Origin of the sequence: Bacillus sp. cl95 (genome assembly GCF_900115925.1) — a bacterium.
Lineage (GTDB): Bacteria > Bacillota > Bacilli > Bacillales > Cytobacillaceae > Neobacillus_A.
In genome coordinates this window covers 57,191-114,861 of the sequence record NZ_FOYF01000007.1, presented here as the reverse complement: position 1 = coordinate 114,861, position 57,671 = coordinate 57,191, and the positions used below count along the sequence as shown (strand labels likewise).

Below are 57,671 nucleotides of genomic sequence, written 5' to 3'. Positions count from 1 at the left end.
CAATATTAAGAAGCTCCCAGCCAATAAAATGAAGGTAATAATACCCTTTTTCAAACCTCCATTATATTTACGATTCTCGAAAAAACTAGCGTATGATCTCACTTGTTATCCCCCCCTTCATAATGAACCCAGCGCTTACCAACCTTCATATTAAGGAATGTTAGTACCATGACGATAAGGAATAATATCCAAGCCATTGCTGACGCATATCCCATGTCAAATAATTCGAATGCGTTATTCCACATATGAAGATTATAGAATAATAGTGAGTTTCCTGGCCCACCACTTCCATTCTCCGTCATCACGTATGCCTCTTGAAAAATTTGAAATGAACCGATCGTACTTGTGATGACATCGAAAAATATAATTGGTGAAATCATTGGCAGGGTGATATGGAAGAATTTTTGCCATGAACTTGCCCCGTCAAGGTCGGCGGCCTCATACATTTGAGCTGATACTCCTTGCAAGCTCGCAAGGTATAAAAGCATTCCTCCGCCAACGCTCCACATTTTCATTAGGAGTAGTGCCGGTTTTGTCCATTCAGGATCAAATAACCAAGCAGGGCCTTCGATACCAAACCAGCCAAGCGCCGTATTAACCAAGCCTGTCGAAGGGCTTAACAATTGCATCCATAGGAAATAGACCGCCACACCCGAAAGCACAGCCGGCAAATAGTAGATGGTCCGGAAGACCTTCATCCCCATTACTTTCTGGTTGAGCATAATCGCCAACAGAATGGCGCCTGCCGTCGTGAGTGGAACTGAAAAAATCACATAAAACAGAGTATTATATAATGATGTCTTGAATAAGTCGTCTATCGTAAACATGCGTACATAATTATCAAAACCAATAAAATTCATTTTTGAAGTAATATTATAATCTGTGAAACTAGCAGCTAATGAAAATAGCAGTGGTCCGAGAGTAAGTCCTAAAAAACCGATGATCCATGGGCTGAGAAACAGGTATCCAATTACATTTTCCTTGAACTTTCTGCTTTTCTTCTTTTTAACAGAGAATACATTTAGCTTTCGCATCTGTCTGCTACTTGAATCAGTGTCGATATTTTTTTCATTTATCACTGTTTCGTAAGAATTCAATTCCACTACCCTCTCTCGCCTATCTAGAATTATGGAAAAAGAGAGGGCTTCGGTATCCTCTCTCTTCCACTCTACTTTTTATTCATTTTCTCCACTTGTTCTTCTGCATTTTTTAATGCCTTCTCTGCTGATACTTTTCCTAATAGAGCGTTATCAATATTAGGATTGATGCGGCTGTTGTAATCAGGGTACTCGACCGGCACGGGGTACATCTTGGTTTTTTCCAAATTCTTAACCGTTGCTTGGTAAACCATTTGATCAGTACCTTTTAATTCCTTTGATGTTGCTTCAGCCGCTTCAATGTTAGCGACATTGTCAAAGTTCTTCATGGCCCAGTATTTTTGTGCTTCCAGCCCAGTCAAATATTTAATAAACTCCATTGCTTCTTTTGGATGCTTTGCGCCTTTTGGAACTTCAGCTACAAAACCTCCACCATCCGCAAAATGTCCACTGCCTTCTTTATAAGAAGGAATAGGTGCTACGCCAAACTCCATGCCCTTACCGTAGTCCCTTATCTGAGTATAGAATGTACCTACATCAACCCACATTGCGACTTTTTCAGCAATGAACGGATTGGCTTGCTCGCTGCCAAATTCGGATTTGAATGATTGTACTGTGTTTTCTCCGAGGCGTTCTTGCCAACCCATTACCCATTCCAAAGCTTCCACTTTCTTTGGAGTGTTAATGTTTAGTTTATTATTATCAATGAATCCTTTTCCTTCGTCAGCGCTCGTCATCCAACTCGCAGCCCCGATATTTCCCCAAAGTGGATAAAATCCAATTCGTTCATACTTATTGCCTGATTTGACATCAAGCTTTTTGGCATACTCTTCCAGCTCATCCCAAGTTTGTGGTGGCTTGTTTGGATCAAGCCCTGCTTCCTTGAAAGCTTTTTTGTTGTAAAAAAGAAGTCGGGTATCCGTGTTAAATGGCACCGCATATGTTTTATTTTTGTATACAACTGTATCCCATAAATGCGGATAGAACTGTTTTTCAAAAGATGGATCTATGTACTTGGTGATATCTTCCACTTGTTCATTCTCCGCTCTCTGCGCAACGCTATTAATATCATTTATGATGACATCAGCAGGATTACCAGCTGCAACAGATGCCAAGTTTTTTGTCCAGATATCTCCCCATGGAAGAAATGTATGTTTCACGATAATATCATCCTGGGAGTCATTAAAATCCTTAATGATCTTTTCGATGATTGGTCTACGAGTCTCTGAACCCCAAAAACTCCAGAAGTTCACAACCGTTTTTCCATTTTCCTTCACTTCTTCCCCTTGTACTTCCTTACTGCCTTGTGAACAGCCGGCAAGAGTACTAATTAAAAGAATAATAGTAAGAAAAAACAAAAGTCCCTTTTTCACCTTACATTTCCTCCCCGATTTGCATGTTTATATTTTTGTATACCATCGATTTTTTACCCAATGTTTTTTTTATTAAACACGTTATACCAAAATAGTAAAATAGTACTAGCAGGTACACTTATGGATATTTTGAGGAACTTCCTATATTTTTTTGCTTTCCTATTGAGTAGTTGGGCAGTAATAAAAAAGGGACGCCTGCTTGGAATATAAGCAGACGCCCCTAAACAAACTGGCATTAAGCACCACATCAAAAATGATTAGCCGGTTATAATCCCTAAACTTTACTTTCTTTTGCTCAAAAAAATAAGGCTGTCTGAGCAGCCTTCCTTTTAAATACGAATTTAAATTTCTCCTCTTACAAAAGCTGAAATAATAGCATAAACAGATAGTAGAAAGACAAACCAAAAAGTGATTGATGAAATTCGGCCTTTTAGAACAGGACTTTTTTTGGCGAAAATGAAGTTTTGAAATACTGTATATAGACTAAATAATAAGAATGATACTCCAAACCAGATGATACCTACATTTCCTATGTAAGGAATATCCATACTCTCATAAATTCCATTTAAGACCTTCTCACTTAGAAAGAAACCAATGATTAAAAAAATGACAATTTCAATAATCGTTATCAAATACATTTTCCAAGCTTTCATAATATTCCCCTCCCCTTCATTTTCCTCTATATACTAATATTCAGGTACAAGCTTATATTCCGCTTCTCCAAAATAAGTTTTAGCACCTTCTTCCCATTGCACTTTGAAATTCAACTTATTGTTCTTTTTAGAATAAACACTATCTTCACCTTCGGCTGATCCAAATGTTTCAATGGGATTAGTAGGCTGCTCTTCATATCCAAAATCCACTTTCCTCTCATCAGGATAGAAAACCGTAGCTTTCATGGCAATGTGCCCTAATAAAATACTCGTATCGTAAACCCATTTCCCTTGATCCTTATAAGAACCTGTTCCACTAGATTTTCGGTAATGAAATATATTCGCCAAGCTACATCAATTACCTTTATTTGCACATTGCAGATTTAGCATAAATTCATCTACTCAAGAATCAACCGTCCGTATTGAGTATTCATTGCGTCCGTTTTTGTCGAAAACACGATAACTGATTCCTAACTGCCGTAAAAACAAGATTGAGCGCCGTTAAACCATGTACCCCTGACGTTACCAGGGACAGCCATGTAAGATACACCATTGCGTTAAATATTTTCACTCCTTCAAACACAAAGAAGCAGAGATATCCTACTTTTTTCCCATTACGTATACTTCATATCCAAAAATCCCACAATAAAAAAAACACAAATCTCTTTCAGGTGGTCTAAAAATGCCAATTTTCAACTCAACCGGTGTAGATCTCTTCTACTCCGTTAAAGGAAATGGGATACCGATTGTCTTTATCCATCCTCCCGTACTTACCTCCATTAATTTCATCTATCAGATGGAAGAGTTATCATCTTTTTTCAAAGTGATTACATTTGATATCAGAGGACACGGAAATAGCGAATCTTCCCTAGAACCGCTCAGCTATCCGCTGATTGTGGAGGATATCAAACGTTTGATGAAACATCTTGAAATAGAAAAAGCTTACATTTGCGGATATTCTACCGGTGGCTCAATTGTTTTGGAGTTTTTGCTGAGTGCTGGAGAAATGGCTTTAGGTGGCATTGTGATTGGCGGCATGTCTGAGGTAATGGATCAACACTTAAAAAGAAAGATATCAATTGGAAGGTACCTTTCCAAATCAAAAGCTGTTCCAGTGTTAGCGTTGTCTGTTTGCAGGAGCAATGCCAATCCAATGTCTTTATTTTTCAAAATGTATGCCGAATCCATTAAAGGAAATGCAAAGAATATCGAGCAGTACTATAGGTACAGTTTGCATTACAAATGTACAGATCAGCTCCATACTATCAAACATCCCCTTCTTCTAGTATACGGAAAGGATGATAAGAGGTTTCATGATTATGCCAACCTATTGCATCAAAAGCTGCCTTTTAATGAACTCAAGTTTATCGACAATGTTAAGCACCAGATTCCTACCAAAACTAGCAAGGAGTTAAATAAACTGATTACGAATTTCGTTCATTCTCAATAGCTAAATGTACTAAAGAACAGATCACCTAAACCAGGCTTGGATGCATGCTCCAAGCCTCTTCTTTTGTTAACTAACCCATGTGAGCCCAGACTCTTAAAACTTGGTGAGCATATGCTTTCAAAAGAATACTTTCCACATCATAAACTAGACATGAGCCCTAATTTAAAGAAACAGCTCATTTCATATTATGACTTCCTTGTCGCCTATCAAAATTTACTGAGAGATGTAGATGTAACCGATGCAGAAATGGAGATTCAAACACCGGCAGATATTCCTGTCTCATCCACAGCTGAGCAAGGGAAGATTTGGACCTTTTCAAAGCAAAGAGATAACCAGAGAATGCTTCACTTGATTAACTTTGCGGACAACTCAACGATGGAATGGCGTGATACCGAAGCATCACAACCAATACCTGTTGAAAAAAAATACTTGGAGATGGTCTTAAAAACTGATCGGAAACCTAAAAAAATTTGGTTCGCATCACCAGATGTGAAAGGCGGACTTCCACAAAAATTATCTTTTACTTACAAGGATGGAGCTGTTTCATTTTAACTCCCTTCGTTGACATATTGGGATATGGTTGTGTTCGAGAATTAAATGATTTGAGAAACGCAGATGTCCATCTGCGTTTTTTTGCTAAAAGTCCCTAATGTCGCGGCTTTTTGTTCGAATTTTTACATTCACAAATAAAATCCTAATCTGCACAAATAGAATTGGGATTCACACAAATAGAATCCCAATTTACACAAATAAACCGTACAGTTACACAAATAAAGCTTATGAACTTGCCTATTGACGATTTAAAAAAGAGAAAAATCACACTTTTCGGATACTTCCATACACAACCAAACGAATCCGACAATGAAGCTGCGCTAATTTTCTGTACTTTGTTGATCCTCCTTAAGGAAAGCAAGCGACTGGAACGGAAATAAACAGACAACTTTAAAAAATCCTTGCTAAAAACCCGTTTTCCATCAGCCTCGAGGCTTAGAAAAGAATCATGCTCAGGCTCGTTATCCGTCATTTGGATTCACGATAAAATGAAATCAAGATAAAGCAAAGAGATGAAAAAGGATGGGATCACATTGAAAAAATTAATTTTATTATCAGCAGGTTTGACGGCAGTTTTACTGACAGGATGTTCGTTTGAAAAGGAGAACCCTACGTTCAAGTTGGATGAAGTTACTGCACAAGCGGAAGATTTCGCAGACAAAGCTGAAGAATTTGGCGACAAAGTCGCTGAGGCTAAAACTGAATTAGGCAAATTAGCAGATCAAAGAAAATTAGACGATAAGGATCAAGAGAACATTGTAGACCAAATTGCTATCATGCTCGAAGCCTTCAATGATTTTAAACAGGAAGATGCTCCTTTCTTAACAAAAACAGCCAAGAAAATCGTTATAGAGGAAATGAACAAAGTACAGGTGGACTTGAAGAAGATTCAAAACAAAGCTGAAAAAGGCAAGGCCACAAGAGCAGATCTTGAAAAAATCGACGAACTTTTGTCTGGCAAAGAAATTGATATTCTTTAGAAACTCAAGGGATGGTGCTATGCGCCATCCTTTTTGTTCGTAACTCATCTTAAAGGATTTTCCCCTACCCTACTCGAATGTAATAGATGGAGGTGGAACGATGATTACTAAAAGTCAGCAACTGCTGAATGGATGGACGCTGATTATGCATAAATCCTACCGCGTCTTTGCCGATAAGAACTCATATATCGTGGTTGATCATGAAAACGATGTGTTAATGGCATTCACATTACAAGAACAAGAAGTTGAAATCTTGAAAGGAAGCTGGTGCCAATCGAAAATCAATACCGCTTTCAAGACGATAAAAATATTAAATGATCCAGAAGAAATGCATGGTCCGTAACGGAGATTATTTTAATAGAATACAAAAGCTTAATCGCTGAAAAAGTTGAATCATATCAACAGTTAACGCTTACAAACCAGAGGATGGTGCCCATGCATCATCCTCTTTTTTATCGATGCACCCCTCTATTTTCCCCGAAAATTCTACATTTTTTCCAAAAACACTTTGAATTGTAAGACTATATAAATTATTATATGAGTAGGAAGTATTTACCTTTGGTTATATTAATATCATAATTTAGTAAACTAACTCAATTAGGTGGTCTAACAGATGGTTTTTGATGGCATATTGATTTCATTTGTAGTTGGTTTGCTTAGACGCGGGAATCTAAAAGGAATCGCTGAATTGAAACTCAAGGGCGGTTGGATTTTCCCACTTCTACTCGCAATCCAGTTTGTGTTTTTTATTTTTCAAAATAGTTATTCTATACTCGCTGCCTCAAGTCACTATGTATTCATGCTGGTATATATTGTCGGATTGGTTTTTTTATACATAAACCGTGATAATCCTGGTTTCAAATGGATTTTCATTGGTGTTTTCCTCAACTTCTTGGTCATGGCCTTAAACGGTGGCAGAATGCCCGTGTCGGAAGAAGCTTCTGCAGTTCTAGACCCCATGTACATACAGGCATTAAAAGACGGTTTATATGGTAAACATGAACTTTTAACTAACTCTACTAAACTAGGTTTCTTAGGGGACATCATTCCGTTAAGCGATCCGTACCCACGCACCCAAGTCATCAGTATTGGTGATGTCGTGATGAATATCGGAATCTTCTTTTTCATCCAACATCTTATGGTCAAAAAAAAATCGGACACTAATTCCAACCTCCGCTTAAAAGGAGGTGAAACAACATGAAAAAAGAAGGAATCAATATTACAAGTATTATCTACAACGTAATTATTATCAGTTCTATTATTGTTGCCTTAACTTCTGGTTTTAAATTGAGTGATTAATTATTGGAGAGAAGTTTTTATGACTTCTCTTTAATTCTTTAAATGAGAGTGAGAGTTACGATGCAAATTTTAGAAAATACTGCAAAAAAATATCTTTCCGCTATATCCTTCTTAGGTATACTTACTTTTGTCATACTTAATGATTTTAACAACCATTCAAACAATGATTGGATTACCATTCTTTCACTAACTTGTTCTATCCTTATCCTTAATTATTTTCTTATTAAGTTGCCTCCTAAGGGTAATAGTCTTTCCATGGATTCGTCCGTTTTTTTAGCGTGTTTGTTCTTATATGGTTTGGATTTCACTTTAGACGTATTATTTGTATTTTCGGTCGTTTATTTATTCATCAAACGAAAAATAAAATGGTGGCAGCATCTTTTTAATTTTGCTATTTACACCATGATGCTTGTTAGCACTAACTATCTGTTTACTATTACAGGCGGAGAAATTGGTACTGTAGAAATTAAGCAAATCCTTCCTTACATATTTTCACTATTAATTTATTTTGCAACCAACGTATTATTCATTGGGGTTTACTTCCTACTTGAAGAAACGGAAAGTGTCTCCAGTGTTGTCGAAGGAATGATCAAGGAAGCAGTCGCAACGTATTTTAGTACGATACTTCTTTCACTCGTCCTTGCTATATTAATGAAATCACAAGATCTATTCGGTCTTTTCCTTTATATCTGTATATCTGTCTTATTAGCATTGGCCTTTAAGCAGCACTTCCAACTTTTCAAAGAAGTCGCCGAAAAAGCAAATAAAGACTTCCTTACCGGTTTAAATAACCACGGTTACTTCAAAGAACTTTTTGAAAAAGAAGTGCAACTTGCTAAAGAAACGGGTCAGCCATTGAGTGTATCGATTCTCGATTTGGATGATTTTAAGAAGTACAATGATTTGAATGGACATATTCAAGGAGATCATCTATTAAAAGAATTTGGTACCCTTTTAAAAGAGCAAGCCGAGGCGAAAAAATATACTGTTGCCCGATACGGTGGCGAAGAGTTTGCTTTATTGATGCCGCAAACTTCGCGTCATCACGCATTTTCTTTTTTAAATGAACTTAGAAAGAAAACGAATGACACTTACTTTAAAGGTGTCGACGGTTTAGCATATGGCTGCCTTTCCTTTTCTGCAGGGATTGCCGAGTATGAAAGCGGCGTTTACAACATTAATGAACTTCTTAACAAAGCCGATCAGGCCATGTATGCGGCTAAGGATCAAGGTAAAAACTTAGTGCGAATTTTCAACGAGCATTCTGAATATGACTCACAAAAGTCGCTAGCGATTGAAAAAGACCTTGAGGAAGCAGAGCAGCAGTTGAAGATTTTCCTTTCTAAAGATGTGTACACGTATCGTCACAGCAAGCGTGTATATCAGTATGCGGCAAACTTCTCGAAGTGCATCGATTTAACCGATCATGAACGCAAGACGCTCATCTTAGGTGCGCTTATCCATGACATTGGTAAGCTTGAAATTCCGAGAGACATTCTAACGAAAAAAGGGAAGCTCGAGCCACATGAGTGGGAAATGATGAAGAAGCACGTAACATGGGGGAAAGAAATCATTTCGACCAACAAAAAACTCGAGGATCTTATCCCGCTCGTCGAACTGCATCATGAACGTTATGACGGAAACGGCTATCCATACGGATTACAAGGAAAAACGATTCCGAAGCTAGCTCGTATCCTCTGCCTCATCGATTCATTCGATGCGATGACAACCGAAAGGCCTTACCAAAAGACCAAGACTTTCGCAGAAGCCATTGTAGAGCTAAGAGCCTGCTCTGGAAAGCAATTTGATCCACAGTTTGTCGAGCCATTCATCGAAATGATCAAGATGAACGACACGGTTGAACTCGAAACGAAGGTACTTGTAACAAAATAAGATACAAAAATGGATGGTGCATAGCACCATCCATTTTCTATTTAACGAGCATGACACCGCTGCTACTAAAAGTATAGTTCTTTCCATCGATGCGTTGCTTTCCTGTCTTCATGATTCCATTTTTATCGAAGTAGTACCACTTTCCATCTTGGTATAACCATCCAATCTTCATGCTGCCATCCTTTTGGAAGAAATACCATTTTCCGTCTGGAGCATGGAACCAGCCAGTGTGCATTCCATTTAAGGTGTTATAATACCACTTACCACTCGTGTAAACCCAACCTACTTTTAATTCACCATTGTTGGCAAAGAAATAGTATTTTTGATTAATCTTGACCCATCCCGTTTGCATGGTCCCTATAGAATCAAAGTAATACCACTTATTTTGACTGGATAGCCATCCTGTCGTCATTTTCCCAGTGGAATCGAAGTAATACCACTTTTTCTGAGTATAAAACCATCCCGTTTTCATTTTGCCAGAAGAATCAAAGTAATACCATTTGTTCTGATATTGAAGCCAACCCGTTGTTAGTTTTCCAGTGTCATCAAGGAAATACCATTTATCCTGATACTGGAGCCAACCTGTTGTTAATTTTCCAGTGTCATCAAGGTAATACCATTTATCTTGATACTGGAGCCAACCTGTTGTTAATTTTCCAGTGTCATCAAGGTAATACCATTTATCTTGATACTGGAGCCAACCTGTCGTTTGCTTCCCCGTTTCATCGAGGTAGTACCAATTATTCCGATCCTGCAGCCAACCTGTCATCAGTTCTCCAGTCGCAGGATCGTAATAATACCAATCTTCACCCTCCTGCACCCAACCTGTCTGAGCTTGCATCACAAAGCTAGTTTTTAGGCTTGTTGGCGTTTCATTTCCGTAACTATCGACACCAACAATTTCGACATCATAAGTTTCTCCAGCTTTTAAATTCTTAAGAGTAAAAGTCTCCACAGCTTTTAATGGCTTCCAGAACTCTACCATCTTCTCGCCTAGGATTTCTGTCCCACTTTTAAAAACATACCGCTCTACCAATTGATCATCGATAGCCTGATCCCAAGAAAGAGTAATAGATTGATTGGTAGCGTCTTTCGTATAAACTTCCGCAGTATCTTCAAAATATGGTGCAACGTAATCAGTAGTCGTATCTTTAAAAGGAACTGCTACTGAATAGGTCTTTATCCATGTTCCGTTCTTAAAATCACGGGCTTTAATATCTACACGGTTTTTGTACACATTGACCAATAACCCTTGCGATTTACCTGGAATATATCCAGTACTCGCCCAACCATAATTGACAGCTCCTGTATTCACCATCGTAAAGCCGTCTTGGTACACCGTTCTTGGATGGCTTAACTCGTAATGTGAGTGTCCACTGAACATAATCACCTGAGGGTACTGTTGCAGGATTCTTTTTAACCGGCCTTTGTCAGGACCGGCATTCCAAAACTCGCTTCCATATACCGTATTGTTGATAGGCTGGTGCAAGAACACAAATATAGGTTTACTAGATATCGCTTTGATTGGCAATGTCTTCTCTAACCACTCATATTGAGCATCTGATAAGAAAGCATTATCAAAGTTATTATCTACCGTATATTCCCCAGCTAACGTGATGAAATGGTAACCCTCAATCCATTTATCATAATAAAGCCCTGGCATACCTGTCTTCATCAGGAACGTATTAACCGCATCTTCATCCGTTAGAGTAGGTCGATATTTTCTTTCAAAAAATTCATGATTACCCATCGTAATGATTTTTTCCGCATTAGGCTCAATACCCTCATCTAGTATCCTGTTAAAGACATCATACTGCGATGCAAGTCCACGATCGACGAGATCCCCTACTATCGCTAGAGCCTTATAGTTAGGAGCGATCGTTTTATAATCATTTAGTGCAAGTGGAAAGTTATCATCGTTTAAATAAGAGAATCTCTCTCTATCACACAGTGTGATGTTATTGATGGTCACAGGACCACCGCAAATATGAGTATCACTCATTACCGGTATTTGCATAATCGGTTCTTCTAGCGAAGGTCCTTCTGCAAATACAAAATTAGGAATAGACATTAAAAAAAGTAGCAATAAACCAAGCTGTAAGGGTAGTAATTTCTTCATAAAAGTTTTCTCCTTAAAATGTTGATGCATGGTGCATTCCTTGAGATTCGGTTGAACTATGTATTTAACTTAAAATTAATAGAGGCAATGATTCTTACAATCTAGATACCTATTGAATAAAGTTACACACGATATTCATTTTTGTTAAAAAATCACATTCTCTTTATACCATATATCGGCAGAAAATAGTTTATTAATAGGACCATTTTATGGATAATTTTCAAAAATTATGTCACTTACCCTTCCCTTAAAGATTGTCTTCAAATATTTACCCCATTTTTGACCAAAATCACAAAAAAGGCCTCCAAAAATGCATTTTGAAGCTACTTTTCTACTTTTTCGAATAAAAACACCCTCCAAAAATGAAATTGTACGATTCGAACAAATTGTGCGAACTCGATATCTTATAGGTACCCGGGAATAAAAGGTAAAGCGCGCTTTCTGAAAGGAATCACTTTGGAGAGCTTTGAAGATTTAGCCATACAATATGAGCCGATGATTCATAAAATCATCCGTTCGCTTAGTATTTATAGAAATAAAGAAGAATTCTACCAGCTTGGTTTAATAGGATTATGGGAAGCTAGAAAACGTTTCAATACCAGCAAAGGAAACTTCACCAACTATGCCTTTACGTATATAAAAGGTGTATTATTAACAGAAATAAGCAAATCAAAAAAGCGTGATGAGAGAAATGTTTACGCAGAGGAAGAATTTTGGGACCTGGTTGAGGACACACATTATGTGGATCGACACGAAAAAGATCTCATTCTCTCTTATTGCATCCATCTAACCGAAAACCAGACAAAATGGCTCACCTACACTTGCCTTTATGACCTATCTGTAAAAGAAATAGCTGTAAGAGAAAACGTCTCCCCCTCCGCCGTAAAAAACTGGCGAGCTGGAGCGCGAGCCAAACTCAAACACCTCATTACTATATAAATAAAGGGTGCCAAACTTCAGATCGAAGTAAACTGGCACCCATGTCAAGGACACTATAAAAAAAGAGATTAATCAGCGAGAAGATGATTCCTATATTGAATAGGCGTCATCTTTTTTAAATTCCACTGGTAACGATGATTGTTATAATAAACCATATAATGATTTATTTTTGACTTTAATTCCTTCAAATTTCTAGCTGAACGATAATCTACATCATCCTTCAGGTGACCAAAGAATGACTCCTGAGGGGCATTATCCCAACAGTTCCCTCTACGAGACATAGGCTTGGCCGAGGCCAATTTTTTTAACAGCTTCTGGTATCTTGGGCTTGTGTAATGGCTTTCCTGTTCTGAGTGGATAAAGGCATCCTTATCAAGAGTGACTTTCTTGTTGTTGATCATTTTATGAATTGTTTTGGTTGCGATGTCTAAGGTGATACGGTCAGACACATGGTAAGCCAAGATTTCATTGGTAGATGCATCTTTTACGGTCGATAAATAAGCCATACAATTACCGTTATATGGCAAATAAGTGATGTCTGTCAGTAATACCTTTCCAGGGATTCCTTGTTTAAATTTCCTGTTTAATTTGTTCGAGACGACTCGGTGCTCCTTTGTTGCTTTAGCCATTTTTTTATCCGGATTCGGCCTCCTATGAGGACAGACGATTCCGTATTTTTTCATAATTCTTTGGATCATTTTGCGGCTAAAGATATGGTCATATTCGTTCTCTAGGGTCATCTTAATGGAGCGCGAACCTTTCTTGTAACCTCGGTGGTTAAACGCCAGTAATATTAGATTCTTCAATTCCAAATCTAAGCGTTCTCTGGATTCCCGGCTGGTGGATGCGTTCAGGTAACTGTAATATCCAGAACGTGAGACCTTTAATAGATCACAAAAATACTTAGTCATTCGCTTATATCCATTTTGTTAACAGTCTCATGAATCAATTGATATACTCTACTCGTTTTTAGGCTATAGCTTGCGTTTAGCAGCCTCCTTTCTGTCACTTCTAGCTTTTTTAACAGCTCCAACTGTCCTTCCAGAAGCTTAATTCTTGCATTCTTCCTTTCAATTATCTCAGTTGGCGTAAGCTCCCGTTCTAAGGGTCTGCCAGAGGCCGTTTTCCTCGAATCTGTAAGCCCAATCAAACCATTTGCTTCATAGGCTTTCTTCCACCTATAAGCTGATTGTTTAATTCGTTTAATTCCTATAACGTCCACACCGAAGCCTTTTTCTGTGAAGATTTGCCGAGGCAATTTTCCGGATAGGTACTCATCCATAAACTTATTTTTGAAGGCATCAGTATACATAATTGATTTTCCACTGACCCTTTGAACATTTTGATTCTTCTGAAGTATTTTTATCTCTTTAGTAGAAAAAATAATCTTACTCATGTTGTCCCCTGATCCCCATATTCTAAAATTCAAGTATATAAAAAAATACCTGTAGGTAAAACACTCTTTTTCAAGTGTCCTAACTACAGGTACCATTTTATTGTCATGTATAATAGGTGCTCTTCTTTTATCAAATTTAAGCGCTTGATTGTTGAACTTTCAAAACTTAAAACGGTCACCAGTTGGCTACCAATTATAACCATGATGGAGGAGGCCACGCTCCAATTAATTGCCGAATAAGCGCTACCTGTCCGGTATGATAACTGTTGTGTGCCATAAGCGTGGCTAAAATGTCACCACGAGTCCTTTCCAATCTCGAATCTTTCAATACATTTAAATCTTTTTTTGCTTCGTTATCAGCTTCCTTTAGACCCTTACTGAATTGAAAAAAAGTGTCACTCCACTCCGTTTCATTTGACGGAGCTGTTTCATCAGGCCACGAGTCTTCGTCTTGTTCTGGATGAACGGGCACGCTACCATGAAGGTAGGTTAGATAAAAATCTTGCCAAAAAATCATGTGGTTTAGAATTTGCCACACTGAATATGGACAGTTTTCAGGTTTTTCCCCAGCCATTTCCCACCGTAAACCCTCAAACACCTCAAGGGGGTCAACATGGGCATTTTCCCCATGTAACCCCTTTTCAAAGAAAGAAAATGACATACGCATTACCTCACTTTTTTGTAAGTTGATCAAACTTTCTTGACGTAACAAAATGACTAATTTTTCAGATACTAAAATATTCCATAAACACTTTGTAAATTCCTTTAATTTATGTTTTGTGTGTACATAACTATTCCCTTTACTACGAAAAAAATAGACCGTCTTTTTGACGATCTATACTTAGTAACTAAGGGACCCGTTAACTAATTAAAGTTTAACTAAGATTTCATTGGATAAATTATTTGCCATACCTAATTATTTCTTTGCCGCATTTTGCGCATTTGAGGATAACGTCAATACTACAATCAGGAGAGAAAAAACCTTTATCATCATAATAGTGTTTACAAAACCACTGCCTTATCTTTTTGAACATTTTCTCCCCTCCTTTAAGGTTCAATGTATAGATAGATAACTCTATTCTAATTTTTCATCATTATTGTAACGACCAAAATGTTAATTTAATACGAATAATTTCTTAATCACCACAGAGTACCCAATCTTCAAAATAACTACTGTTATGAAGCAAATCAAAAAAACAAAGCTTGGCACCTTTTTTCATTTTAGGTTCTGTTAAATTTGCCTGTTGATTTCCGCTACAATCAACAAAGTGCAGAAAATCAACAATTCACTTTTATTTAACCTTTATTTTTCAGGAATTCTGGCAGAAGGCACGAAAATTCTACTAGAACAAAAATTTGTATGCTTAAATATTGAGATTTTGGCGTAATTATCTCTTTTAAAGTGAATATAAGAACACTCCAATATACCCTCGTGGGGTTTGCAACCTTTTTTATACTCCTGTTTTTTGATCGTAATGGCCATTTTCAAAAATGTTATCGCCTATTTTTTCATCGTAATCAACGTTTTCAAAAACTTATTCACAAAGTTCAAATAGGAGTTTTGAAAAATCAAGAGATTAGAGAAATCTCCGTCGATTTCCCGACTTGCTCTATTAATCTTGCCTGTTGATTTCCGCTCTAGTCGCTTGCTTTCGAAGAGCCAGGCGCCATCCGCTTCAATCAACAAAATGCAAAAAATCAATAATGAGCTTTAACATATCCTATTTTTAAAATATTAATCAAAAATTTTTGATTAACGGATTGACACGTTTCAAAATTGGATATAATATACATATATCAAGAATATTTGATTTAGAGAAGGTGCATACACAATGAATGAAATTCCGTTACATGACGTGTCATTAGAAAGTACTTTTGAAAAATATGAAGCGAAGTTCAAAGCAATCGCAGATAAAAAGAGATTGCAAATCATGAACATCCTTACCCAAAGAGGCGCAATGTGCGTTTGTGATCTGGCACCACTTGTAGATATGACACAATCGAAACTTTCTTATCACCTTAAGATCTTACTGGATGCCAATATCATCACAAAAGAAACAAGAGGTACTTGGAGCTTTTACGACCTGAACCAAAAAGAAATCAATCACTTATTATCATCAGAACTATGCTGTTTGTTTAAGCCGACTTGCTGATAAATTTTTTTAAGTAATACATCAATTTTTCTTGATTAATATATCAATATAATTTGATTTAATAAACCAAAACTAATAAAAAGGAGCTGTTCGTTATGTACCATGATTATGAAACAATCGCCCAATTACAAAGGCAACAAATTGAAAAAGCCTCAAGACATGCTTGGAAGTACCAACATTTAAATGAAGAAAACTTTTTCCAAAAGCTTTTCAACAAACGTAATAAATCAGTAAATGTCGTAGCTAATTCGGAAAACTGCTGCACGAGCTCTTGCTAAATAAAGAAAGGAGGAAAAACTTATGTGGTTAGAAGTATTAAAAAGCTTTCTATATATCGCGGTTGAATTAACCATCCTTTTCATCGTCATCTCATTCATCATCAGCCTTCTTCAAGGATACATTCCATATGAAAAAATTGAGAAGAAATTAGCCGGCAAGAATAAGTTCTTCGGTGCCATATTCGCTTTAATTTTCGCTTTTATCACACCGTTTTGCTCATGTTCAACGATTCCCGTCGTCGTCAATATGCTGAAAAAGAAAATGCCATTCGGCATCGTCATGATTTTCCTTTTTGCCTCACCTGTACTTGACCCCACGATTTTAACATTAATGGCCGTCGTCCTTGGTTGGAAAGTTACACTCCTCTACACTGTCCTAACATCTGTATTCTCCGTCATCATCGGTTTCGCTCTCGAAGCTTTCGGTTTTGAAAAATCGGTTAAAAACGTCGTCATGACTGGCTACGAAGAAAAGCATCAAAAATTTAATTTGAAGCTAGCACTTCAAGAAACGATTGGACTAATGAAAAGTGTATATCCTTATCTAATCATTGGGGCAGCCATTGGTTCAATCATCCACGGGCTCGTTCCAACAGAGTGGATTTCTACTGCTTTTGGCAGCGACAACTGGTGGCTTATCCCTATCGCAGCCGTAATCGGTGTGCCATTATACATCCGTTTATCTAGCATGATTCCGATCTCACAAATTCTGATCATGAAAGGTATGGCACTCGGGCCGGTCATGGCGCTCATGATCAGCTCGGCGGGCGCAAGCTTACCTGAAGTTGTTCTATTAAAATCTATCTTCAAAAAGGAACTCGTCATCACCTTCATACTCTCAGTCATGACGATGTCCACAATATCCGGCTTCATATTCTACCTCATTTAGTAGCGTAGAAGCTCACATAAATTCACCCAAAAATAATAAATGGAGATGATCATTATGTTCGGTATTTTCAAGAAGGATTCTAAGAAAGATTCAAGCTGCTGCAACATCCAAATCCAAGAGGTAAAAGAAGAATTGGCAGAAGAAAAAAAGGAATGCTGCCAACCAGAAGAAAAAACGAATTGCTGCTAATCAATCCACTTGGTGCCAGGAATCTAGTTACCTGGCACCTACTCTATGAAAGGAGTGTGTATGAAATGACGGTTAACCATGGCGGTGCCCTAAGCAAAGAATATTTCCTTGCCTACCTGAATTTGATCATCATATCAAGACAATTCTCTTTGGAACAAGCTCAGAGCTTAACCATGGAGTTATTCTTTCGCCATAATCCAGATATGTACGGCAAAGATACTTACAAAAGCTTTTTGGAAGCAGGTAAAGAACTTACTAAATAAACTTCGTTATGCTTGTCTAGGCCCCCACAAAATAATCGAAACTCCCACTATACAAACCAACGCTCCGATCCAGTCATAGAGATCAGGCGTTTTTTTATCGATTCCCCATCCCCACAACAGAGAAAGCACGATAAACACACCACCGTATGCGGCATATACCCTTCCAAACGAAGAGAACTGTTGGAAGGTCGCAATGACACCATATAATCCTAAAATCGCAACGCCCAATATCCCCCAATATGCTGGCTTCCCTTCCCGTAGCCATAACCAAATCAGGTAACCACCGCCAATTTCAGCCAAACCGGCTAATAGAAATAACATCATTGTAGCCAAATTCTTCACCCCTTAACGTTGAAAAAACAGAGACAGTTTCGTCTCTGCACTCAAAAAGCCACTTACGGCTTCACCAATTCCTGTAACTCCTCATAACCAACCTTCTCATCCGCCAACCATGGAACCACAGCGAATCGTTCCGTAAGTTCGTCTCTAACCATCGAAATCCATGATATTTCAGAAGCGGCACGCCCTTTCAGCACTTTGTTTTCCGTTACTGTCGCATACAAGCTTTGATTGATGACCCACCAATTCGGATTAATATTGGCGCGCTTCAAGTCCTCTTGTAACCTGCGTGCTTCGAACACCGGAGTCGCTTCCGGAAGCGTTACAATCACTACTTCTGTTTCCTCTGGATTCCTTAATCTCGGTAATAATTCTTTCACACTTTCAGGAATTTCACCCGTCGAGCGCTCTAATTCTTTATGATACGAATGCGCTGCATCCAATAGTAGCAATGTATGTCCCGTTGGAGCTGTATCAATCACGACGATTTCTTCCTTCGACCTCGCCACCACATCGGCAAACGCTCGGAAAATGGCGATTTCTTCGGTACATGGTGACTCCAAATCTTCCTTCATATAAGCAAGGGCGTTCTCATCCAATTGTCCCGAAACCCGTTCCAACACTTCACGGCGATACTTCTCGACCGCCACCTTTGGATCAATGCGGCTGATTGTCAAATTCGCATATGCATCACCTTCGAAAATATTGGTCAAATGCGCAGCCGGATCTGTCGTCGTCAAATGAACACGATGACCTTTTTCAGAAAGACCGATAGCAATCGCTGAAGCAATCGTCGTTTTTCCAACTCCGCCCTTTCCCATTGTAAAAATAACCTTCAGGTTGCGTGCTTCTAAATCATTCACCAATTTTTTAATAGAAGGCAGTTCAACCTTCTCAACTTCACTCTCTATATTCCCGATTTCGATCGAAGTAAAAAACTTTCTCAACGATTCAATCCCCGTCACCGAAAACGGAACCAAAGGTATTTCTAGGATTAAACGTGATTTTAATCCTTCTGGCAAATCGACCAATGCTTTTTGCTGTTTTTTATAAAAAGCATCTGAAACATTGTCACTACTCAATGTCTCTTGTAAAACACCATTAACGAGAACAACCTGGTTGTTAATCCCGATTCCACCAAGCTCAGCTGAAGCTCTTTCTGCTTCCTTCAAAGACGAATGATCTGGACGCGCAACAAGGAAAAGCGTCGTTTTGGCAGGATTCGAAAGTGCTCCAACTGTATTGGCGTACATCTCCTTTTTCCCTTCCAATCCGGACAACGGTCCTAAGCAGCTCGCGCCATGGGTGCTTTCATTGAGAAAATCCGTCCAAGCTGTCGGCAATTGTAAGAGGCGAAGGGTGTGTCCTGTTGGCGCTGTATCAAACAAAATGTGATCGTATGCCTCTGTCACTTTCGGGTTCGCCAGTAAGTTCGTGAACTCATCAAACGCGGCAATCTCCACTGTACAAGCTCCAGACATCTGCTCTTCCATCGACGCAACGACACTTTCCGGTAGCTTCCCTCGGTACGGACCGACAACGCGATCACGATAAGCCTTCGCCGCTTCCTCTGGATTGATGTTGCAGGCAAATAATCCGTTCACATTCGGAATATCCCGAATTTCATTACTAAGCTCAACTTCAAATACATCCTGCAGGTTTGAGGCTGGGTCCGTCGATACAATTAGCACTTTCTTCCCCTGGTCAGCCAAATGAACGGCCAGCGCACTAGCCGTCGACGTTTTCCCTACCCCACCTTTTCCTGTGAAAAAGAGAAAAGGCGTAAGAGCCACATTATCTAAGTTAAACAATGGGAACATTTCCGATTCTCCTTTTTATAAAAGACTATTTTTCGAATTTTTCACGACTAAGTCTTTAGCGTCCATTTCGAACCAATCAGCCAACTCATCATTCGTCGGATATCCACCCGTCTGCTTCACCTCACCATTCAGCATCACAATCGGCAATACATCCGGACCCTTCTCATTCAACAACGCGCTAACCTTTTCGTTCATAATGAAAGCATCAGGCTCGCTGCCAAGATTGTAACGCTTCACTGCAAAACCTTTTCCTTCTAGTAAAAATAATGCAGAGGCTACACGCGTCAATTCCGGATCCACACTCGGTCCGCAAACGCCTGTTGGACAACACATCGCAGGATCAAAAATCTCTAGTTTTTTCATAAAAGTCTCTCTCCCTTTCATCACAATAAATTTCAAAAAAAGGCCGAGAGTTATCTCTCGACCTGTATTCCATTATTCACCCGTTTCAGCAAAACGCTTGATGCGGCTTCCAATTTCGTCACGAACTCGTTGGAAAAATGCCCACTTCTCTTCTTCCGTTCCTTCCGCTTTTGCTGGATCATCAAATCCCCAGTGAACTTTTTTCACGTGTGGTGGCGTTACCGGACAGTGATCAGCAGCATGGCCACAAAGCGTTACAACTAAATCAGCATTGTGAAGAATTTCTTGATCAATCACATCAGAAGTTTGTTTAGAAATATCAATACCCGCTTCGTTCATCGCTTTAACCGCATTTGGGTTCAAACCGTGCGCTTCAAGTCCTGCACTTTTTACATCCCAGTCTTCACCTAAGTGTTGTTTTGCCCAACCTTCCGCCATTTGGCTGCGACAAGAGTTTCCTGTACACAAGAAATAGATTGTTTTTTTAGACATGATGTTTACTCCTTTAAGTGTGAGATTTTATGAAACAAATCGTAACCAAATATATAGTCCTACCAATGTAATCAGTAGGGTAGGAATCGTTAAAATGACACCTGTTTTAAAATAAGTCCCCCATGAGATCTTAACTCCCTTTAGTGAAAGGACATGCAACCAAAGCAAGGTAGCCAATGAACCAATCGGAGTAAGCTTAGGACCTAAATCAGAACCAATCACATTGGCATAGATAAGAGCTTCACGAACAACACCAGATGTGTCCGTATCGGCAATCGCCAACGCATCAATCATGACAGTCGGCATGTTATTCATAACCGAAGACAAAATGGCAGCAATAAAGCCCATCCCAACTGTAGCTACAAATAAGCCTTGATCAGCCGTAACTTGAATCAAGTCAGCAAGAACACCCGTTAAGCCTGCATTTTTCAAACCATAAACCACTACATACATACCAATCGAGAAAAATACGATTGCCCACGGTGCACCTTTGATGACCGTTTTGGTATGAACCGCAGGACTCCTTCTCGCCATCATTAAGAAGAAGACAGCTACCACTCCCCCGATAATCGAAACCGGGATATGAATCAATTCGCTGATGAAATATCCTGCCAACAAAATCGCTAATACAAGCCATGAGAGGCGGAACATTCTATGATCAAGAATCGCATCAGCTGGCTTCTTCAATTGAGCCATGTCATATTTTTTCGGGATGCTTTTTCTAAAATAAAGATAGAGAACGAGTATGCTTGCCGCTAAAGAAAACAAGTTCGGTACAATCATACGCGACGCATACTCAGCAAAGCCAATGTTGAAAAAGTCTGCTGAAACGATGTTCACGAGGTTACTCACGATAAGTGGCAACGACGTCGTGTCAGCAATAAATCCACTCGCAATAATGAACGGAAACACCATTTTTTCTTCAAACTTCAAATTTCGAACCATCGCTAAAACGATTGGAGTTAAGATAAGTGCTGCACCGTCATTCGCGAAGAATGCAGCCACTAGTGCACCAAGAATCGTTACAAAAACGAACATTTTGATGCCGTTTCCTTTGGCAAACCTCGCCATATGCAAAGCCGCCCATTCAAAGAAACCAATTTCATCGAGTATTAAAGAAATGATGATAATAGCAATAAATAAGAATGTAGCATTCCAAACGATTTTGGTTACTTCGATCACATCACCAAAATCGACAACCCCAAACATCAGGGCAAGTAACGCCCCCCCGCAAGCAGACCAGCCAATCGATAAATTATTCGGCTGCCAAATAACAAGGATGAGCGTGATTAAGAAAATCACTGACGCTAGTATAATGGATATCAATTTCGTTTCCTCCGCTTAATTACATGAAATACGTAGACCCTGCTTTTCTAGTTCTTTTAATCTGTAATCTTGATCTGGTAGCTGTCCAAGAATCCCTTGAATCAAAGGATAATACTCATTTGTTTTATTAAGCGAATATATAATCCACTGACCCCTTCTCGTTTCCCCAACAACCCCAACATCTTTCAATTTGCGAAGATGCTGGCTAATCGCCGGTTGACTCGTATTGAACATCGCCACAAATTCACAAACACAACAGTCATGCTGATCCAAAATCTTAATCATTGTCAGCCTTGTTTTATCACCAAGCAACTTCAAAATTGTCGCAGCCTTCTCAATATCAACCATTCGATCACCCACCCCTCTTACGGAAATCATTATATAATAATGCACTTATATAAGTAAATCGTTATATGTAATTTAATAATTAGTTCATAATTCCTTAAAAATTATTAATCTAATTGTACATTTTTATTAATATTCACAAGCTAAACTCAAAGTAGGTAGGGTAGCATGCGTGGCTACCACAGTATTCGGCGAAGGTGGGGCCAATACTATTTGTTCTAGAGCAATCCAGCAGCCTTTACAAATCCAAACAAGATCATTAATAGTCCTAAATAGAGCAATGACGATTCACTCGCAACCGAGATGATTAAGAAAAAAACAACCAGGATGCCTCGTTTCTACTTACTCTTGATGTCTTCATCTTCCTTGTAGTGATAACGGATAGTAAGTATGACATTGATTAAACCCACTATCTAAACAAGTAACCAAAGCATGGAATCACCACCATGGAAAGTTATCTATTTATGTGTGCATATTTTATGGAGGATACTTGATTTCTATCAGCGCATTGCAAAAAAGTCACCCGTTCGATTCAATCTGTCTTTTTAGACCTAGGTTTACTCCTCAAAACTGACCTATAAATTTTTTCAAAAACTGTCACTTTTCTGTATGACAATTGATTGATAGGATCATCTTAGTCATTTAATTTAGCATCTGAAAAGCTGGAATGTCAGTTTTACGCAGATGAGGAGGAGCTAATAATGAGCACGAATGTAGTAGTAAGGCCAGTGGAAAAAGAGGATTTACATATGTTACATGACTTGATGATTCAGTACATTGTAGATTTTTATAAAAGACCAAAACCAACGGAATCATCACTTACTGATTTGATTTTGCATCTTCATCATAACCCTTCTAGTGGAATACAGTTTGTCGCAGAAAAGGATGGTCGGTTAGTAGGTTTTGCAACGTTATACTTCACCTTCAGCACACTACAAGTAAAAAGGGCTGCCATTCTAAACGATTTGTTTGTTTCTTCTGAAGCAAGAGGACTAAAATTAGGTGAGCAGCTATTCCAAACATGCCTTTCCTACATTAGAGAGAATGATTTTGCTTATATGACTTGGGAAACATCAAAAGATAATGTAGTGGCCCAATCTCTTTATAACAAATTAGGCGGTCACGTTTCGGATTGGCTGGTATATGAAATTGAATAGTGTTTGATACTCTCTAAATGTAAAAAAAAGCGCGCCAATAGGCACGCTTTTCTATGTTTATTAAGGTTTACGGTAAATCTACATATTTATCTAGGAAGTTACGAGCAGAAGGCGTGTCCAAACGGTACGTTGCGTTTGTAGCGATACACATCATATCTCCCGTAACCGTAATGCCAGCGATCATGTTTGTTTCATTTTCACCAGAACCAAAGAAGTTCGGGCCACCTGAATCGCCGAAGCATGTTCCAGAGTTACCAGCAGCTGCGTTTTGGTTGAGGCGAAGCCAAGTTTCATTCAATGCATTGTATTCAGATACGGAAACATTTCTATTACCATCATACGGGAAATCAGCACCGCCTGGTTGGTTAACCGGCTCTTTTACGCCATAACCTACAGCTGTGAATTTTTGATCCTTCAATTTGCCTTTAGCTGCTAACTGATCAAACAGACCAGCTGTTGGAAGTGTAGCAGGTTTGATATCTTTAATCGGGTGTTCTAATAGTACAACCGCGATATCACCAGTATCATTTTGTCTTTGCGTATAAGCTGGATTTGTAACAGCCTTACCAGAGTGAAGCGTCGCATTAGCTGCGTCCTCCACATTTTCATCAAAACTTACCCATACTTCATTTTCTTCTGGTAAAAATTCAGTACAGTGGGAAGCAGTCAGAAATACATCTTCACTAATCAGTGTACCTGTACAAATATGGCGTTTCTCCCCATCCTCTTCAATAATCAAAGCCCCGACGTTTTTGTGCTTTCCGCCATCAGGATTTCCATAAGTAATAGCCGACGTCGATTGCCCGAAAAGGGTAAAGCCCAACCCTAAAGTAGCCAGCAAAGCAACAATCTTTTTGCTCTTTTTCTTCATTCTCCCAACCCCCTAATATGTATGATTTATGCGTTAAAATATTAAGAATATTCTAACACTAAAATAAATTTTATAACAAAGAACCAAAAAAAGGAAGATTTTTGTCAAAAAAAGAGAGATTTCCCAAACAAGCCCTCGAAGTTTTAAGACTCCGAGGGCTTGTCCTATTTTATATAGCTACATCATTTGTTGACGGATTAACCACTTCATCCTCAGGATTCCGTTGCGCTTTTCCTTCAATAACCTCTTTGACGATTTCATAACACTCATCAATATGATTCTGACCCGCCATTTTCATCGCCGAAAAACCAATCCCAGCAGCCGCAATCTGACCAATGATCGGAATAAATTTTCCCAATTGCTTGCCCGCCTGTTTGGCAATTTGATTGGTGACCATTCTCGCTAAAGCTTGCTTGGCGGTTTTTTCTCCCAGTATCTCAATCCCTTTTTGAATGGCAAACTTACCAGACTGTTTGATTACACCGAAAACAATTTGTTTCGAAAAATCATCCAGTTCTTCCACTTGCTCCGGGGTTAATCCAAATCGAATATTAATCTTCCTCATTAGCTCAAGAAGCATCGAAACGTCAGCAGCAATATCGATCCCTGGAATCGGCACCGCAGAAACGAGTCCAGATGCAGCCGCCCTCTTGTTCACCAGTGTCACACATTCCGCTTTTACTCTTTCTAACTCAATCATGTTCGTTGGCATCACCATTCTAAATCCCCACCTTAGAAATAGTTTTAAAGCAACAACTACTAGTATGATTTTTCGTCGGAGTTTTTCTATATTTTACTATATTTGGATGGGACGAAGCATCAATCGAAAGGCCCACACACTAGTTGGAAGGATTTTTTGTAGAGTTTTTTTCCCAAGTGATGAAATTTCGGAGTGTGACGGATGTAGGGCGGCCTTCTTTAATAGAACCATTGAGCCATCTTTAAAAGGTATATCTGTATCGTATTGAAATTCAGTAAAATAAGAAAAACGTCCTTGAAATAGGACGTTCTCTTTAACTAATCTATATCAGATTGCGATTTAAATTAATCATCACAAGCTTTTCCGTCACCGTCTCTATCTAGTCGATGATCTCCATAGCCAGCACTTATTGAAGCTTTCATAAAGCGTGTAGCTTCCCCTTCATGTGTAAAATCACTACAGTCCCTATCTTCGGAATAATCAATAGCAGGTGCAGCTTGTTCAGCCTTCTTTTGTTTTTCCGCTTTTGCAGCCTGCTGTGCTTGTTGTTCGGCTAGTTTTCTTTGTTCTTCTTCAAGCTTTCGTTGTTCTTCAAGTTGTCTTTGCTCTACTTCAAGCTTTCGTTGTTCTTCAAGTTGCCTTTTTTCCTCTTCTATTTTACGTTTCTCTTCTTCTATTTTGCTTTGTTTTTCTTCTTCTTTATCCAACTCTTCGGCATTTTCCAAGTTTGTTATTAGAGTATCCTTAGCGTCCTCTTCCAGGCCAAAATTACCCATTTCATAGATTACGCATGGAACGATCCTCCACAATAGCAATAATAAGAGAATGATAATAAGAAGAATCCCCATCCATGTAGACCTTTCCTGTTTTTTGCGACGATGATTCCACCAGAGCGTTAGCAATATAATAATCACAATAAAGATATTCCACCAAGAAGTTACAATACATTTAATTGTGAAGAATAATAAAAACAATAAAGCTACAAGAAAGATCCATTTATCTGATTTCTTTTCCTTTTCCTTACTCACTTAGATGTTACCTCCCAGATGTAATTAACCTACTAATTTTACTAATAGAATATTAGACCATCAATAACAGTTTTTGGTATCCACCCGTTCATTCTTATAGACAGAATAACAGAGCCAAACTTATGTTATGTTCGCGCAGATTTATGCGGTGTTTTTTCGATATTTGCGGTGTTTTTCAGATATTTGTTATGTTCAGCGAGATATATGCTTACTTCTGAAAATTCAAACAACAGAACCTAATGACCTCTTTCCGGAACCCCCTCTGTTTTGCGCCAAGTTTATGTGTTATTCGCTTAATTCAAAGTGCCATCTTACGTCGCTGAAATTATGTTATGTTCGCGCGGATTTATGCGGTGTTTTTTCGATATTTGCGGTGTTTTTCAGATATTTGTTATGTTCAGCGAATTATATGCTGACTTCTGAAAGTCCCCAAACAAAAAGAAGGTGCCACACAAGCACCTCCCTCGCTAAACTATTCTAAATTACTATGTTTCTGAAATACTGCTTCGTGCTCGAGCTTCTGTTTCTGCGCATACTCCAAGCACACGTAATCCAAAATCATATGGATACTTTGGTCAAACAACGATCCAAGTGGCTGTACACTTGCCTTTTCATTTTCACGTCGATATTTAGTCGCAGCTGGTACGTGAACTACCGAACCGGATTCCAATGCCAACGGTGATTCAAGATTCGTCGTCAAAGCGATGACCTCACACCCTAAGCCTCGTGCCACTTCAGCCGTCCAAACGACACTCTTTGTTTTCCCAGAACCCGAAATCAATACGACTGTGTCTCCGGTTTCCAGTGAAGGTGTAGTCGTTTCGCCCACGACAAATGAGTTAGCACCCAAATGCATGAGTCTCATCGCAAATGCTTTGGCCATCAAGCCTGAGCGACCTTCTCCACTAACAAATATCCTTTTCGCTTTTAAAAGTTGATCTGTCACTTCATGAATCGATTCATAATCCACCTGTTCCAAAACTCCACTTAACTCTTCCAAAATGGCATTCATATTTCGTTCCATCTTAAACCGCTCCTTTCCCAAGTAGACTCATAAACTGATTCGCCGCAGCAGCCGGTATTGCTGCCTTTGTTATCGCAGAACCGATAATGACAACCGCCGGATTCAACTTAGCAATCTCATCAATATTCTCTAATGTAATCCCGCCAGCTATAGCCAGTTCTAAATGACCAACATCTTTCACTGCTAACCCAGAAAAACCACTACCGCTTAATTCCTGCTGATCCTTACTCGTATGCAGACAAAGCACTGCCTTTTCAGCAATGTCACGAGGAAGCGACGCAACATCAGTGTTCAACAAATCAATCATGATGCGTTTATTTCTTTTTTCAGCCTCAACTAAACAAGTCTCTATCGTAACCAGTGGAGAAACGCCCATCACTGTTACAACATCTGCCCCGGCATCGAAGGTAATTTTGCATTCATAAACGGCGTTATCGATCGTTTTCATGTCAGCAACAATTGTTTTGTCAGGAAATGCTTCCTTCAAGGCGGCCACACTTCGCATGCCAAACTCCTTGATTAACGATGTTCCGACCTCGATCCAGTCCACGTAATCTTCTACTTTTTTCGTAAGAGAAATCGCTTCTTCAATATTTATACGATCCAACGCGAGCTGTATTTTCATATAAACGAACCTCCCACTCTACTAAATCGGTTTAGTAAAAATACATACTTCACCCGCAAAAACATCTTCAAGTCCCCCCCTCCTTATGAGAAAGTCCCTTCAGATGATTCACGAATGATCAATTCTGTTTTTAACGTATAAAGCTCAGGTTCAAAGCTATCTTTCTTAATGTGCTTATACATCAATTCAGCCGCTTTAACGCCCATTTCATAGGCAGGCTGCGCGATAGTCGTTATAGTTGGAGTCAATATATTAGCGAAAGAAATGTTATCAAACACTACTACCGCTAAATCTTCGCCTACACGAATTTTACTTTTCTTAATAAACTTCATGACTTCCAGAAACGATAAATCATTCCCAGCTACTAATGCAGTAGGAGGGTTACTTTTTGCAAAAAGAACTTCTAACTCATCAACAATGTTAGCAATTTTAGTCGAGATCAAATTTTTTTCAGAAAAAGAAAGGTTATGAGCCTTTAGCGCATCTTGATATCCTTTCACACGTTCAATACGTGGATAAATGGTTAAAGGCGGCGTGACCATCGCGATTTCCTTGTGACCATTGGCGATTAAGTGCTCAACTGCACTAAAAGTGGCGTCTCTATTATCTACGACAATCGTACTTACTTGAACATCGTCCACTTTTCGGTCAACAAACACGACGGGAAAGTTTTCTTTCTCCATTTGCTTATACATCTCAACATTTTCGCCAGTCGGGAAAATAATTAAGCCGTCTACTTGCCTTGCACGTAACATCTCAATATAGTTCTTTTCTTTATCAGCATCGTCATAGGCATTGCAAACAATCGCATGCATCCCACGTTCATGGCAATAATCCTCAATGGCTCGGCTCACTTCTGTCGAAATGCCGTGCATGATATTCCCGACGATGATTCCAATCAGTGACGTCCGCTTTTGCTTCAAGCTTCTGGCGATGGAATTAGGCTGATATCCTAATTTCTCTATTGCAGCCTTGACCTTCTCTTTTGTATCTTCCCCCATATATTCATAGCGTTTGTTCAAATATTGGGAGACAGTACTTTTTGAAACTCCTGCTTCATGGGCTACGTCAGCCATTGTTGTTCTTTTCATAGGCGCTCTTCCTCTTGCTTCATTAATTACTTTCTATTTTACCGATGATGAACAGATTTATCTAGATGTTTAACGGGATGATAGAAAGGCCTCTAAACCGCCTGAAGTTTAGAGGACCCATTATTAGCTATATTGTTTGGAAAACTGTACTTTTTCCATAAAAAGACGTGCCTTATCTGTCAAATTCAAGAGGTAATCCGCCGAAATCTCTCGACTGGCATCCACCAAAGTACTTCCTACTCCCGCAGCCACAGCTCCTGCTTTAAAGTAATCAGCAATATTGTCGACGTCAATTCCGCCGGTAGGCATTAACGGCACATGCGGAATCGGTCCTGCCACTGCTTTGAAATAAGCAGGTCCGAGCACATGAGCTGGAAATACCTTAATCAAATCAGCGCCTGCTTCATAAGCTCTTAAAATTTCAGTCGGAGTCATCGCACCTGGAACACTGATGACACCATATCTTTTCGTCATCTTGATTGTTTCTTTATTCACTGTTGGCGAAAAAACGAACTGTGCTCCCGACATGATGGCTGCCCTTGCTGTTTCGCCATCTAGAACGGTTCCAGCACCAACCAACACGTCATTTGTGAATTCAGTACGTAATGCTTCTATTACATGTATTGCCCTTGGAGTCTCCATCGTAATTTCAAGCGCGGACACTCCACCCGCGTATAATGCATGGGCAATCGGAATGATTGTATCTAGCTTAGCATGCCTGATTACTGCCACGATCCGCCTTTTCTTTATCTCCTCGATACCCATAGCCTCAATCGCTCCCTACTTTTTCATGTAAAAAAATGATATAATGATAGTCGCATATTTTTCTTGCCGCTTAATGAACCCTTCCCTGGTTCCTTAAGCGCTTTTTTTATTTAACGGTAGATTATTAGCTGGTTTGCTGCCTTTTACTGCAACAAGTGTCAGAATCGCTGACAGTAATAATGATCCTGCCATGAAAATGTACGAAGCTCCAAATCCACCTGTAGTTCCATTTAAATATCCAACAACATAAGATCCCGCAAATGAACCTAGTGCTCCCATACTGTTGATCAATGCCATCGCACCACCTGCAACATTACGAGGCAGAATTTCCGGGATGATCGCAAAGAACGGACCGTATGGTGCATACATCGCACCACCTGCAATAACTAACAACGCAAATGATAACCAGAAATTACTTGTACCGACCAAATAGGAAGCGTAGAACGCCACTGCTCCAACCAATAGAAACGGCCATACAAACGCAGTGCGGTTCAATGTTTTATCTGAAAAATAAGATGCGCTTAACATACCGATAATCGCTAAAACGTAAGGTACAGATGCTAACCATCCTGTAGTGACAATATCCATATTTGGCGCCGCTTTAATGATCGATGGTAGCCACATCACAAATCCATAGACACCAATGCTCCATAGTGCATACTGTAAAGCTAGTAAAATAACCGTTCTAGACTTAAACGCTTCTGCGTAATTCTTAACCGGCTTGAGGCCTTGTTGTTCTTTTTCTAATTCTTCCTTTAAATCAGCCTTTTCCTTACTTGATAACCATGTTGCTTCTTTCGGATCATCGTTTACTAGCTTCCACCATAAGAATGCCCAGATGACAGCTGGTAGTCCTTCAAGAATGAACATCCATCTCCAACCAACTGAATTAACTAGATATCCTGATAAAATGGACATCCATAATACGGTTGCAGGGTTACCTAAAATCAAGAAAGTGTTCGCACGAGAACGCTCTGCTTTCGTGAACCAGTGGCTTAAGAAAACAAGCATAGAAGGCATTACAGCACTTTCTACAACTCCAAGCATAAAGCGAATCACAATGAGCCATTTTACATCGCTGACAAGACCCGTTGCAGTCGCAAGTGCGCCCCACAAAATCAATGACCAGAAAATCAGCTTCTTTGCACTGTTATTTTCCGCATAATGAGCACCTGGAATTTGGAAAAAGAAATAACCTAAGAAAAACAATGAACCTAATAATGACGACATGCCTGCTGTAATATCTAAATCTGCTGCCATACCGCCCGCAGCACCGAAACCGTAGTTGGCACGGTCAAGATACGCAAGGCTATAAGTAATGAAAACGATCGGAATAATATAATACCAACGCTTCTTTGCAAGTGTTTTTTGCATATTATTTCACCTCATTTAATTGATGGTTCATGTATTCTACCAATCTATCACGAGTCGGATAACCATCGCTGTCACCCTGTGACTGAATGGCAAGTGCCCCAATAGCATTCCCTCTTCTGACGGCATCTTCGATGGACAATCCCTCTAACAATCCACTGACAACACCCACTGCAAATCCGTCTCCTGCCCCTACTGTATCAACAATTTCTTCCACATGGTAGCCCTTAACTGTGCCTTGCCCTGTTTGTGTCTGATAGTAAGCTCCGTCTCCGCCTAATTTGACGATAACCTGCTTCACGCCTTGCTCAAGGTAAAACTTCGCAATGTCCTCAGGTTTCTGATAACCCGTTAAAATTTCTCCTTCATGTATGCCCGGCAAAACCGTATCTGCCTGGAAAGCTCCCTGGTTTGTAACCGCAATCATTTCATCGCGTGATTTCCACAACGTCGGTCTTAAGTTCGGATCAAAAGAAACCGATTTTCCAGCCTTCTTCATGAAGTTTAATGCATGTTGGGCGAATGCTCTGGTATGTTCAGAAATCCCTAGTGGAATCCCCGTCATGTGTAAGTGCCTAGCTGACAAGAAGTATTCTTCGTTGAAATCTACAACACTCATGTGGCTAGCTGCTGAGCCTTTGCGGAAATACTCTACTTCTGGATCGCCTTCAAACACCTTTGATTTCAATTGAAATCCTGTCGGATAATGCCCATCCGTTAAAACCTGTTCAATGTTCACATTTTCTTTTTGCAGGTGAGCGATGATGAACTTTCCGAACGAATCTGCGCCCACTTTGCTAGCCCATCCACTTTTCAAGCCAAGACGAGCGAAGCCAATCGCCGTATTCGTTTCAGCTCCCGCCAACGCTTTCGTGTAATGGGAAACTTCATGCAATCTCCCTGGCACGTCGGCAATGAACATCGCCATCGCTTCACCAAAAGTTACTACATCTAATTGCTCCATGTCACAGCCTCCTGCTCTTCCTTGCTAAAGTAGTCAACGTATCTCTTCGCTGTATCATCCCGTTCTAGTGGAAACTCAAGAGCAATCGGCAAATGCTGAGGAAATGCCTCTAGCACTTCATTCTTCTCATGGAGCGGCATTGGTAACGTGACCAGTCCTGATTCTTGCTCCTCCACATGTTTCAGATGAACGTATTGCACATATGGTTTCAGTTTGTGGAGAGCCTCAAATACATTTTCATTTGTGAACAGCCAGTTTCCCACATCAAACGTCATCGTAACATCTAAGTCCTGTTTTAAAGCGTTTTCAAAAAAGTCTTTAAGATGCTGAACATTTCCACCATGAAGTGTTTGATCATTTTCAATCATCAGTTTTGTACCTTTTGGAAGCTGCTCCATGAATTCTTTCACTTGAGCCAAGTCTGACTGATTTTGATAGTGTCCTAGAGGAAGTTTGAGCAAGTTTGGTTCTAACTGGTGAACCTCTGTCACGATTTCTTTTAGTGGCTCATGATTCAGTTTTCCATCTTCGCTCCACAACTCAACTGGCGCGGAAAAAACGGTGTACAACTCATGTTCCTGAATGTGCTGCTTTAGTTTTTCGAGTGGGTAATCTCTTGGTGTTAGTAATTCTTTACGAACTTCAATTCCTTGTGCTCCGATTTCTTTAATAAAAGGAACAAAGTCTCCGTGCCCGTTTTCTTTCACCGAGTTCGTGTTAAACGCATTTAAAGGGATTATCACTTTTCTCATTCACGATCACCTCCTTTGATGTCTTGTTTTACTAAATCGGTTTAGTAAATCGATTTAGTTGTAGTATAAACTCATGAAAGCGCTTTTTCAACCTTTTTTTATTAAAAATTTTGAAAATTATTTTCGGAAATGTTTCCTTCTAGGAAGAATACGATCAACAAACCCAAAACCTAATGACCTCTTTCCGGAAACCCCACTTTTTTGCGCTAATTTCATGTGTTATTCGCTCCATTCAAAACGCCTTCCTACATCGCCAAACTTATGTTATGTTCGCGCGAATTTTTGCTGTGTTTTTTCGATATATGCGGTGTTTTTCAGATATTTGTTATGTTCAGCGAGATTTATGCTGACTTCTGAAAATTCAAAATAAAAAGGTGCTCAGCACCATCCATAAAGGAACAGTTCCAAGCACCCAATTAAACTAGTATGTCCACTCCCATCTTAGTGATTTCCAATCTATTAACTTGATACGATGATCGGACCCAAAATAAAGGATACTAATATCTTCAATCTTTTCGTCCTCATTCCAATGAATCGTTAAGTCGACATCGTATCTACCTTCACCTAATGCAAAAGGATCTCCGTGTGAAAAACTAGAATCCACTATTTCCACACTGCCGTCCGTTTCATTAACTTTGAAGGTATAATTCCACACGTAATTTGTGTGATAAGTCGAGTATGTGTCACCAAATAAAGCTAAAACTTCGTCTCTCGTCTGACCTAATTTCAACTTAGAAAAGATATTCTTAGCACCGTCTTGGATCATTTCACTTCCCGGATACATCAACGCGCCGTCTCTCCCGAGAATATAGCCCTCAAGAGTTAATCCAGTTTGCATAGCACCGAAGGAGTTACTTCTTTCAGCGAAGTAGTATTTTTTCCCGTCAATCTCTTGCCATCCTGACATCATTTTCCCGTTAGGATTAAAATAATATCTATCCGTACTATACCCGTCAGAAATGTCCTTCCAACCTGTAACCATGGGCCCTGTTGATTTCAGGTAATACCAGCCGTTATCATAAACCCAACCAGTGGACATTTTCCCACTGCTCTTAAAGTGATACCATTTACCGTCGAAATTTTCCCAGCCAGTTACCATTTTTCCGTTAGGAGTCATGTAATACCAAGAATCCCCTTGTTGCAACCACCCTGTAAACATTTCACCGCTGCTTTTTAAGTAGTACCAAGCGCCACCACTTTGAAGCCAGCCCGTTTTCATTTTCCCGTTAGAATTTAAGTAATACCATTTTCCATTTACTTGTTCCCAGCCTGTTTGCATCACTCCAGCCGAATCAAAATAGTACCAAGTGTAATTGATCGCTGCCCAACCTTTGGTCAACTTCCCCGTACGATCATAGTAGTACCACTTGCCGCCCTTTAACTCCCATTTACTTTTAGAAACCGTAGCTGTTTGGGTTGTGCTAGCCAACGCTGATGTAACCGGTGATACCATCATGACCAATCCTGTTGCTAAAACCATCGACTTCATGAATTTTTTCATTGCTTCTCCTCTTTTTCTTGTAAAATATTATTCTTCATCTTTTCCGATAAAAAACAATCTATCTATTAAACGAGTGTGAAGTGGAAAAAGTTTCATTTTTTACCAATTATATTTCAATTGTTACAAAAAAATTTCACTAATGTATCAAAAACTCATTCTTGTTCTGACATGATAAAATATATTGATAGATTCCATAAAAAAAACGACCATCATCCGGTCGCGTCACTCACAATATTCTGAAAGGAAGATGATCATAATGGAAACTTTGTGGACCAAGATTGAAACTGTGGTAGAACGATTACGTATTCGTGTCCCACTCTACGTTATCACCATTATTTCCGGTATCACTTTCTTCTTATTTCCTAGTTTCCTTGCCGTGACTTCGTTTGTATTCCTCTTAGGATTCTTGCTTGTATTTGAGTCCATTCATCCAAACGGCTACAAGGTCATATTCTTTCAGCCCCTCATTCCAAAAGCTTTTTCCGAAAACTTACAGATTGGCCTATTGATATTGTTAAGAACGATCTTCATCTTTGGTGGTCTATTCTTCATGTTGATGAGTCTATCTATTTTTATAAGTGGGGTATTTCGTTAACCCTCTGACGTTCAAAAAAGCCTTTTAAAGATCATCTGCAATAAGGGTGGGACGATGAAAAAAATAAAGAACAGCCTGAAAAGTTGATAGCCCACCACTAAAGCTAAATCTGCTCCTACTTCATGTGCCATGATGCCCATTTGGTCCATTCCGCCAGGTGCCAAGCTCAGATAACTCGTTTGAAAGGAATAACCGTGCATCAACATCAAGATATAGGTCAATCCGAACGAACCAATCAGCAACAAACTGCCACTAAAAATAGAGAAAAACAGCATTTTCCCTTTACCCTGAGAACTCCCCGATTTCATCATCATTCCAATGTAGCCAGCAATCATAAATTGCGAAAGATCCAAAACTGATGCAGGCAGCATGGGGCCGATCACTCCGACGTTATTCAAAATGGCCGTGCCAAGAATCGGACCAACCAAAAAGGCCGTGGGCATGTTGATTTTTTGACCCCAAAAGGCGCAAAGGACGCTAACTCCTGCAAAAAGAAGAATGTTTGGGAACAACTCATTCCAATGACCAAAATCAGATGGAATAAACTCCGTATGGGAACCAGCCTGATCTGCCCCCAATAAAGGATGGAATACAAAGAAAGGAACAAGGAAAATGATCATCATGACCCGTGATATTTGCAGATACATCACAACACTCAGATCGATGGTTTTCATTTCTTCCGCGAGCGTGACCATCTGAGACAGACCACCTGGAATACTTCCGGTCAAAATGGTGGGATAATCAATCCCCGACATTTTCGAAATCAACAAGGCAATCAATGCACAAAGCAAGAGAAGCAGAATCGTCATGAGAACAATTGATGGTAGTTGTTCATAAATTTGCGTAAGAGCTGTTCTTGTAAAAGACAATCCAATCGTGTATCCAATAATAATCATCGAAATATCCCTTAAGGCAACAGGCCAATATAATTCAATGGGTAAAAACTTCGTCCCAAGCACGACACCGGTTAATGGACCTAGCAACCACGGCATGGGGATGTGAAGGACATTGAATACGAAGCCACCGACAGCGGCAATCACCATTGTTACGATAAATCTAAGCACGACAGACTCTTTATTCATCTTTATTCTGCGCATCTTTCACACTCCTTTCATCAAAAATAACGGACCTACTTCCATATAAGAGGATTTTCAAAATTAGCCCATGCAACCCTCTCATCAATGTTCCTTACCATTCTATAAGCAATGGGTTGAAATCCGCATTTTGGCCAAAACGTTGAAGAAGCGAGATTAGCCATACGCCAATCCGCTACCATAAACTGATAGCTCTTTTCTTTCATGATCTTGTAACCTTCATCCATTAACGCCTTTCCTACTCCAGTTCCCATTTCTGAAGCAAGAGTTCCGGCAACGCTTAACTCCACAGCTTTATCAGGGGCCATCAAACCTGGATCTTGTGGCCAATAAGCATGAAAGCCAACAACTTCTCCATTTTTTTCAGCCAGGATTACCGTCGCCTCTTCATCGTTTACAATATTTTCGTAGCCTTCTTGGATTTGCATCACGGATTCAGGTAATGCCGCTGCATAGGTTGGAGAAGCATTTTGATACGAAAAAATAATCGAAGACATTTCGCCTAATTTCGCTCTATCATTCTTATTTAAGTCTCTTATCACCACATCTGTAGCAACGTCAAACGGGGCATAACTTTCCATCTCCATCACACCATGCACTTGTTCCGTTGCAAAGCATAGCCTTTGAAAGGCATCATAATAAGCAGGTGCACCAAGCGGAACCATTGCAAAATGCTTAAAGCAGCCATATTGAAGCCACAACTGAGATGCTTCCGCATAGAGATGCCTTATCTGCTCAGCCGATTCGCCTGCTTTCACTGCCATCCCCTCATACGGAACCCATGCATGCCTGCCCATCTCCACGCTAAACTCAACTTTCGCCATCATGTAACCTACTAAACCCTCATCGGAAAAAGCGCCGATACCAACCATTCTATTTTTTTCAAAAAGTGCCTTTAATGTTTCTTCAATGTAACTTTTACTTAAACATGCATTCTGTAAAACTGAGCTTTCCTGACGCTGCCTCTCTTGAAACAGCTTTGCCATTGCTGGGATATCACTATATGTGATCGGTTGAAATTTATAGTTTTTCAAACTCAATTCCTCCATTCATAGAAGACGAGTACCTCAATAATTTGCAATAACACGTGATATAAGAGCATGACCAAATAGTCTATCTAGGAGATACTCCTCCACCTAAATAAACTCTGGGAGCATAGAAAAGATTACAAGCATTATCTACAGACATTTTCCTTTGATGTTTGCGACATACATTGCTTCCCATAAGATTTATACAGTTTCCGCACCTTTTAAAAGCGGTGTCCTTAGCGGTCCAAACCCTCGCTTCAATAGCACGTTTTGGATATTGTTGAATAGGTGTTTTCTCACGAGCCTCCACACTCCTTTGTGCTTCTCTAACTGTCTCACTTATAGTCTTTTTAGTCTCATTACTATGCTTATCAATAACCTTCTCCCTGTATGTCTTAGCAGGTACCGTATATTCTAAACCTAAATTTATATCAATCACCTTGATAGTATATAAACTACCATTTTTAGTAACATTGAATTGCTCTATCTCTGTTCTATAATTTATGTATACTTTGTCTTTTTTCCTGCTGAAATGGGTGTTATAAATAAGAGTTGCTCTCGTAGATAATTCATGAAAAGATTCCTTCAATATTAATACTTTTGTTAATATACGTAATCCAACAGCTTTATTACTCTTATTTATCAGTACTTTATAATACTTTCCTTCACTAATAAGTTCTTTTATTGAAACTATTATTTCCATAGAGAATTTTATTTTTTTATTATCTATACCTTTAAGATCTATAGTAGCCTGGCTCATATAATTCCCCCAATAAATGGATTCTCCATTTATATCGGAAATAAATATGAGATTATTTAGAATTCAGAACTAATTTAAATATTAAGTGAAGTAACCAAGCAAAGAAATAAATTTTAAAACTAACGAAAGCTGAAGACATACGTCTTCAGTTTTTGCTGTTTCCCCGAACCACTTGGTCAACCCTCTCTATTGTAAACTAAAATAAAAACTAAGTTGACAATAAAAGGTTTAACTATTAATCTTTTGATAAATACATAGCTAAGGAGTGACAGAATGAGCAGGAAGTTGAAAACGATTGATTTAACACTGGTAGGAATGTTTGTGGCCTTGATGGCGATTGGGGCGAATATTACTTCGTTTGTTCCTTTCATGGTGGTAGGTGGAGTTCCGATTACGCTGCAAACCTTTTTTGCTATTTTAGCAGGGGCGATGCTTGGCAGCCGGATTGGCTCACTCGCAATGATTGTTTATGCACTTGTTGGATTGGTTGGTGTACCTGTTTTTGCTAAATTCGGCGGAGGTTTCACTTCTGTCCTCAGCCCTACTTTCGGCTTTATTGTTTCATTTATTTTTACAGCATATGTGGTTGGAAAGATTGTTGAAAAGAAAAATGGTGTTGGTGCTTACGTGATTGCGGCTCTAATCGGGATGGCAGTCAATTATCTCTTCGGAACGAACTGGATGTATTTCGCATTTAAGCACTGGGCAAGTGCACCAGAAGGCTTGACTTACAAAATGGTCTGGTCATGGATGGTCGTTCCATTGCCAAAGGATATCATTTTAGCAGTTTTGGCTGGGCTTATGGCACATCGTCTAGAAAAAACGGTTTTATCAAAAGGTCAATTTAAGCACTTGAAAAACGCAGCTTAATTCAGAAGAGGGGCTATGAAAATGGGAAATTGGAACAAGCTTGCTTTAAGAGTTCTCGGCGGAGGAGAACTAACCAATGAAGAAGCATTGCAAATTTTAAACTGCCCAGACATGGAATTGCTGGAGTTACTAAACGGAGCTTACATGATCCGTCATCATTACTATGGCAACAAGGTAAAATTGAACATGATCATCAACACAAAATCCGGAATGTGTCCTGAAAACTGTGGCTATTGCTCACAATCAAGCATCTCGACCGCGCCAATTGAAAAATACAGAATGGTAGATAAAGATACAATCTTAAAAGGCGCAGAAAGAGCGCATTCATTAGGCGTTGGAACTTATTGCATTGTCGCAAGTGGACGTGGACCAGCAAATAGGGAACTTGAAACGGTTGTTTCGGCTGTAGAAGAGATCAAGGAAAAGTATAATATGAAGGTTTGTGCTTGCCTCGGAATTCTGAAGCCTGACCAAGCCATGAAGCTGAAGGAAGCTGGAGTCGACCGGTATAACCACAACCTTAACACCTCAGAATCACATCATGAATCGATTACGACCTCTCACACCTATCAGGATCGTGTAAATACCGTCGAAGTCGTCAAAGAATCAGGCATTTCTCCTTGTTCAGGTGTCATCATTGGTATGCGCGAAACGAAACAGGATGTAGTCGATATGGCACGTAGCCTAAAAGCTTTAGACGCCGATTCCATCCCAGTCAATTTCCTTCATGCCATCGATGGAACACTGCTTGAAGGCGTAAGTGAACTCGATCCTCGTTACTGCCTAAAAGTACTTTGTCTTATGAGATACATAAACCCTTCAAAGGAAATCAGAATCTCAGGCGGACGCGAAGTTAACTTAAGAAGCTTACAACCATTAGGCCTTTACCCGGCAAACTCCATTTTCGTGGGCGATTACTTAACAACCGCTGGTCAGGAAAGTACGAAAGACCATCAAATGTTAGAGGACCTCGGATTTGAAATCGATTTCGTAAAGGATCCAGAACCTATCAATTATTAAAAAAAGTATGGTGCGGCTCAAGCTGCACCATACTTTTCAGGATTATTACATCACTTTCTCTTCCTTAAGACGTGGGAAGATCAATTCGTTATAGAATGTAGCCAATGAAGTTGTTACGTATGGAATTAACCATAGGAAGCCAATTCCGAGTGTCAATACGCAAAGGATTGCCCAGCCGATAAAGCTCAAGTATAGGACAAATAACTTCCATTTGTAGCCTTTCATAAGCTTCTTACTTTCTGTGATAGCTTGGTTCGCTTTGTATTCTGGATGATCTCTTAGAATAAAGAACGTTTGAGAGTACGAAAAACTCTTAATGATTGCTGGGATGACCAATAATAAAGACCATAAGAACAAGTAAATAGCCTGTAAGATAGATGTCCAAATTAACTTTAAGCACAGCTTTCCATCTTTATAAACAGCAAATGCTGCTGAGATTTCTGGATTTTCTTTTCGGATAAGTGCAAGGTAAAACCAATAAACGGCAATGGATAGTGGAATTAAGATAACTGAAATAATGGTACTAGCTATACTTGCGCCAGCTGGTGGAATGTCTTGCTCCCACCAAACTGCGAAACCACCACTCATCACCATTTCAACAATTGTTGGCAAAATCATGTTAAACAAGAAAATAACCAATGTGAAACCGATAGCTAATCCCCAATTCCCCTTTAGAGAGAGTTTGGCTAACCTTTTGATCTCTGAGATTGATAAATTCATCTGATGTTTCCCCTTTTTAAATTATTATTTCTAAGACTCATTATCGCCCATTAGCTTATAAATTACGAACGACAATTCCCTATTAAAATACAATTTTATCATAATATTCCGTTCCTTCAATAGGCCAAAAAATAATAGAAAACTATTCCTGGTTCCCTGCTTCCTCTCTCATTTCCTTTCTCATGATTACAATGGAAGCGAGCGAAACAACTAAGGCCAGACCAGCCATATAGAATCCAGTGTGAGCAATTAAGGTAGATTCTTCGTTAGTAAAATATTCATTATACACACTCCACATGGAAACGGAACATACCAGACTGCACACAAGATTCAAACCGTAGCTGTATCTTCGAATGTACCCTAGATAAATAGCGGTAAGCCCAAGGAGAGGAAGAACGGATAACGTTTTAAACAGAAACGGTGCTTCTTCGAGGAAGATAAACTCAGTCGGCTTGTAATAGGATAATCCCCCATTGTAAACCCATGCCGTAAAGAAACTTAGGAACATCAATACCCCACAAATAATTTGCAGGACATTCTTGTTCACCACACTTTTTTTCATCGCTTATCACTCCTTTTCATTTCCCTCATTCTAAGACCTCCTTCTTTCATCATATTTTGTTGAAAAGTAGGATATGCCTATTATTCTGAAAAAGGAAGACAGTTAACGATAAGCAAACACCATCAAAAAAGGAGCTGTCACCCAGCTCCTTCTCTCTCCTCATACAGTCCCAAAAATACATCCACAATATCCGGATCGAATTGAGTTCCTCTTTGTGTACGGATTTCGCTAAGTGCATATTGCAAGTCCAATTCTTCTCGATACACACGCTTGGAAGTCATTGCATCAAAAGTATCGGCAATGGCCATGATTCTTGCTGCTATTGGAATTTGCTCTCCTTTTAACCCTTCTGGATAACCTCTTCCATCATATCTTTCGTGATGATAGAGGACGATATCCAACACTCCATTTTCGGCAAAATAGGAAATGTGGTTGATAATCTGATAGCCAATAAAGGTATGGTTCTTGATAATCTCATATTCGTCATCGGTCAACTTTCCTGACTTCGATAAAACACGCTCGGGGATGCCTATTTTACCGATATCATGAAGCAGTCCACCAATATAGATACCTTCACACACTTTCTTTGGCAAATTCATTCCTCTTGCAATATCAAGCGCAACTCTGGCCACGTTTTCCGAATGGTTCATCGTATAGGTATCCCTCATATCTAACGCATTCGAAAGGGCTTTGATCAATTCGATATTGTCTTCCTTCGTCCTCTGATAATTCTTCATAAACCCAACAGAAATAAACGTGATGAGTAAATACGTAAATATATAGAAGAGGAAAGTGATGAGATTGTGGCCATCTTCCGGCGAAAAGAAAAACCGGCAAACGACGAGTAAAGTTGTAAGAATGACCAAGAACCATGGCGACTTATGATAGAAACCGAGACCTAGAAATGCCGCTCCGACGATATAAAAGATATAAAAATAGCCATTAAACTCAGCAGCAAAGAAGGTCAAAACCAGACTGATCACCCAGACTAGAACAAAACCGTACCGAAAGTATGCAGGGTTATTCAGCCACGTGTTAAATTTACTGTACATACATACTCCTTTATTGACCCATTTGGTCTTATGTTTTCTCTAAAAGGAAAATTTATACTATTTCACAACCAAAGCACAAAATAAAAAGGGCAGCTTTTTAGCCACCCTCCCAAATCACTTCAACACCGATCTAAAAACAATAAAGTACGACATCTTTCCGTAAAATCGTATATTATTCTGAAATATATGTAACAAAATTCGTTTTTAGAAAACCTTGTCAACCTCAAAAACACACATAAAATATGGTAACTCTTCAAATTCCTATTTAAATCTACTTTTAATCTCCAATGATTTGAAAACCCTCTCAAATACTAATCAGAAATTACTCTTTCGTAGCCATTCTATGAATTTTCAAATCCAACTGTAAATCCCTTCCTGAAATATTACAAAAATCATATGTTACGATGAATGTGCTTGTGAACAGCGATTTTTCATAATAGGAGGATGTAAACATGTTCAAGAAAAAAGCACTTATGACGGTAGCAGCGGCATCAGCTCTATTAATGTCTGGGCAACTACCAAACAAAGCAGAAGCTTCAACCACTACACCAACTACGCAACAACGCGTTTATGTATATCAAAGTTCGAACTTTAATATGACTGAGATTAATAAAATGGTAGAAGACTATTTTAAGCGCATGGGTATGACGAACACGACAACAACTGTTCAGCAGCCTACACAAACAACAACGACTGCACCGGCTCCAGCTCCTGCACCAGTGGAGCAAAAGCCTGTAGCTACTCAACCGACAGCTACTCAAACAACAAGTACAATCAGTGCTTATGAACAAAAAGTTGCTGATTTAACGAATCAGGAACGTGCCAAAGCTGGCTTAAAAGCCCTTCAAGTAGACACAAACCTTAGCAAAATGGCACACGAAAAGTCTCGCGACATGTCAGTAAACAACTACTTCAGCCATACAAGTCCGACTTATGGATCACCATTCGATATGATGAAGCAATATGGCATCACATATAGCTATGCTGGTGAAAACATCGCTATGGGTCAACGCACCCCTGAAGAAGTAGTAAAAGCTTGGATGAACAGTGAAGGTCACCGTAAAAACATCCTTAGCCCTAACTTCACTCATATTGGCGTAGGTTACGTAGCAGAAGGCAACTACTGGACACAGGAGTTTATTGGAAAATAATCAAAAATCGCGGACGCTTAGGGCGTTCGCGATTTTTGTATTATGGTAGCGGGTCCAATGCGTTTTTAGAAAGATAGATTATCTCCTTGCGATGAAATCAAGGTTATGAGCAACTAAATTTCCATCTCCATCTCGTACATTAGGAAAAACATCTAAAATAAGTATGATTACTAGCTGATTTTCCTCCGTTTCGAGCAAAATAATTTTACTATTACTACAATTCTCCTCTCTTTCCTCCTTCTCCAAATTCACCACTATGCTCCTCCTCTCTTACTTTCTATATATGGATGGAGAGGAAATTAGGACACGCAAAAAACCTCACTCCATAGGGAATGAGGCCTTGAAACTCTATTATTTAATAAAACAACCCTAAGAATCCAAAGAAGTCTTGTTGTGTTACGAGAGTTTTATTATATGGTCCAGTGACGCCTTTTGCCCCTGACACATAGACATTCTCAAGAACAAATCCACCACCAAACGTACCAACCTTCTTAAAGCTTTCAACATTTCCAGCTTTATCAACGCTTCGGTATTTGAGCTTCTGACCATCCTTCAGTACGAACGAACCCGTGTACTCCACCCATGCACCACCATTGATGCTATATTCCGTTTTCGCTAAGCCAGACCGGTCGTCGGCTCCTTCAAGTGCAATTCGGAAGCCTTTATTAGCAAGTGACATGGTAGCTTGGGTGACTGGAGCTGTCTGATCGGCATTATAACGGAATTGACCAATTGCAAAAGTTGCATTTCCTGAAACTACCACTCTATCAATTTGGGCACCTTGAGAAGTAACCGCAAATAACTTTGCCCCCGCATTCCCATTAACATCTTTATTAATGGTGCCAACGAGTGTCGAACCTGAATAATATTCTACTGTGTAATTTCTCCAGTCAAACGGATCCGGCTCTAGTTCGAATCCAAATGTTGAAACAGGTACAGCTAAGTTTACAGTAAATGAATCGGATGGAACGTATAAAACATCTGGTTGGTTTTGCTCAGAATTAGGTGGTGATGACCACGTCGCCCATCCCCAGCCAACTATCCTTTTATTCAAAGAATGGGAGAACGAAAGAGTTTGTGTACCATCAGAAATGGATTGGTAGTTGCCTCCATTACTCAGACCAGAAATATCAATTTTTGTGGTTGAACTTAAATAGTTTGCATCTGGAAGATCAATAGATGAAAGAGACCCTTGAACCAAACTTTGTGTTGCTACCTTCATGGATGCTTGAGAGTCTGACTGCTCACTTACTGAAGTTGCGGTTGAATTACCATTATTTGAACCAACCTCCTCAGCAGAAGCTGGTATGGCAGCTGCAAGCAAAGCACCTGTCACCACTAACCCTAACCATTTTTTCTTCATATAAGCCCTCCCTCAAAAGTTTTGATGAATTACCCTAAAAGTCCCTTTTCCTCCTTTGTACCTAAAATGCACTCTAAATTAATGATATGGACGTTTTAGTAATTAAGAACTAAAAAATTGAACCAAATGCAATATCAAAATATTAATTTAGGAAATTGTAGGATTAACTTGAAAAATATACTATAATAGTTTTTAAAATTTGCTGAAAAGGAATATGTATAAAATGAAAAAATTTTTACGTGCACTGCCTCTTTTAATTAATCTTTTGATGTACTTTGGATTACATATGGAAAGTTCTAAGCATTATTTCCTTTATACGATTGGATATTTACTGTTAGGCAACTGGTTTATTTTTATGGCAGGATTGTATCTATTCTTTGTAAAAGATGATTCTTTAGGAATGTGGGTCATGATAGCCGGAGCGGTTATGATGGTGGTCGGCTATTCTAAAGATAGTAAGAATTCAGCCAAAATGCAGGTAGCTGCAGGGAAAAGTAATAAAAGAAGCTATACAGACAATACAGACAATGATTATTATCATGATGAAGTTAATTCAAAGAGATATGATGAAGACGAACCTAGTTTTAATAGAAACAATCAAGACCGTTTTAGTAGTAATAGTTCAACTAAAAACAATTCTCAAAATAAAGATGATGAATATTGGGAACGAAAAAAGGCTGAAGATGATGCCTATTATTATCGTAAGAATGGTGGTCCGCGTTGGAAAGTAGACGCAGCCGATGAGGCCCTAAATAGAAGTCAAAGAGACCGCGATTATGAAGATGAAAAATACGAGATGCGATGTTCAGGTTGTAATCAGCCTGAATCCCAGTGCAGATGCTGTAGTGATTGCGACCGATACCCTTGCAGATGCTGCAGTGAGTGTGGATACGCGAATTGCCGCTGTTGTAGCGATTGCGGTTATGCTAATTGTCGTTGTTGTAATGAATGTGGCTATGCGAACTGCCGTTGTTGCAATGAGTGTGGACGAGCGAGTTGCCGTTGCTGTAGCGATTGCGGATATGCAAACTGTCGTTGCTGCAGAGAATGCGGTTATGCTAGCTGCCGTTGCTGTTACCGATGCAGAAGCTATCCATGCAGTTGTGATAGATAAAAACAAAACCATGCTAGACGCTAATTTAATAGCTTCCCAGCATGGTTTTTTTTCGACAAACTTCGGGGCGTGACAGGCACCCAAACCCGACATTTTCCGGGAAATATCGAGTTAATAACTTTTCCTTTAAAAATATTTGTATTCCGAATGAACTGCTTTATATATTAGTTCAACGATAAAAGTAATCAAAGTTACTCTCATAAATCCATCAACTGATTCTGAATACGAAAAGATTAAGAAAGGAATTGCTATTACCCAAGCCATATTTAAGACCAATGTTACAACACTTATTAAACTATAGAATCCACTATTTGAATAAATATAATCCTTATTAGCGTATCTATATTTAGGCCGGATGAAACACGTCAGGATACCAGAACTGAAATGAGGTCTCCAATTCACCTTTGGTCGCTTTGTTGAAACTGGATGTTTAGGTACTTCTTTAAAATGCGCTTTTGGTTTGTTCATTTTATCTCCCAACTCTATATTTACGTTTTACATCATAAACTAAAGTTTTGCTCAATTTGATTGCGGTTGTGATTATCTACATATTAGAGATAAAAGGGGACCACACCTAAACATAACAGTTGTGAAACAAGAAATTTCGGGGCGTGACAGGCACCTACTCAAACTTCCAAATGTCCTTCATTTCACCATTACAATTTGCGGTAGTAATTTTTTGGCCCGCCTTATCGATAAAGATCCATTTTCCCTGCTCTCTAACTGCTGCAACGCCACAACTAAATTCATTTCCATCGCTGAACTGCGGTTTAATAACCTCTTTACCGTTCAAATCCAAATAGCCCAAACTTTTATCAAACATATAGTTATGACTATACTTCCAATCTTTTCTCACACCAATAAGACCGTCAGATGGTCTGTAAACTTCATCATAAACCACTGGAACAACCATTCGTCCAGATGAATGGATAATCCCTTTCTTATTCCCCGACATAACCTCTGCATAGCCATCCTCGGAGAATGATGAAACAAAAGTAAATCTTGGGTCAGCTATTAATTCACCTTTATGATTGATAAAAGTCCAGCGTCCTTTTATTTTCACTGCAGCAAATCCCTCATAAAACAATTCTGCTTCTTCAGCGTCTTCACTTAGAAGTTGTTCGCCTGTTTCAAGGTGAATAAATTGATATCCGCCCCCATAATACTGATCCTTCTGAACCAATGCATAACCTTCCGATGCACCAATTATGTCATAATCATAACTTTCATCCAGAACAATATTTCCATTCTTATCTATAAGCTTGTTCTTTTTCAATCCATAATTATTACGCGGGGTTTCAGTTACCGTCGCAACCCCATTCCTGAAGTAAGCCATATCCGTGTAAGTAGGCTTTATGACATTTTTACCTTCTTGATTGATAAAACCCCAAAGGCCACTTTTATCCTGAACAGCAGCCACTCCATCTGAAAAAGAATAAGCACCATGATACTTGGTACGGTTAATTCTCTCCCCTTGAAGGTCTATAAATTCATATCTTTCTCGCTTTCTTACCACGGCGAACCCTTCGGAGAAATGATTTACATGGATATATTCGGGGTCTATTACAAATCGACCTTCCTTATTAATATAGCCCCATTGACCATTGTCGTCTGCAGCGGCTGCTAGATCATTAAAGAAAGCTTTCCCTTCATTAACAAGAACATTTTTAAAAATAGGGTCAACGCAAATTTCACCATGAGTATTAAAAAAGCCGAATGATTGACCTACCCCATAAGAAAAAGTTCGAAAAAGAGCAATAGCCTGTTTCTCAACCTTCTTCAACTGTGATAGGTCACGTAAAGATACACTTAAATCCGTCGTATCCGTTTCAAGATTGACACTTAAATGAAAAGGCTCCGGCGTCTCATAGTATCCATGCTCATTATTCAACCAAACCGCAATGTTATAGCAATCTTTTATAGCCGCATAAGCTTCTTGTACACTTCCCACCAAATCATGGACAGCCTCATTTCCCTTTCTTCGAATCGCACTTAAACTCTGATACACGTCGTCAGATATACGCTTATTTATTTTTAGTAATTCGATTCTGCTTGCAAGTGTATTGGGAATAGGAGCAACCAAATTTTCGAAAGACAACATCTTATTTGTAGCTAATTCTACAAACTGTCGACATTTTATGATACTCACAATCGGATCAGTCTCAACATTTGCTTCTGCAGACTGACCCAACAAAGATAAATCAAGCCATGGTAAAAAACTAAAATTGCTTTTCATCGCTCATACCTCTAAGAGTTTTTATACCTATTATATTGGCTAAAGAATCCTAGTAAAAGAAATATTGGAAAAGATAGATGATTTAGACAGGAGAAAATTCGACAATCTTCGGGGCGTGACAGGCACAATAAGCTATCCTCTTCTCCTCAACAGTACCCTCAAAAAGTTTCAGCACTTCAGCGGTATTCAAATAGCCAGGTTGGAAATGATTAGGATAACAATAAAACTTATAGCTACTCCACGGATAGTTTTCAGGCCTCTTCACCATTCCAGCTTCAACCGGATTAAGATGGATATACCGACTGACCTCTATCATTCCCATATAGTTATCAATAATCTTAGCAAAATACCTTTTCTCAAAAACGTGACCAGTTAGGTGATACTTGGTGTTGTAATAGTTCGCGTATCGTTTATTCATAAGAGACATGACTTTAGAAAGCGAGGTTTCTTCGGAGCGTAGCTGGAGATGAAAGTGATTTGTCATCAGGCAATAAGAGGCTATTTCAAGAGGGAACTTTTCATGTAACTGATTTAAGATGTGGTAAAAAACTTTAAAATCGGACGGTGACCGAAACAATGGGTCTCGACGATTTCCTCGACAAACAACATGATAAAAACGGTCGTGCATCCAAACTCTCTTTTCTCTACCCATGCATTTTTCCTCCATTTTAATTAAAATGAACAGAACATATAGATGATAAGAAAACCACCACCCTCTTTAGCATTAATTTGAAATACTCTCATTTTTCTTTCTCCATATACAGAAAAATTCCTTCTTTTGAAACCAGTTTTACAGTATATCTTCGCCATTCGACAAAAAACGGGTGGTGACAGGCACCACTACAAAAGCCCCCTGCATAAAACAGGGGGCTTCCTGTGTAACAATGTGAAACAAGAAAAAACGGGTGGTGACAGGCACCTACTCCACAAACACCACAGTCGCGCCACTCGCATTTTCTGCTTGATCAATCGCAAAGAAACTCAACTGCGTATACGTTGGATATGGCTTCTTCAATAGAATCGAGAACATACCATTCTTGTCTGCTTTGACGACTTTGAATGAGACGCCGTCGCTCATGAAGATGGTTGCGTTCGGTTCTGTTTGTCCTGTGATCACTTTGTCTGTACTCTTCACCGGATTCACTTGTGGCGCGTCAGGTGCGGTTGTATCCTTCACCTTCACCGTCACAGCTTCGCTCACATTTCCGGTTGCATCAGTTGCCGTCACTTGAATCGTCTTGATTCCAACTAGTGAAGATACGCTAACGGCAAAGTATCCCGCTGCATCAGCCTTACCTTTGCCGAGTTCTTTCCCACCATCCCAAACTGTTACAGTGGAACCAGCTTCTGCAGTACCTTTCACAACTTTATTCTTATCCTTAACCGGTAACACAACAGGCGCATCAGGAGCGGTCGCATCACTTACCGTCACCTGAGCTGCATCACTTTCGTTCCCAGCTTCATTGACTGCTACAACCGAAATCACGGTTCCAGCTTTTTGCTTGGAGATGCTAATTTCATATGCACCCTCTGCATTAGCAACCGCTGTTCCAATTTCAGCACCATTCGCCCTTGCAACTACCTTCAAACCAGCTTCAGCCTTCCCTGTCACCTTCACATCTACATCCGATACAGGATTCACTGTCGGTGTAGCAGGCTTAGCTTTTGCCGCAATGATACGGCCTTCGACTGTTGGTGCTACTGGACTATTTTTCTCAAAGTAATTCGATAGCACTTCGAAATCTACCACTAATAATTCTTTCATTCTGCCATCATCTTTTGCTTTCTTGAGTACCGAAAAACCGTCTCCGCCGTCAGCGACGTATGCATTTGTAGCGACATTGTAGTTCTTCGTTAAATCTAGTTTTTCATAACCATTCGCCGTGTTCACTTCAATCGACCATACGCGGTTGCCTGCTGGCTTCGCAGGGTCGTATTTGAATTTCACACCTGAAACTTGTAGGAATTTACCTTGCGCGGTTTCCACTTGGCTCACACCTGTTTCAAGTGCTTGGCGAATTTCATCTCCCGTCAGATTAAGAGTGACAAGCAGGTTTTCAAACGGCATAACCGTTAAGATTTCACCTAATGTGACATCACCTTGATTGATCGAATCACGAATCCCACCACCATTTTGGAAGCCGATGTAAGTAGGTACTGATTCATTCGCTCTTTGAACCATCGCATCCGCAATCAAGTTTCCTAGATTTGTTTCCTTCGTACGCACATCTCCGCGTGCACCATTCAGCACGACATTTGAATATCCAACTACTTGCTGTCTTAACGCATCAAGCGGAGCTCTCAATTCTGCGACACGGGCGGCTGCTTCTGCATCTGCCGCATACTTATTTACATCTAATAGCTGACCGTTGTGTGCTGTAATCACACCTTTTTCGTCAAAAGAAACATCAAGCAAACCGAGGAAATTCAAATACTCATTTGCTTGCACAATAAGGGTTGGCTCTTCTTTTGGCACGACTACAGGAGCTGATAGCTTCGTATGGGAATGTCCACCTACAATGACATCAATTCCTTCAACTGCCGAAGCCAATTCTTCGTCGACATTTTCTCCAAGGTGAGTAACAGCAATAATTTTATTGATGCCTTCACCTTCAAGCATAGAAACCGTTTCACGGGCTTTATCGACCGCATTTTCAAAAATAATATCATCAGATGGGCTAGCAAGGAATGTTGTCTCTTCCGTCGTTAAACCGAAGATACCAACCTTTTGACCATCTACCACCTTCACGATGGACGGATAGATCTTGCCACCAGATGCCGGATTCCCAATCTCTTCTTTAAAAAGTGAACCTAATTCCGGATCGGCTGTCACGTTGACGTTTGCGCTCACGATCGGGAATTCCGCTTGTTTTACAAAGTTAGCAAGCGTTTTAGAATTCTTATCAAATTCGTGATTTCCGAAAGTCATCGCATCGAATTTAAGCTTGTTCATAAATTCTACGTCTGCTAAACCTTCGTATTGCTTAAAGTAAAGTGTTCCTGAGAACACGTCTCCAGCACTAAGCAATAGCGAATTCGTTTTTTGACCGCGGACTTCATTAACTGCCGTAATCAATTTAGGATATTGATCCACGTGTGCGTGGCTGTCGTTCACGTGCATAATCGATAGGTTAAGTGGTTTAGCCACCGGCTCCATTTTCAAATCAAGCTGTGCTAAAAGTGGATCATGGTCACTCACTCGTCCGTGTGCCTCTGTGAATGCAGAGTTAACATGGACGATATCAATTTCAGCGTGCTGTGCCAATCTATTCGAAACGAGAAGATGGTCAAGCACTTGAGAATTACCCTGGTAGTTGTAAGTGAATCGTTCAGGTGCAGGGACATGTTCGATTAAGTTCGTTAACTCGTCTCCTTTTAATTTAGTAAGAGGATTCGAGAATTCGAAGTCGTTCAAGTCACCAAGGACAACAACATTTGCTTCAGGGTTTTTCGTTTGGACATCTTTCACGAAGTTGTTCACAACGCCTGCAATTTTCATACGTTGAACTTCGCTGCCTAGTACTGGCGGTTGGTTCTTACCGAAGATCGGTTGGTCTCCACCTTTTGAGTTAAAGTGGTTCGCAATCACGATCACTTTTTCACCTTGGAAAGTGAACTCAGCTGCCAATGGCTTACGGCTTGAAGAGAATGCTGAGTTAGTCGGATCAATACGCCCAGGATTCAATGTCAATGAACCATTTTCATAACCTACAGCTTGCGTAGCAGTACCTTTTGTACCTTCATTTAAGGCCACGCGCTCAGGATTATAGATGAAACCAACACGGATGTTTCCGTTTGGCGCACCACCATCTTGATTATTTTCAGGTGCAATGTCTGTCCATCTATATGTTGGACCACCATTTTTGACAATGGCGTTAATAAGAGCCTGATAGTTTTGCGAAGCATCTGTTCCACCAGAACTTTCGCCGTTATTATCTTGTACTTCAACTAAACCGATAATATCAGGCGTTTTCATGTTGTGGACCATTGTTTCCGCAATCTTATTTGTTTTTTCAGCGTTTGCAGCTGTGTAGTTCTCCATGTTGTAAGTAGCAAGAGTGAGTTTATCGCTATCCTTATTGATTTCCGTTGTCTCGCGCTCGTAATTGCTTTCTACAAGCGGTGGCAATGACGCTTTATCAGTAAGAATCTTAAAGTTTTGGAATGTGTAGCTGACAACACCTACCACAGTGCCATCGAACCTGTCTCCTGTTTTACTGACGAAATCACGGTCACCGAACAAGAGGTGGAATCTTTCCGGATTAGCGTTGTCTTTCGTAATGGGAACTCCGCCCGGTGTTGTGTACGTTTTGCCTTCGAATTTATTGACGATGACTGGTACTTCACCGTATTTTTGCGGTGCAACGGCTGTTGGGTTCTCAAGCGCAACCCTCATACCCTCAAGACTTTCGTAAAAATCAATACCGTCTTCTGTTGGGTCGAATGTACCGAACTGATCATTATCGACCACTTGAGTTGGCGGAATAACATCTTTTCCGATCACAAGAGCTGCTGGTAAAGCTTGATTGCTCGCTTTCTTCGTAATCGTGGTCGTATCAGCGTTAATCTCCGTCACAGCAAGGTCTGTTTGGAGTTTGTCGCTGTAACCTTCTGTTATCCACTCTTTAACAAGACCATCAACGGCAACGAGGTCGCCTTTCACCAATCCGTGGGATTTTTTATAAACAAGAATCCCTTCGGACGTTTTCGAATTGCTATCAGGATTCGGATCCTGCATATAGAAGTTGTTTGCATCAACAACATAGGTAACAATACCTTCTACGCCTTTCACATCTTTATCTTTATATGGAGAGTTATGGCTTTCGCCTTGAATATCATGGATTTTAAGACCTTCTGTGCCTGGAGGTGGTGGATCAACAGGTCCTCCTCCACCGTCTGCGAATTCAATCGCAGATGGAGATTTCAGTCCGGCCACTCCGAAATACGCTTCAAGTGAACCGGTGACAAGAACTTGCTTACCGATATGAGAAGCATTTGTTTTAAGACCGTATGCTGTTCTAAATGAAGATGTAAGCTGAACTGGAAGAATTTTCGCTTTTGCCGTTTCCGTTGGACTATCAGCAATGGCAAAGTTTAAATCATCTGGGAATGGTCCCGTAAACTGATAGGTTGGACCGCTCTTTGTATAAGCCACAATATAACCTTTAACCGTTGCCGTTCCCGAGTTATTGGCAATCGCCTGGGCGACTGTTATTGGCTCTGCAGCGCTGGCTTTCGGCGCAAACGGCAAGCTATAGCTCGCAAGCAACATCACAATAAGCGTGACAATAAACCATTGCTTCTTGAATATCCTCATACCTTACCTCCTGTAATGATATTTTGTACGTTTCAAACAGATACATACTTCATTGCACGTGGAGATGGACAAACAACGACGAAGAAGCAATTGCTCTAAGTTGCGTATTGTTCTCAAATAAGAACAAACACCTATCACTCTACAAACCTCTGATCAAATTCCCCCTCCTTCTTTTACAAAAAACTATGTAAAAAAGAATTTTGCTTACAAATCTATTCTAAGGCATAAACCAGCAACAATCTAGCATTAACTAAATATTTACAAAGATTATATGCTTCTTTACAAAAGATAGGAAAAAGGTTTTGTGTTTGAAATTTTACAATCTGTTACTATTGATACTTATTCGTTAAAAAGAACAATCAGGCAGGTCTAATGACATAAGTTCGGTAAATATTTAGCTGGAATATTATCTCAATTATTTTTATAATGATGGTTAGAGAAAAGATGAAAATTGGGGGAAATAAAGATGGAGAATGCATCAAAAGATGTCCGAAGCAAATTGGCACTATTAAAAATTCCAAGTGGTGAAGATATATTGGTGGGAAGAATGCATATTGCTGAAGGAGCAGGTCCACACCCAACCATCATCATGCTTCATGGATTCCCTGGAGTCATCATGAATCTTGATATAGCATCCGAACTACATCAAAAGAGCTGGAATGTTTTGGTCATCAACTATCGCGGCGCATGGGGAAGCCAAGGTACCTTTTCTTACACCAACGCCTTAGAAGATGTTCAGGCAACCATTCAATACATAAAACAAAATAAAGTAGCTGATGAAAATAGAATAGATATCGACCGAATCGGGCTGCTTGGACATAGCTTTGGCGGCTTCTTAGCACTAAAGACAGCCTCAACAGATCCATCCATTAAGGCAGTCGCTTCCCTTTCACCAGCAAACCTAGGATTATTCGTTCACATGATAGAACAGAACCCAGCTATCGAATCGCAAATCTATGAAGGAATCAAAGAATCCTCCTTCTTCCTACATGGCTGTACAGCAGAAAGTATCATGGAGGAAGTCAGAAACAACCGTAACGATTGGAATACATTCCTATTCGCATCGACATTAGTTGACCGCAAATTACTTTTAACAGCTGCAACTCACGACGATGAATTACCAAAGGCCTTTTTCCATGACCCGCTCGTGCAAATACTTGAAAATGATAAAGAATTCCAACATAAAGTCTTTGAAACTGATCATGGCTATACCAACGTTCGAAAAGAACTCGCTCTTACCTTGGATGAATGGTTTCGGCAGAATCTATAAAAAGAAGGGACAAACATGAATAAGATGTTTGTCCCTTTTTCGGTTGTGAAACAAGATTTTTCGGGTGGTGACAGGCACCACAAAATGAACAAGTAACTATTCTTCGACAAATATCGGATATTTTCGAATTTATGCTATTTTCTACTACTAATATAGTGTAAAATAAAATAGATTTATGAAAACCCTTACATATCTAGGAGGAAAATCATTTTGACACATGTACGCACTCTTAATTTAAAAGATTATACTTACGGAAATACTGATCAACGCAAGATTTTTGCAGAAGAATTCGTTGCAGGATTGAAAGAAACTGGGTTCATTATTTTAGAAGGTCACGGCGTTGACCCGAATTTAATAGATAAGAACTATGATCTTTGGAAAAAATTCTTTAGTTTAGATACAGAAACAAAGAAGAAGTACGAAAGCGTTCTTGGTGGAGCTCGTGGATACACTGGCTTTGGTAAAGAGCATGCTAAAAACCGTACAGTTGGCGATTTGAAAGAGTTTTTCCATGTTGGACAGGAGCTTCCAGTTGGACACCCACTTGCAGGTGAATATCCAGAAAACCTATGGCCTGTAGAAGTAGAAGATATGCGTAAAGATGCGTTAAATTTCTATCGTGGACTTGAGCGCGTAGCTAACAACATGCTTGAAGCACTTGCTCTTGAAATGGATCTACGCTTAAATTTCTTCTCAGACATGATCAAAGACGGAAACAGCATCTTGCGTGCGATTCACTACCCTGCATTAGATGATACTATGGACCCTAATGCAATCCGTGCTGGTGAACACGAAGATATCAACCTAATCACTCTTCTTGTTGAATCAACAGCATCTGGTCTTCAACTTCTTACTCGTGAAGGAGAATGGATCGATGTTAAAGCAGAAAAAGGACAAATTATCGTAGATGCTGGGGACATGCTTTCAAGAATTACAAACGAAGTGATCCCTGCTACAACACACCGTGTAGTAAACCCAGAAGGTGAAAATACTTCACGTTTCTCTATGCCATTCTTTGTACATCCATACAGCAGCTGCTTACTAGAAACGATTCCTTCTTGTATCTCAGAAGAAAATCCAGAAAAGTATCCTGCTATCACAGCTGGCGATTTCCTATACCAACGTTTAGTTGAAATCGGGTTAATTAAAGCATAGAATTCTTACACTAACAAAACCATCACCTTCCAAAGGTGATGGTTTTTTACTAGACAGATTACAAATTTTTCATAATCCTCAATGCTCTTATATACTTAACAGCCTCATCTATTTCTTGTTCTGTTGCCACTTCATTATCGATGAGGAGATCATAATCTGTTTTCAAATTCTCTATCGTAATTTCTTTTTTAGCAACGGGCTCTATATCGTTTTGCTCTATATCACATTCGATCACAAGAGGGAAATGACTACTAAATCCCGCCCACTCACTTTCTTCACCGATATAAAACTTTTGGATGCCTTGTAGAATTCCAGCTGAAACAAAGCAATATTCAATATGGAAAGGGTTTTCTCTTTTACCATGATGATGGTAAGTCGCCCTGCTTTCTGCCCCAAACTCTTCCTTGGAAAAATAGTGGTAGCAACTTTCAAGCTCATATTTAGCAAAGAGGTCTATAATACGGTCAAACCCCAGACTCCCCTGTATTCCCGAATAACTTCTTGGTAGTTTCTTATCAATATTAAAATCTCCAATAATGACGACTCGCCTACCACTTAAGTAAGATTCATATTCTTCTAAAGCTGTATATAGTAGTTTTCCGTACGAAGCATATCCCGGAATCCGTTTTGTCCAAACTGCTATCAAAGTAAAGTCAGCTTTTCCTGTCACCTTTATAGGAACAATCCACTCATATTTGATGTCGGTTTCTAACAAAGTAAGCTTGTAGTCCTTTGAAAAAGATAGGATACCTAAACCAATTCCTTTTTCTTTCCCAAACCAAATGACATCGTCATACTCAAAAGCAGCTTTAAATATACTTGGATCTGGATACTCCTGTATTACAGCTATATCAGGGGAAAGGTCAGTGATTTTTTCATACTTATTTCTATTACAATTCCATGAAATGATTTTCACTTTAATCCCTCTTTTATAAAATCGATCTCTTCCCTATTAACCGATACTGAGATTGTATATGTAAGTTTTCCTGTGTCTTGATCAAAAACGGGATCAATCTCTCCAATATCTTTCATATCACAAAAAGGTCGATAGCCATCTTTTAATAGACTTATTTTGAGTTCACTATTTTGGTCCAAAGTCTTAAGCCTTTCCATAAGCTCCGATATTTTCATCACAACACCCTCAATCCAATATGAGTTTTCTCCTTTAATTATCGCATAATGCTAAGCCTATTCGAAAGTTTCTAATAATGTTTACAAAACGTTCATTTTTCTCTTTCTTGCAATCTTGTATGATTAAACTGTGAATTTTTATATATTGTGAAAGGATGTGTGAGATGATTTTTAAAGCGCGGACCGAATCACCTTTATTAAAGATTTTAAGAGTTCTAAACACGCGAATGGAGTTAAAATCACATGAGCAAAAGTACTGTTACACAATGGAAAAGGGTTTTCAAGGGGAACTGCAATTTGATTCACTAACAGAAAACCTTCAAAATGACTGCCTAATATTGAACGATCTACAGCTCAGGGCGAACAATACTGAATTTCAAATGGATACCCTAATCATTTTTCAAAAAATGCTCTATATTATTGAAGTGAAAAATTACGAAGGAGAATATTCTTATGATCCTGAAATGTTCCAAATGGCCTTTGGGAAGGAAGTTTTGAACCCACTAGCTCAGTTGAATAGAAGTAAATCTTTACTGCGTCTTCTACTCCAAAGTTTGAATATTAATTTTTCTATCGAAGGAAAAATCGTCTTTGTTAACCCACAGTTCACTTTATACAAAGCCTCTCCTGACTTACCATTTATTTATCCAACACAACTTAAATCCTTCCTCACAAAACTAGATACCATCCCTTCCCACTTAAATAGCTCACATAAAAAACTGGCAGAAAAACTCACCTCTATGCACCTAACTGGACTATCCCCCAATGCCAAACTCCCTGCTTATGAAATTACGCAACTTAGAAAAGGCATCACCTGTAAAAAGTGTTACTCATTTTCAATTTCAACCGTAGGTAGAAAAGTGGTATGCAGTGAATGCGGATGCGAAGAACTGGTTACAACAGCTATTTTGAGGAGCATTGAAGAGTTAAAGTTACTATTTCCTCATCGAAAAATTACAACCCGGGAAGTTCATGACTGGTGTCAGGTAATAGATTCAAAGCTCAGAATCGGTAGGCTCTTAAGAAAGCACTTTAAAATGAAAGGCATTCATCAGTGGGCTTTTTATGAGTAATGAAAATGGTATCTTATTATTTTGTTGGTTAAGATGTACTTTCTAACTAATTGTCGCACTTGATTTGATATTCATAACATCTATGAAGTGCTTTTGCACCTCC

At 39.4% G+C, this 57,671-nt stretch carries 59 protein-coding genes (1 of these 59 cut by a window edge); 21 read left to right on the top strand and 38 right to left on the bottom strand.

Annotated features, from left to right (window positions below):
* From BMZ31_RS17750 to BMZ31_RS17730, 5 genes are all read right to left on the bottom strand, one after another.
* Positions 1-102, bottom strand: partial view of a carbohydrate ABC transporter permease gene (locus tag BMZ31_RS17750; protein WP_090833278.1) — the 5' end (the start) only. The gene continues 762 nt to the left of window position 1, outside the view; the window shows 102 of its 864 coding nt (coding positions 1-102); its start codon is at positions 100-102; its stop codon lies beyond the left edge, outside the window.
* On the bottom strand, positions 99-1,097 hold the full coding sequence (locus BMZ31_RS17745; protein WP_302846862.1) for a carbohydrate ABC transporter permease: 999 nt from the start codon (positions 1,095-1,097) through the stop codon (positions 99-101). Before BMZ31_RS17745 ends, BMZ31_RS17750 begins: the two co-directional genes overlap by 4 nt.
* Positions 1,098-1,168: 71 nt before the next feature.
* Positions 1,169-2,470 (bottom strand): ABC transporter substrate-binding protein, encoded by a 1,302-nt coding sequence (locus BMZ31_RS17740; protein ID WP_090833277.1) that lies wholly within the window; start codon positions 2,468-2,470, stop codon positions 1,169-1,171.
* Positions 2,471-2,811: 341 nt separating this feature from the next.
* Entirely contained in the window at positions 2,812-3,123 is a 312-nt protein-coding gene (locus tag BMZ31_RS17735; protein ID WP_090833276.1) for a hypothetical protein, read from the bottom strand.
* A gap of 33 nt (positions 3,124-3,156) precedes the next feature.
* Positions 3,157-3,471, bottom strand: coding sequence for a hypothetical protein (locus BMZ31_RS17730; RefSeq protein WP_090833275.1), 315 nt, complete (start codon positions 3,469-3,471; stop codon positions 3,157-3,159).
* Between the two features lie 334 nt (positions 3,472-3,805).
* On the opposite strand from BMZ31_RS17730, the gene BMZ31_RS17725 reads away from it, so the two are divergent.
* The 6 genes from BMZ31_RS17725 to BMZ31_RS17700 all read left to right on the top strand — a co-directional run bounded on the left by BMZ31_RS17725 (position 3,806) and on the right by BMZ31_RS17700 (position 9,297).
* The gene (locus tag BMZ31_RS17725) at positions 3,806-4,573 is read left to right on the top strand and encodes an alpha/beta fold hydrolase (RefSeq protein WP_090833274.1); all 768 of its coding nucleotides are present in this window, start codon (positions 3,806-3,808) and stop codon (positions 4,571-4,573) included.
* 63 nt (positions 4,574-4,636) lie between these two features.
* Positions 4,637-5,125: a glycoside hydrolase family 66 protein gene (locus tag BMZ31_RS17720; RefSeq protein WP_217642775.1), complete on the top strand. Its 489-nt coding sequence runs from the start codon at positions 4,637-4,639 to the stop codon at positions 5,123-5,125.
* A gap of 533 nt (positions 5,126-5,658) precedes the next feature.
* Positions 5,659-6,105, top strand: coding sequence for a hypothetical protein (locus BMZ31_RS17715; RefSeq protein ID WP_090833272.1), 447 nt, complete (start codon positions 5,659-5,661; stop codon positions 6,103-6,105).
* 100 nt (positions 6,106-6,205) lie between these two features.
* Positions 6,206-6,448 carry a hypothetical protein gene (locus BMZ31_RS17710; RefSeq protein ID WP_090833271.1) on the top strand — a complete coding sequence of 81 codons (243 nt, stop codon included), beginning with the start codon at positions 6,206-6,208 and terminating at the stop codon, positions 6,446-6,448.
* Between the two features lie 270 nt (positions 6,449-6,718).
* A complete protein-coding gene (locus tag BMZ31_RS17705) occupies positions 6,719-7,306 on the top strand; it encodes a DUF5317 domain-containing protein (protein ID WP_090833270.1) in 588 nt (195 codons plus the stop codon).
* 140 nt (positions 7,307-7,446) lie between these two features.
* Entirely contained in the window at positions 7,447-9,297 is a 1,851-nt protein-coding gene (locus BMZ31_RS17700) for a diguanylate cyclase (protein WP_254778906.1), read from the top strand.
* 37 nt (positions 9,298-9,334) lie between these two features.
* On the opposite strand, the gene BMZ31_RS17695 is transcribed toward BMZ31_RS17700, so the two are convergent.
* The gene (locus BMZ31_RS17695; protein WP_175478168.1) at positions 9,335-11,416 is read right to left on the bottom strand and encodes a metallophosphoesterase; all 2,082 of its coding nucleotides are present in this window, start codon (positions 11,414-11,416) and stop codon (positions 9,335-9,337) included.
* 456 nt (positions 11,417-11,872) lie between these two features.
* On the opposite strand from BMZ31_RS17695, the gene BMZ31_RS17690 reads away from it, so the two are divergent.
* Positions 11,873-12,355, top strand: a complete 483-nt coding sequence (locus tag BMZ31_RS17690; protein WP_090833267.1) for a sigma-70 family RNA polymerase sigma factor — start codon at positions 11,873-11,875, stop codon at positions 12,353-12,355.
* A 68-nt stretch (positions 12,356-12,423) separates the two neighbouring features.
* On the opposite strand, the gene BMZ31_RS17685 is transcribed toward BMZ31_RS17690, so the two are convergent.
* Together BMZ31_RS17685 and BMZ31_RS17680 are read right to left on the bottom strand one after the other, a co-directional pair.
* A protein-coding gene (locus tag BMZ31_RS17685) for an IS3 family transposase (RefSeq protein ID WP_090833266.1) occupies positions 12,424-13,751 on the bottom strand; the annotation gives its coding sequence in 2 pieces (ribosomal slippage) (positions 12,424-13,277 and positions 13,277-13,751; 1,329 coding nt in all).
* A gap of 193 nt (positions 13,752-13,944) precedes the next feature.
* Positions 13,945-14,412, bottom strand: a complete 468-nt coding sequence (locus tag BMZ31_RS17680; RefSeq protein WP_175478167.1) for a DinB family protein — start codon at positions 14,410-14,412, stop codon at positions 13,945-13,947.
* A 1,171-nt stretch (positions 14,413-15,583) separates the two neighbouring features.
* Here BMZ31_RS17680 and BMZ31_RS17675 point away from each other — a divergent pair.
* From BMZ31_RS17675 to BMZ31_RS17660, 4 genes are all read left to right on the top strand, one after another.
* The gene (locus BMZ31_RS17675; protein ID WP_090833264.1) at positions 15,584-15,904 is read left to right on the top strand and encodes an ArsR/SmtB family transcription factor; all 321 of its coding nucleotides are present in this window, start codon (positions 15,584-15,586) and stop codon (positions 15,902-15,904) included.
* A 300-nt stretch (positions 15,905-16,204) separates the two neighbouring features.
* Positions 16,205-17,071, top strand: coding sequence for a permease (locus tag BMZ31_RS17665; protein WP_090833262.1), 867 nt, complete (start codon positions 16,205-16,207; stop codon positions 17,069-17,071).
* A 39-nt stretch (positions 17,072-17,110) separates the two neighbouring features.
* Positions 17,111-17,260 (top strand): hypothetical protein, encoded by a 150-nt coding sequence (locus BMZ31_RS20480; protein WP_175478160.1) that lies wholly within the window; start codon positions 17,111-17,113, stop codon positions 17,258-17,260.
* A gap of 65 nt (positions 17,261-17,325) precedes the next feature.
* On the top strand, positions 17,326-17,523 hold the full coding sequence (locus BMZ31_RS17660) for a hypothetical protein (protein WP_090833261.1): 198 nt from the start codon (positions 17,326-17,328) through the stop codon (positions 17,521-17,523).
* A 6-nt stretch (positions 17,524-17,529) separates the two neighbouring features.
* Here BMZ31_RS17660 and BMZ31_RS17655 read toward each other — a convergent pair whose 3' ends face one another.
* The 6 genes from BMZ31_RS17655 to BMZ31_RS17630 form a co-directional block, all read right to left on the bottom strand.
* Positions 17,530-17,847 (bottom strand): YnfA family protein, encoded by a 318-nt coding sequence (locus BMZ31_RS17655; RefSeq protein WP_090833322.1) that lies wholly within the window; start codon positions 17,845-17,847, stop codon positions 17,530-17,532.
* A gap of 71 nt (positions 17,848-17,918) precedes the next feature.
* Positions 17,919-19,682: an arsenical pump-driving ATPase gene (gene arsA / locus BMZ31_RS17650; RefSeq protein ID WP_090833260.1), complete on the bottom strand. Its 1,764-nt coding sequence runs from the start codon at positions 19,680-19,682 to the stop codon at positions 17,919-17,921.
* A gap of 15 nt (positions 19,683-19,697) precedes the next feature.
* Positions 19,698-20,045: an arsenite efflux transporter metallochaperone ArsD gene (arsD, locus tag BMZ31_RS17645; protein ID WP_090833259.1), complete on the bottom strand. Its 348-nt coding sequence runs from the start codon at positions 20,043-20,045 to the stop codon at positions 19,698-19,700.
* A gap of 72 nt (positions 20,046-20,117) precedes the next feature.
* On the bottom strand, positions 20,118-20,537 hold the full coding sequence (arsC, locus tag BMZ31_RS17640; RefSeq protein WP_090833258.1) for an arsenate reductase (thioredoxin): 420 nt from the start codon (positions 20,535-20,537) through the stop codon (positions 20,118-20,120).
* 27 nt (positions 20,538-20,564) lie between these two features.
* Complete coding sequence (locus BMZ31_RS17635; RefSeq protein ID WP_090833257.1) at positions 20,565-21,863, bottom strand: arsenic transporter; 1,299 nt, start codon at positions 21,861-21,863, stop codon at positions 20,565-20,567.
* 15 nt (positions 21,864-21,878) lie between these two features.
* Entirely contained in the window at positions 21,879-22,211 is a 333-nt protein-coding gene (locus BMZ31_RS17630; RefSeq protein WP_090833256.1) for an ArsR/SmtB family transcription factor, read from the bottom strand.
* Positions 22,212-22,909: 698 nt separating this feature from the next.
* On the opposite strand from BMZ31_RS17630, the gene BMZ31_RS17625 reads away from it, so the two are divergent.
* On the top strand, positions 22,910-23,365 hold the full coding sequence (locus BMZ31_RS17625; protein WP_090833255.1) for a GNAT family N-acetyltransferase: 456 nt from the start codon (positions 22,910-22,912) through the stop codon (positions 23,363-23,365).
* 67 nt (positions 23,366-23,432) lie between these two features.
* On the opposite strand, the gene BMZ31_RS17620 is transcribed toward BMZ31_RS17625, so the two are convergent.
* The 11 genes from BMZ31_RS17620 to BMZ31_RS17570 form a co-directional block, all read right to left on the bottom strand.
* Entirely contained in the window at positions 23,433-24,236 is an 804-nt protein-coding gene (locus BMZ31_RS17620; RefSeq protein ID WP_090833254.1) for a S1 family peptidase, read from the bottom strand.
* Between the two features lie 169 nt (positions 24,237-24,405).
* The gene (locus BMZ31_RS17615) at positions 24,406-24,954 is read right to left on the bottom strand and encodes a hypothetical protein (RefSeq protein WP_090833253.1); all 549 of its coding nucleotides are present in this window, start codon (positions 24,952-24,954) and stop codon (positions 24,406-24,408) included.
* A gap of 326 nt (positions 24,955-25,280) precedes the next feature.
* The gene (locus BMZ31_RS17610; protein ID WP_090833252.1) at positions 25,281-25,964 is read right to left on the bottom strand and encodes an excalibur calcium-binding domain-containing protein; all 684 of its coding nucleotides are present in this window, start codon (positions 25,962-25,964) and stop codon (positions 25,281-25,283) included.
* A gap of 472 nt (positions 25,965-26,436) precedes the next feature.
* Positions 26,437-26,988 carry a 6-phospho-3-hexuloisomerase gene (gene hxlB, locus BMZ31_RS17605; protein WP_090833251.1) on the bottom strand — a complete coding sequence of 184 codons (552 nt, stop codon included), beginning with the start codon at positions 26,986-26,988 and terminating at the stop codon, positions 26,437-26,439.
* Position 26,989: 1 nt separating this feature from the next.
* The gene (hxlA, locus tag BMZ31_RS17600) at positions 26,990-27,613 is read right to left on the bottom strand and encodes a 3-hexulose-6-phosphate synthase (RefSeq protein WP_090833250.1); all 624 of its coding nucleotides are present in this window, start codon (positions 27,611-27,613) and stop codon (positions 26,990-26,992) included.
* Positions 27,614-27,696: 83 nt separating this feature from the next.
* The gene (locus tag BMZ31_RS17595; RefSeq protein WP_090833249.1) at positions 27,697-28,704 is read right to left on the bottom strand and encodes a LacI family DNA-binding transcriptional regulator; all 1,008 of its coding nucleotides are present in this window, start codon (positions 28,702-28,704) and stop codon (positions 27,697-27,699) included.
* Positions 28,705-28,827: 123 nt separating this feature from the next.
* Complete coding sequence (locus tag BMZ31_RS17590) at positions 28,828-29,469, bottom strand: bifunctional 4-hydroxy-2-oxoglutarate aldolase/2-dehydro-3-deoxy-phosphogluconate aldolase (RefSeq protein ID WP_090833248.1); 642 nt, start codon at positions 29,467-29,469, stop codon at positions 28,828-28,830.
* 93 nt (positions 29,470-29,562) lie between these two features.
* Positions 29,563-30,843 (bottom strand): MFS transporter, encoded by a 1,281-nt coding sequence (locus BMZ31_RS17585; protein WP_090833247.1) that lies wholly within the window; start codon positions 30,841-30,843, stop codon positions 29,563-29,565.
* A gap of 1 nt (position 30,844) precedes the next feature.
* Positions 30,845-31,804, bottom strand: coding sequence for a sugar kinase (locus BMZ31_RS17580; protein WP_090833246.1), 960 nt, complete (start codon positions 31,802-31,804; stop codon positions 30,845-30,847).
* Positions 31,792-32,556: a sugar phosphate isomerase/epimerase family protein gene (locus BMZ31_RS17575; RefSeq protein ID WP_090833245.1), complete on the bottom strand. Its 765-nt coding sequence runs from the start codon at positions 32,554-32,556 to the stop codon at positions 31,792-31,794. Before BMZ31_RS17575 ends, BMZ31_RS17580 begins: the two co-directional genes overlap by 13 nt.
* A gap of 421 nt (positions 32,557-32,977) precedes the next feature.
* Positions 32,978-34,057 carry a PspC-like choline-binding domain-containing protein gene (locus tag BMZ31_RS17570; RefSeq protein WP_090833244.1) on the bottom strand — a complete coding sequence of 360 codons (1,080 nt, stop codon included), beginning with the start codon at positions 34,055-34,057 and terminating at the stop codon, positions 32,978-32,980.
* 256 nt (positions 34,058-34,313) lie between these two features.
* Between BMZ31_RS17570 and BMZ31_RS17565 the strand changes: the two genes are divergently transcribed.
* The gene (locus tag BMZ31_RS17565) at positions 34,314-34,652 is read left to right on the top strand and encodes a hypothetical protein (protein ID WP_090833243.1); all 339 of its coding nucleotides are present in this window, start codon (positions 34,314-34,316) and stop codon (positions 34,650-34,652) included.
* 11 nt (positions 34,653-34,663) lie between these two features.
* Here BMZ31_RS17565 and BMZ31_RS17560 read toward each other — a convergent pair whose 3' ends face one another.
* The 3 genes from BMZ31_RS17560 to BMZ31_RS17550 all read right to left on the bottom strand — a co-directional run bounded on the left by BMZ31_RS17560 (position 34,664) and on the right by BMZ31_RS17550 (position 37,534).
* Positions 34,664-35,749, bottom strand: a complete 1,086-nt coding sequence (locus tag BMZ31_RS17560; RefSeq protein ID WP_254778904.1) for an AbrB family transcriptional regulator — start codon at positions 35,747-35,749, stop codon at positions 34,664-34,666.
* 32 nt (positions 35,750-35,781) lie between these two features.
* Positions 35,782-36,780: a GNAT family N-acetyltransferase gene (locus BMZ31_RS17555; protein ID WP_090833242.1), complete on the bottom strand. Its 999-nt coding sequence runs from the start codon at positions 36,778-36,780 to the stop codon at positions 35,782-35,784.
* A gap of 79 nt (positions 36,781-36,859) precedes the next feature.
* On the bottom strand, positions 36,860-37,534 hold the full coding sequence (locus tag BMZ31_RS17550) for a hypothetical protein (RefSeq protein WP_090833241.1): 675 nt from the start codon (positions 37,532-37,534) through the stop codon (positions 36,860-36,862).
* A 273-nt stretch (positions 37,535-37,807) separates the two neighbouring features.
* Between BMZ31_RS17550 and BMZ31_RS17545 the strand changes: the two genes are divergently transcribed.
* Together BMZ31_RS17545 and bioB are read left to right on the top strand one after the other, a co-directional pair.
* Positions 37,808-38,404: a biotin transporter BioY gene (locus tag BMZ31_RS17545; RefSeq protein WP_090833240.1), complete on the top strand. Its 597-nt coding sequence runs from the start codon at positions 37,808-37,810 to the stop codon at positions 38,402-38,404.
* Between the two features lie 21 nt (positions 38,405-38,425).
* Positions 38,426-39,424 (top strand): biotin synthase BioB, encoded by a 999-nt coding sequence (gene bioB, locus BMZ31_RS17540; protein ID WP_090833239.1) that lies wholly within the window; start codon positions 38,426-38,428, stop codon positions 39,422-39,424.
* Between the two features lie 45 nt (positions 39,425-39,469).
* Here the strand turns inward: bioB and BMZ31_RS17535 are convergent, their stop codons facing one another.
* From BMZ31_RS17535 to BMZ31_RS17525, 3 genes are all read right to left on the bottom strand, one after another.
* Positions 39,470-40,144, bottom strand: coding sequence for a DUF975 family protein (locus BMZ31_RS17535; RefSeq protein ID WP_090833238.1), 675 nt, complete (start codon positions 40,142-40,144; stop codon positions 39,470-39,472).
* A 142-nt stretch (positions 40,145-40,286) separates the two neighbouring features.
* Positions 40,287-40,706, bottom strand: a complete 420-nt coding sequence (locus BMZ31_RS17530) for a hypothetical protein (RefSeq protein WP_090833237.1) — start codon at positions 40,704-40,706, stop codon at positions 40,287-40,289.
* A 137-nt stretch (positions 40,707-40,843) separates the two neighbouring features.
* The gene (locus BMZ31_RS17525; protein ID WP_090833236.1) at positions 40,844-41,758 is read right to left on the bottom strand and encodes an HD-GYP domain-containing protein; all 915 of its coding nucleotides are present in this window, start codon (positions 41,756-41,758) and stop codon (positions 40,844-40,846) included.
* Between the two features lie 452 nt (positions 41,759-42,210).
* On the opposite strand from BMZ31_RS17525, the gene BMZ31_RS17520 reads away from it, so the two are divergent.
* Entirely contained in the window at positions 42,211-42,909 is a 699-nt protein-coding gene (locus tag BMZ31_RS17520) for a CAP domain-containing protein (protein WP_090833235.1), read from the top strand.
* A 78-nt stretch (positions 42,910-42,987) separates the two neighbouring features.
* Here the strand turns inward: BMZ31_RS17520 and BMZ31_RS20475 are convergent, their stop codons facing one another.
* Entirely contained in the window at positions 42,988-43,161 is a 174-nt protein-coding gene (locus BMZ31_RS20475) for a hypothetical protein (RefSeq protein WP_175478166.1), read from the bottom strand.
* Positions 43,162-43,264: 103 nt separating this feature from the next.
* Positions 43,265-44,272 carry an OmpL47-type beta-barrel domain-containing protein gene (locus tag BMZ31_RS17515; protein ID WP_090833234.1) on the bottom strand — a complete coding sequence of 336 codons (1,008 nt, stop codon included), beginning with the start codon at positions 44,270-44,272 and terminating at the stop codon, positions 43,265-43,267.
* Positions 44,273-44,811: 539 nt separating this feature from the next.
* On the opposite strand from BMZ31_RS17515, the gene BMZ31_RS20135 reads away from it, so the two are divergent.
* Both BMZ31_RS20135 and BMZ31_RS17510 read left to right on the top strand, forming a co-directional pair.
* The gene (locus tag BMZ31_RS20135) at positions 44,812-45,003 is read left to right on the top strand and encodes a hypothetical protein (RefSeq protein WP_139205974.1); all 192 of its coding nucleotides are present in this window, start codon (positions 44,812-44,814) and stop codon (positions 45,001-45,003) included.
* Between the two features lie 45 nt (positions 45,004-45,048).
* Positions 45,049-45,459, top strand: a complete 411-nt coding sequence (locus BMZ31_RS17510; protein WP_090833233.1) for a hypothetical protein — start codon at positions 45,049-45,051, stop codon at positions 45,457-45,459.
* Positions 45,460-46,008: 549 nt separating this feature from the next.
* Here the strand turns inward: BMZ31_RS17510 and BMZ31_RS17500 are convergent.
* The 3 genes from BMZ31_RS17500 to BMZ31_RS17490 all read right to left on the bottom strand — a co-directional run bounded on the left by BMZ31_RS17500 (position 46,009) and on the right by BMZ31_RS17490 (position 52,939).
* Positions 46,009-47,622: a WG repeat-containing protein gene (locus BMZ31_RS17500; RefSeq protein ID WP_090833231.1), complete on the bottom strand. Its 1,614-nt coding sequence runs from the start codon at positions 47,620-47,622 to the stop codon at positions 46,009-46,011.
* A gap of 82 nt (positions 47,623-47,704) precedes the next feature.
* The gene (locus tag BMZ31_RS17495) at positions 47,705-48,274 is read right to left on the bottom strand and encodes a transposase (RefSeq protein ID WP_090833230.1); all 570 of its coding nucleotides are present in this window, start codon (positions 48,272-48,274) and stop codon (positions 47,705-47,707) included.
* A 267-nt stretch (positions 48,275-48,541) separates the two neighbouring features.
* Positions 48,542-52,939 (bottom strand): Ig-like domain-containing protein, encoded by a 4,398-nt coding sequence (locus BMZ31_RS17490; RefSeq protein WP_090833229.1) that lies wholly within the window; start codon positions 52,937-52,939, stop codon positions 48,542-48,544.
* Positions 52,940-53,405: 466 nt separating this feature from the next.
* Between BMZ31_RS17490 and BMZ31_RS17485 the strand changes: the two genes are divergently transcribed.
* Together BMZ31_RS17485 and BMZ31_RS17480 are read left to right on the top strand one after the other, a co-directional pair.
* A complete protein-coding gene (locus tag BMZ31_RS17485) occupies positions 53,406-54,209 on the top strand; it encodes an alpha/beta hydrolase (RefSeq protein ID WP_090833228.1) in 804 nt (267 codons plus the stop codon).
* 210 nt (positions 54,210-54,419) lie between these two features.
* Complete coding sequence (locus BMZ31_RS17480; RefSeq protein ID WP_217642773.1) at positions 54,420-55,364, top strand: isopenicillin N synthase family dioxygenase; 945 nt, start codon at positions 54,420-54,422, stop codon at positions 55,362-55,364.
* Positions 55,365-55,422: 58 nt separating this feature from the next.
* On the opposite strand, the gene BMZ31_RS17475 is transcribed toward BMZ31_RS17480, so the two are convergent.
* On the bottom strand, positions 55,423-56,280 hold the full coding sequence (locus tag BMZ31_RS17475) for an exonuclease/endonuclease/phosphatase family protein (protein WP_090833226.1): 858 nt from the start codon (positions 56,278-56,280) through the stop codon (positions 55,423-55,425).
* Entirely contained in the window at positions 56,277-56,498 is a 222-nt protein-coding gene (locus BMZ31_RS17470; RefSeq protein ID WP_139206627.1) for a hypothetical protein, read from the bottom strand. Before BMZ31_RS17470 ends, BMZ31_RS17475 begins: the two co-directional genes overlap by 4 nt.
* A gap of 263 nt (positions 56,499-56,761) precedes the next feature.
* On the opposite strand from BMZ31_RS17470, the gene BMZ31_RS17465 reads away from it, so the two are divergent.
* Entirely contained in the window at positions 56,762-57,568 is an 807-nt protein-coding gene (locus BMZ31_RS17465; RefSeq protein WP_254778902.1) for a nuclease-related domain-containing protein, read from the top strand.
* Positions 57,569-57,671: the final 103 nt, after the last annotated feature.

Bases quoted from the DNA above. Each gene is read 5' to 3' on its own strand.
- BMZ31_RS17580 (WP_090833246.1), bottom strand. From the start codon at position 31,804: ATGGAGCAATTAGATGTAGTAACTTTTGGTGAAGCGATGGCGATGTTC.
- BMZ31_RS17465 (WP_254778902.1), top strand. From the start codon at position 56,762: ATGGAAAAGGGTTTTCAAGGGGAACTGCAATTTGATTCACTAACAGAA.
- BMZ31_RS17590 (WP_090833248.1), bottom strand. From the start codon at position 29,469: ATGGGTATCGAGGAGATAAAGAAAAGGCGGATCGTGGCAGTAATCAGG.
- BMZ31_RS17565 (WP_090833243.1), top strand. From the start codon at position 34,314: ATGGAAACTTTGTGGACCAAGATTGAAACTGTGGTAGAACGATTACGT.
- BMZ31_RS17725 (WP_090833274.1), top strand. From the start codon at position 3,806: ATGCCAATTTTCAACTCAACCGGTGTAGATCTCTTCTACTCCGTTAAA.
- BMZ31_RS17515 (WP_090833234.1), bottom strand. From the start codon at position 44,272: ATGAAGAAAAAATGGTTAGGGTTAGTGGTGACAGGTGCTTTGCTTGCA.
- BMZ31_RS17570 (WP_090833244.1), bottom strand. From the start codon at position 34,057: ATGAAAAAATTCATGAAGTCGATGGTTTTAGCAACAGGATTGGTCATG.
- BMZ31_RS17585 (WP_090833247.1), bottom strand. From the start codon at position 30,843: ATGCAAAAAACACTTGCAAAGAAGCGTTGGTATTATATTATTCCGATC.
- BMZ31_RS17525 (WP_090833236.1), bottom strand. From the start codon at position 41,758: ATGTACAGTAAATTTAACACGTGGCTGAATAACCCTGCATACTTTCGG.
- BMZ31_RS17595 (WP_090833249.1), bottom strand. From the start codon at position 28,704: ATGAAAAGAACAACAATGGCTGACGTAGCCCATGAAGCAGGAGTTTCA.
- arsA (WP_090833260.1), bottom strand. From the start codon at position 19,682: ATGTTCCCATTGTTTAACTTAGATAATGTGGCTCTTACGCCTTTTCTC.
- BMZ31_RS17490 (WP_090833229.1), bottom strand. From the start codon at position 52,939: ATGAGGATATTCAAGAAGCAATGGTTTATTGTCACGCTTATTGTGATG.
- BMZ31_RS17535 (WP_090833238.1), bottom strand. From the start codon at position 40,144: ATGAATTTATCAATCTCAGAGATCAAAAGGTTAGCCAAACTCTCTCTA.
- BMZ31_RS17665 (WP_090833262.1), top strand. From the start codon at position 16,205: ATGTGGTTAGAAGTATTAAAAAGCTTTCTATATATCGCGGTTGAATTA.
- BMZ31_RS17620 (WP_090833254.1), bottom strand. From the start codon at position 24,236: ATGAAGAAAAAGAGCAAAAAGATTGTTGCTTTGCTGGCTACTTTAGGG.
- BMZ31_RS17495 (WP_090833230.1), bottom strand. From the start codon at position 48,274: ATGGGTAGAGAAAAGAGAGTTTGGATGCACGACCGTTTTTATCATGTT.
- BMZ31_RS17550 (WP_090833241.1), bottom strand. From the start codon at position 37,534: ATGAGCCAGGCTACTATAGATCTTAAAGGTATAGATAATAAAAAAATA.
- hxlB (WP_090833251.1), bottom strand. From the start codon at position 26,988: ATGGAACGAAATATGAATGCCATTTTGGAAGAGTTAAGTGGAGTTTTG.
- BMZ31_RS17630 (WP_090833256.1), bottom strand. From the start codon at position 22,211: ATGGTTGATATTGAGAAGGCTGCGACAATTTTGAAGTTGCTTGGTGAT.
- BMZ31_RS17510 (WP_090833233.1), top strand. From the start codon at position 45,049: ATGAAGATGAAAAATACGAGATGCGATGTTCAGGTTGTAATCAGCCTG.
- BMZ31_RS17655 (WP_090833322.1), bottom strand. From the start codon at position 17,847: ATGATGTTATTTCTATTAGCCGGTTTGGCTGAAATTGGCGGTGGTTAC.
- BMZ31_RS17545 (WP_090833240.1), top strand. From the start codon at position 37,808: ATGAGCAGGAAGTTGAAAACGATTGATTTAACACTGGTAGGAATGTTT.
- BMZ31_RS17660 (WP_090833261.1), top strand. From the start codon at position 17,326: ATGACGGTTAACCATGGCGGTGCCCTAAGCAAAGAATATTTCCTTGCC.
- arsC (WP_090833258.1), bottom strand. From the start codon at position 20,537: ATGTCTAAAAAAACAATCTATTTCTTGTGTACAGGAAACTCTTGTCGC.
- BMZ31_RS17695 (WP_175478168.1), bottom strand. From the start codon at position 11,416: ATGAAGAAATTACTACCCTTACAGCTTGGTTTATTGCTACTTTTTTTA.
- BMZ31_RS17675 (WP_090833264.1), top strand. From the start codon at position 15,584: ATGAATGAAATTCCGTTACATGACGTGTCATTAGAAAGTACTTTTGAA.
- hxlA (WP_090833250.1), bottom strand. From the start codon at position 27,613: ATGAAAATACAGCTCGCGTTGGATCGTATAAATATTGAAGAAGCGATT.
- BMZ31_RS17615 (WP_090833253.1), bottom strand. From the start codon at position 24,954: ATGGTGATGCCAACGAACATGATTGAGTTAGAAAGAGTAAAAGCGGAA.
- bioB (WP_090833239.1), top strand. From the start codon at position 38,426: ATGGGAAATTGGAACAAGCTTGCTTTAAGAGTTCTCGGCGGAGGAGAA.
- BMZ31_RS17710 (WP_090833271.1), top strand. From the start codon at position 6,206: ATGATTACTAAAAGTCAGCAACTGCTGAATGGATGGACGCTGATTATG.
- BMZ31_RS17520 (WP_090833235.1), top strand. From the start codon at position 42,211: ATGTTCAAGAAAAAAGCACTTATGACGGTAGCAGCGGCATCAGCTCTA.
- BMZ31_RS17485 (WP_090833228.1), top strand. From the start codon at position 53,406: ATGGAGAATGCATCAAAAGATGTCCGAAGCAAATTGGCACTATTAAAA.
- BMZ31_RS17735 (WP_090833276.1), bottom strand. From the start codon at position 3,123: ATGAAAGCTTGGAAAATGTATTTGATAACGATTATTGAAATTGTCATT.
- BMZ31_RS17700 (WP_254778906.1), top strand. From the start codon at position 7,447: ATGAGAGTGAGAGTTACGATGCAAATTTTAGAAAATACTGCAAAAAAA.
- BMZ31_RS17500 (WP_090833231.1), bottom strand. From the start codon at position 47,622: ATGAAAAGCAATTTTAGTTTTTTACCATGGCTTGATTTATCTTTGTTG.
- BMZ31_RS17530 (WP_090833237.1), bottom strand. From the start codon at position 40,706: ATGAAAAAAAGTGTGGTGAACAAGAATGTCCTGCAAATTATTTGTGGG.
- BMZ31_RS17560 (WP_254778904.1), bottom strand. From the start codon at position 35,749: ATGCGCAGAATAAAGATGAATAAAGAGTCTGTCGTGCTTAGATTTATC.
- BMZ31_RS17575 (WP_090833245.1), bottom strand. From the start codon at position 32,556: ATGAGAAAAGTGATAATCCCTTTAAATGCGTTTAACACGAACTCGGTG.
- arsD (WP_090833259.1), bottom strand. From the start codon at position 20,045: ATGAAAAAACTAGAGATTTTTGATCCTGCGATGTGTTGTCCAACAGGC.
- BMZ31_RS17680 (WP_175478167.1), bottom strand. From the start codon at position 14,412: ATGTCATTTTCTTTCTTTGAAAAGGGGTTACATGGGGAAAATGCCCAT.
- BMZ31_RS17625 (WP_090833255.1), top strand. From the start codon at position 22,910: ATGAGCACGAATGTAGTAGTAAGGCCAGTGGAAAAAGAGGATTTACAT.
- BMZ31_RS20135 (WP_139205974.1), top strand. From the start codon at position 44,812: ATGATGAAGTTAATTCAAAGAGATATGATGAAGACGAACCTAGTTTTA.
- BMZ31_RS17705 (WP_090833270.1), top strand. From the start codon at position 6,719: ATGGTTTTTGATGGCATATTGATTTCATTTGTAGTTGGTTTGCTTAGA.
- BMZ31_RS20480 (WP_175478160.1), top strand. From the start codon at position 17,111: ATGGAGATGATCATTATGTTCGGTATTTTCAAGAAGGATTCTAAGAAA.